48 protein-coding genes (1 of these 48 cut by a window edge) are annotated in these 50,994 nt (G+C 65.8%); 26 read left to right on the plus strand and 22 right to left on the minus strand.

Features of this window, described 5'->3' with window-relative positions; translation table 11 throughout:
- Both ABS45_RS10980 and ABS45_RS10985 read left to right on the plus strand, forming a co-directional pair.
- A protein-coding gene (locus ABS45_RS10980; RefSeq protein WP_291555613.1) for a glutamate synthase-related protein crosses the window boundary here: on the plus strand, positions 1 to 3,289 show its 3' portion. It extends 1,472 nt beyond the left edge of the window; the window shows 3,289 of its 4,761 coding nt (coding positions 1,473-4,761); the start codon falls outside the window, past its left edge; its stop codon occupies positions 3,287 to 3,289.
- Positions 3,290 to 3,344: 55 nt separating this feature from the next.
- The gene (locus ABS45_RS10985) at positions 3,345 to 4,826 is read left to right on the plus strand and encodes a glutamate synthase subunit beta (RefSeq protein WP_291555575.1); all 1,482 of its coding nucleotides are present in this window, start codon (positions 3,345 to 3,347) and stop codon (positions 4,824 to 4,826) included.
- Positions 4,827 to 4,934: 108 nt separating this feature from the next.
- On the opposite strand, the gene ABS45_RS10990 is transcribed toward ABS45_RS10985, so the two are convergent.
- The 6 genes from ABS45_RS10990 to ABS45_RS11015 form a co-directional block, all read right to left on the minus strand.
- Positions 4,935 to 5,630: an ABC transporter ATP-binding protein gene (locus ABS45_RS10990; protein ID WP_291555576.1), complete on the minus strand. Its 696-nt coding sequence runs from the start codon at positions 5,628 to 5,630 to the stop codon at positions 4,935 to 4,937.
- A complete protein-coding gene (locus ABS45_RS10995) occupies positions 5,630 to 6,400 on the minus strand; it encodes an ABC transporter ATP-binding protein (RefSeq protein ID WP_291555577.1) in 771 nt (256 codons plus the stop codon). The genes ABS45_RS10990 and ABS45_RS10995 overlap by 1 nt, the downstream gene beginning before the upstream one ends.
- Positions 6,397 to 7,677, minus strand: a complete 1,281-nt coding sequence (locus ABS45_RS11000) for a branched-chain amino acid ABC transporter permease (protein ID WP_291555578.1) — start codon at positions 7,675 to 7,677, stop codon at positions 6,397 to 6,399. Before ABS45_RS11000 ends, ABS45_RS10995 begins: the two co-directional genes overlap by 4 nt.
- Positions 7,678 to 7,690: 13 nt before the next feature.
- Positions 7,691 to 8,638: a branched-chain amino acid ABC transporter permease gene (locus tag ABS45_RS11005; protein ID WP_291555579.1), complete on the minus strand. Its 948-nt coding sequence runs from the start codon at positions 8,636 to 8,638 to the stop codon at positions 7,691 to 7,693.
- A 68-nt stretch (positions 8,639 to 8,706) separates the two neighbouring features.
- Complete coding sequence (locus ABS45_RS11010) at positions 8,707 to 9,921, minus strand: branched-chain amino acid ABC transporter substrate-binding protein (protein ID WP_291555580.1); 1,215 nt, start codon at positions 9,919 to 9,921, stop codon at positions 8,707 to 8,709.
- 131 nt (positions 9,922 to 10,052) lie between these two features.
- Complete coding sequence (locus tag ABS45_RS11015; RefSeq protein WP_291555614.1) at positions 10,053 to 11,693, minus strand: 3-(methylthio)propionyl-CoA ligase; 1,641 nt, start codon at positions 11,691 to 11,693, stop codon at positions 10,053 to 10,055.
- Positions 11,694 to 11,859: 166 nt separating this feature from the next.
- Here ABS45_RS11015 and ABS45_RS11020 point away from each other — a divergent pair, with 166 nt between their 5' ends.
- From ABS45_RS11020 to ada, 6 genes are all read left to right on the plus strand, one after another.
- Complete coding sequence (locus ABS45_RS11020) at positions 11,860 to 13,350, plus strand: protein adenylyltransferase SelO (RefSeq protein WP_291555615.1); 1,491 nt, start codon at positions 11,860 to 11,862, stop codon at positions 13,348 to 13,350.
- The gene (gene msrB / locus ABS45_RS11025; RefSeq protein ID WP_291555581.1) at positions 13,347 to 13,754 is read left to right on the plus strand and encodes a peptide-methionine (R)-S-oxide reductase MsrB; all 408 of its coding nucleotides are present in this window, start codon (positions 13,347 to 13,349) and stop codon (positions 13,752 to 13,754) included. Before ABS45_RS11020 ends, msrB begins: the two co-directional genes overlap by 4 nt.
- 11 nt (positions 13,755 to 13,765) lie before the next feature.
- A complete protein-coding gene (locus ABS45_RS11030; protein ID WP_291555582.1) occupies positions 13,766 to 14,323 on the plus strand; it encodes a septation protein A in 558 nt (185 codons plus the stop codon).
- Positions 14,320 to 14,610: a BolA family protein gene (locus ABS45_RS11035; protein ID WP_291555583.1), complete on the plus strand. Its 291-nt coding sequence runs from the start codon at positions 14,320 to 14,322 to the stop codon at positions 14,608 to 14,610. Before ABS45_RS11030 ends, ABS45_RS11035 begins: the two co-directional genes overlap by 4 nt.
- A gap of 62 nt (positions 14,611 to 14,672) precedes the next feature.
- Positions 14,673 to 15,458 (plus strand): peptidylprolyl isomerase, encoded by a 786-nt coding sequence (locus tag ABS45_RS11040; protein WP_291555584.1) that lies wholly within the window; start codon positions 14,673 to 14,675, stop codon positions 15,456 to 15,458.
- Positions 15,459 to 15,633: 175 nt separating this feature from the next.
- A complete protein-coding gene (gene ada / locus ABS45_RS11045; protein ID WP_291555585.1) occupies positions 15,634 to 16,695 on the plus strand; it encodes a bifunctional DNA-binding transcriptional regulator/O6-methylguanine-DNA methyltransferase Ada in 1,062 nt (353 codons plus the stop codon).
- Between the two features lie 46 nt (positions 16,696 to 16,741).
- Here ada and ABS45_RS11050 read toward each other — a convergent pair whose 3' ends face one another.
- Positions 16,742 to 17,515, minus strand: coding sequence for a heparan-alpha-glucosaminide N-acetyltransferase (locus ABS45_RS11050; protein WP_291555616.1), 774 nt, complete (start codon positions 17,513 to 17,515; stop codon positions 16,742 to 16,744).
- Between the two features lie 113 nt (positions 17,516 to 17,628).
- Here ABS45_RS11050 and ABS45_RS11055 point away from each other — a divergent pair, with 113 nt between their 5' ends.
- Positions 17,629 to 19,143 (plus strand): NAD(P)H-hydrate dehydratase, encoded by a 1,515-nt coding sequence (locus ABS45_RS11055; RefSeq protein ID WP_291555586.1) that lies wholly within the window; start codon positions 17,629 to 17,631, stop codon positions 19,141 to 19,143.
- Positions 19,144 to 19,177: 34 nt separating this feature from the next.
- On the opposite strand, the gene ABS45_RS11060 is transcribed toward ABS45_RS11055, so the two are convergent.
- From ABS45_RS11060 to ABS45_RS11075, 4 genes are all read right to left on the minus strand, one after another.
- Positions 19,178 to 19,834: a hypothetical protein gene (locus ABS45_RS11060; protein WP_291555587.1), complete on the minus strand. Its 657-nt coding sequence runs from the start codon at positions 19,832 to 19,834 to the stop codon at positions 19,178 to 19,180.
- A complete protein-coding gene (locus tag ABS45_RS11065; protein ID WP_291555588.1) occupies positions 19,831 to 20,835 on the minus strand; it encodes an MlaD family protein in 1,005 nt (334 codons plus the stop codon). Before ABS45_RS11065 ends, ABS45_RS11060 begins: the two co-directional genes overlap by 4 nt.
- On the minus strand, positions 20,835 to 21,623 hold the full coding sequence (locus tag ABS45_RS11070) for an ABC transporter permease (protein WP_291555589.1): 789 nt from the start codon (positions 21,621 to 21,623) through the stop codon (positions 20,835 to 20,837). The genes ABS45_RS11065 and ABS45_RS11070 overlap by 1 nt, the downstream gene beginning before the upstream one ends.
- A 276-nt stretch (positions 21,624 to 21,899) precedes the next feature.
- Positions 21,900 to 22,358, minus strand: coding sequence for a Cd(II)/Pb(II)-responsive transcriptional regulator (locus ABS45_RS11075; RefSeq protein WP_291555590.1), 459 nt, complete (start codon positions 22,356 to 22,358; stop codon positions 21,900 to 21,902).
- Positions 22,359 to 22,397: 39 nt separating this feature from the next.
- Between ABS45_RS11075 and ABS45_RS11080 the strand changes: the two genes are divergently transcribed.
- Positions 22,398 to 24,422 (plus strand): heavy metal translocating P-type ATPase, encoded by a 2,025-nt coding sequence (locus ABS45_RS11080; protein ID WP_291555591.1) that lies wholly within the window; start codon positions 22,398 to 22,400, stop codon positions 24,420 to 24,422.
- Positions 24,423 to 24,522: 100 nt separating this feature from the next.
- Positions 24,523 to 25,011 (plus strand): DUF411 domain-containing protein, encoded by a 489-nt coding sequence (locus ABS45_RS11085; protein WP_291555592.1) that lies wholly within the window; start codon positions 24,523 to 24,525, stop codon positions 25,009 to 25,011.
- A gap of 21 nt (positions 25,012 to 25,032) precedes the next feature.
- Here the strand turns inward: ABS45_RS11085 and ABS45_RS11090 are convergent, their stop codons facing one another.
- From ABS45_RS11090 to ABS45_RS11110, 5 genes are all read right to left on the minus strand, one after another.
- The gene (locus ABS45_RS11090; protein WP_291555593.1) at positions 25,033 to 27,729 is read right to left on the minus strand and encodes a bifunctional acetate--CoA ligase family protein/GNAT family N-acetyltransferase; all 2,697 of its coding nucleotides are present in this window, start codon (positions 27,727 to 27,729) and stop codon (positions 25,033 to 25,035) included.
- A 111-nt stretch (positions 27,730 to 27,840) separates the two neighbouring features.
- Positions 27,841 to 28,026 carry a hypothetical protein gene (locus ABS45_RS11095; RefSeq protein WP_291555594.1) on the minus strand — a complete coding sequence of 62 codons (186 nt, stop codon included), beginning with the start codon at positions 28,024 to 28,026 and terminating at the stop codon, positions 27,841 to 27,843.
- 244 nt (positions 28,027 to 28,270) lie between these two features.
- The gene (locus ABS45_RS11100; RefSeq protein WP_291555595.1) at positions 28,271 to 29,827 is read right to left on the minus strand and encodes an acyl-CoA synthetase; all 1,557 of its coding nucleotides are present in this window, start codon (positions 29,825 to 29,827) and stop codon (positions 28,271 to 28,273) included.
- A gap of 18 nt (positions 29,828 to 29,845) precedes the next feature.
- Positions 29,846 to 31,183 carry a 3-deoxy-D-manno-octulosonic acid transferase gene (locus ABS45_RS11105; RefSeq protein ID WP_291555596.1) on the minus strand — a complete coding sequence of 446 codons (1,338 nt, stop codon included), beginning with the start codon at positions 31,181 to 31,183 and terminating at the stop codon, positions 29,846 to 29,848.
- Between the two features lie 9 nt (positions 31,184 to 31,192).
- On the minus strand, positions 31,193 to 32,581 hold the full coding sequence (locus ABS45_RS11110; RefSeq protein WP_291555617.1) for a phosphomannomutase/phosphoglucomutase: 1,389 nt from the start codon (positions 32,579 to 32,581) through the stop codon (positions 31,193 to 31,195).
- Positions 32,582 to 32,808: 227 nt separating this feature from the next.
- On the opposite strand from ABS45_RS11110, the gene ABS45_RS11115 reads away from it, so the two are divergent.
- From ABS45_RS11115 to ABS45_RS11145, 7 genes are all read left to right on the plus strand, one after another.
- Complete coding sequence (locus tag ABS45_RS11115; RefSeq protein WP_291555597.1) at positions 32,809 to 33,405, plus strand: cytochrome c; 597 nt, start codon at positions 32,809 to 32,811, stop codon at positions 33,403 to 33,405.
- A gap of 13 nt (positions 33,406 to 33,418) precedes the next feature.
- The gene (locus ABS45_RS11120) at positions 33,419 to 34,837 is read left to right on the plus strand and encodes a cbb3-type cytochrome c oxidase subunit I (protein ID WP_024537223.1); all 1,419 of its coding nucleotides are present in this window, start codon (positions 33,419 to 33,421) and stop codon (positions 34,835 to 34,837) included.
- On the plus strand, positions 34,834 to 35,133 hold the full coding sequence (locus tag ABS45_RS11125; protein ID WP_291555598.1) for a hypothetical protein: 300 nt from the start codon (positions 34,834 to 34,836) through the stop codon (positions 35,131 to 35,133). Before ABS45_RS11120 ends, ABS45_RS11125 begins: the two co-directional genes overlap by 4 nt.
- 2 nt (positions 35,134 to 35,135) lie before the next feature.
- Positions 35,136 to 35,477 carry a hypothetical protein gene (locus ABS45_RS11130; RefSeq protein ID WP_024537225.1) on the plus strand — a complete coding sequence of 114 codons (342 nt, stop codon included), beginning with the start codon at positions 35,136 to 35,138 and terminating at the stop codon, positions 35,475 to 35,477.
- 33 nt (positions 35,478 to 35,510) lie between these two features.
- Positions 35,511 to 35,831 carry a cytochrome c gene (locus ABS45_RS11135; RefSeq protein WP_024537226.1) on the plus strand — a complete coding sequence of 107 codons (321 nt, stop codon included), beginning with the start codon at positions 35,511 to 35,513 and terminating at the stop codon, positions 35,829 to 35,831.
- A 202-nt stretch (positions 35,832 to 36,033) separates the two neighbouring features.
- A complete protein-coding gene (gene acs, locus ABS45_RS11140; RefSeq protein ID WP_291555599.1) occupies positions 36,034 to 38,028 on the plus strand; it encodes an acetate--CoA ligase in 1,995 nt (664 codons plus the stop codon).
- A 320-nt stretch (positions 38,029 to 38,348) separates the two neighbouring features.
- The gene (locus tag ABS45_RS11145; RefSeq protein ID WP_291555600.1) at positions 38,349 to 39,374 is read left to right on the plus strand and encodes a P1 family peptidase; all 1,026 of its coding nucleotides are present in this window, start codon (positions 38,349 to 38,351) and stop codon (positions 39,372 to 39,374) included.
- A gap of 60 nt (positions 39,375 to 39,434) precedes the next feature.
- On the opposite strand, the gene pssA is transcribed toward ABS45_RS11145, so the two are convergent.
- The 4 genes from pssA to ABS45_RS11165 all read right to left on the minus strand — a co-directional run bounded on the left by pssA (position 39,435) and on the right by ABS45_RS11165 (position 43,902).
- Positions 39,435 to 40,268: a CDP-diacylglycerol--serine O-phosphatidyltransferase gene (gene pssA / locus ABS45_RS11150; protein WP_024537229.1), complete on the minus strand. Its 834-nt coding sequence runs from the start codon at positions 40,266 to 40,268 to the stop codon at positions 39,435 to 39,437.
- Positions 40,269 to 40,412: 144 nt separating this feature from the next.
- Positions 40,413 to 41,429, minus strand: a complete 1,017-nt coding sequence (gene ilvC / locus ABS45_RS11155; protein ID WP_024537230.1) for a ketol-acid reductoisomerase — start codon at positions 41,427 to 41,429, stop codon at positions 40,413 to 40,415.
- 34 nt (positions 41,430 to 41,463) lie between these two features.
- Positions 41,464 to 41,955: an acetolactate synthase small subunit gene (gene ilvN, locus ABS45_RS11160; protein WP_024537231.1), complete on the minus strand. Its 492-nt coding sequence runs from the start codon at positions 41,953 to 41,955 to the stop codon at positions 41,464 to 41,466.
- 153 nt (positions 41,956 to 42,108) lie between these two features.
- Positions 42,109 to 43,902 (minus strand): acetolactate synthase 3 catalytic subunit, encoded by a 1,794-nt coding sequence (locus ABS45_RS11165; RefSeq protein WP_291555601.1) that lies wholly within the window; start codon positions 43,900 to 43,902, stop codon positions 42,109 to 42,111.
- Positions 43,903 to 44,182: 280 nt separating this feature from the next.
- On the opposite strand from ABS45_RS11165, the gene ABS45_RS11170 reads away from it, so the two are divergent.
- Genes ABS45_RS11170 through ABS45_RS11195 form a run of 6 tightly spaced genes read left to right on the plus strand, consistent with a single transcriptional unit; the run spans position 44,183 to position 47,749 of the window.
- A complete protein-coding gene (locus tag ABS45_RS11170) occupies positions 44,183 to 44,758 on the plus strand; it encodes an RNA polymerase sigma factor (RefSeq protein WP_291555618.1) in 576 nt (191 codons plus the stop codon).
- Positions 44,755 to 45,213 carry a DUF3619 family protein gene (locus ABS45_RS11175; protein ID WP_291555602.1) on the plus strand — a complete coding sequence of 153 codons (459 nt, stop codon included), beginning with the start codon at positions 44,755 to 44,757 and terminating at the stop codon, positions 45,211 to 45,213. Before ABS45_RS11170 ends, ABS45_RS11175 begins: the two co-directional genes overlap by 4 nt.
- Before the next feature lie 26 nt (positions 45,214 to 45,239).
- Complete coding sequence (locus ABS45_RS11180; protein ID WP_291555603.1) at positions 45,240 to 46,169, plus strand: DUF3106 domain-containing protein; 930 nt, start codon at positions 45,240 to 45,242, stop codon at positions 46,167 to 46,169.
- Between the two features lie 52 nt (positions 46,170 to 46,221).
- Entirely contained in the window at positions 46,222 to 46,746 is a 525-nt protein-coding gene (locus tag ABS45_RS11185) for an RDD family protein (RefSeq protein ID WP_291555604.1), read from the plus strand.
- 21 nt (positions 46,747 to 46,767) lie between these two features.
- Positions 46,768 to 47,163, plus strand: a complete 396-nt coding sequence (locus tag ABS45_RS11190) for a diacylglycerol kinase (RefSeq protein ID WP_291555605.1) — start codon at positions 46,768 to 46,770, stop codon at positions 47,161 to 47,163.
- On the plus strand, positions 47,156 to 47,749 hold the full coding sequence (locus ABS45_RS11195) for a TIGR00730 family Rossman fold protein (RefSeq protein ID WP_291555606.1): 594 nt from the start codon (positions 47,156 to 47,158) through the stop codon (positions 47,747 to 47,749). The genes ABS45_RS11190 and ABS45_RS11195 overlap by 8 nt, the downstream gene beginning before the upstream one ends.
- Before the next feature lie 110 nt (positions 47,750 to 47,859).
- On the opposite strand, the gene ABS45_RS11200 is transcribed toward ABS45_RS11195, so the two are convergent.
- Positions 47,860 to 48,198, minus strand: a complete 339-nt coding sequence (locus ABS45_RS11200; protein WP_024537238.1) for a P-II family nitrogen regulator — start codon at positions 48,196 to 48,198, stop codon at positions 47,860 to 47,862.
- A gap of 96 nt (positions 48,199 to 48,294) precedes the next feature.
- Between ABS45_RS11200 and ABS45_RS11205 the strand changes: the two genes are divergently transcribed.
- A complete protein-coding gene (locus tag ABS45_RS11205; RefSeq protein WP_291555607.1) occupies positions 48,295 to 49,491 on the plus strand; it encodes a GNAT family N-acetyltransferase in 1,197 nt (398 codons plus the stop codon).
- Positions 49,492 to 49,504: 13 nt separating this feature from the next.
- Here the strand turns inward: ABS45_RS11205 and ppa are convergent, their stop codons facing one another.
- The gene (gene ppa / locus ABS45_RS11210) at positions 49,505 to 50,047 is read right to left on the minus strand and encodes an inorganic diphosphatase (RefSeq protein WP_291555608.1); all 543 of its coding nucleotides are present in this window, start codon (positions 50,045 to 50,047) and stop codon (positions 49,505 to 49,507) included.
- Between the two features lie 242 nt (positions 50,048 to 50,289).
- Between ppa and ABS45_RS11215 the strand changes: the two genes are divergently transcribed.
- Positions 50,290 to 50,994, plus strand: a 705-nt coding sequence (locus ABS45_RS11215) for a sodium/proton-translocating pyrophosphatase (RefSeq protein ID WP_291555609.1), incomplete at its 3' end; no start/stop codon positions are given.

A 50,994-nucleotide genomic window follows, 5' to 3' on the forward strand; every position in this document is an offset into this window, starting at 1 on the left:
CGGCTATTCGCTGGAAGACATCAAGTTCCTGCTCAGCCCGATGGCGGCCAACGGCGAGGAGTCCATAGGCTCGATGGGCGACGACAGCCCGCTGGCGGTGCTCTCCGACCAGAACAAGCCGCTGTACAACTACTTCCGCCAGATGTTCGCGCAGGTCACGAACCCGCCGATCGACCCGATCCGCGAGGCCATCGTGATGAGCCTGGTGAGCTACATCGGCCCCAACCCCAATCTGCTCGACATCAACCAGGTGAATCCGCCGATGCGCCTGCAGGTGAGCCAGCCGGTGCTCGACCCCGAGGACATGGCCAAGCTGCGCGACATCAAGCGGCGCACGCACGGCAAGTTCAGCTCGCACGTGATCGACATCACCTACCCGCTGGCCTGGGGCGCCGAGGGCGTGCAGGCGCGCCTGGCCAGCCTGTGCGCGCAGGCGGTGGATGCGATTCACAACGGCCACAACGTGCTGATCCTGAGCGACCGCGCTGTGGCGCGCGAGCGCGTGGCGATTCCGGCGCTGCTGGCGCTCTCGAGCGTGCACCAGCACCTGGTGCGCACCGGCCTGCGCACGAGCACCGGCGTGGTGGTGGAAACCGGCAGCGCACGCGAGGTGCACCACTTCGCGGTGCTTGCGGGCTATGGCGCCGAGGCGGTGCACCCCTGGCTGGCGATGGAAACGCTGGCCGCGATGCACAAGGACCTGCCGGGCGAGCTGAGCGCGGCCGAAGCGATCGCGCACTTCATCAAGGCGATCGACAAGGGGCTGTCGAAGGTGATGTCCAAGATGGGTGTCTCCACCCACATGAGCTATTGCGGCGCGCAGCTCTTCGAGGCCATAGGCATCAACTCCGAGACCATAGAAAAATATTTCACCGGCACCGCCAGCCACGTCGAGGGCATAGGTATCTTCGAAATCGCCGAGGAAGCGCTGCGCTGTCACCGCACGGCCTTTGGCGACGCGATGGTGCTGCGCCAGCGCCTGGCCGACGGTGGCGACTTCGCCTGGCGCGTGCGCGGCGACGAGCACATGTGGACGCCCGACGCCATCGCCAAGCTGCAGCACAGCACGCGCGCCAACAATTTCAACACCTACAAGGAATACGCGCAGATCATCAACGATCAGTCGGCCCGCTTGATGACGCTGCGCGGCTTGTTCGAGTTCAAGGTCGACCCAAGCAAGGCGATCTCGCTGGACTTGGTCGAACCGGCGAGCGAGATCGTCAAGCGCTTCGCCACCGGCGCGATGTCGCTGGGCTCGATTTCCACCGAGGCCCACGCGACGCTGGCGATTGCGATGAACCGCCTCGGTGGCAAGAGCAACACCGGCGAAGGCGGCGAAGACCCGCACCGCTACCGCGAAGAACGCAAGCCCATCACGGTGACCAGGCGCAAGTCGCTCGCGTCGGTGATCGGGCAGGACGTGGTCGAGGTCGATCAACCGCTGGAAGATACCGACAGCCTGAGGAGCCGCATCAAGCAGGTGGCTTCGGGGCGCTTTGGCGTGACCACCGAGTACCTGGTGTCGAGTGACCAGATCCAGATCAAGATGGCGCAGGGTGCCAAGCCCGGCGAAGGCGGCCAGCTGCCCGGCGGCAAGGTCACCGACTACATCGCCAAGCTGCGCCACAGCGTGCCCGGCGTGGGCCTGATCAGCCCGCCACCGCACCACGACATCTACTCGATCGAAGACCTGGCGCAACTGATCCACGACCTGAAAAGCGTCGCGCCGCACGCCAGCATCAGCGTCAAGCTGGTCTCGGAAATCGGCGTCGGCACGGTCGCCACGGGCGTCGCCAAGTGCAAAGCCGATCACGTGGTGATCGCCGGGCACGACGGCGGCACCGGGGCCTCGCCCTGGTCATCGGTCAAGCGCGTGGGCAGCCCGTGGGAGATCGGCCTGGCCGAGACGCAGCAGACGCTGGTCTTGAACCGCCTGCGCGGACGCATTCGCGTGCAGGCCGACGGCCAGATGAAAACCGGGCGCGACGTGGTGATCGGCGCGCTGCTGGGCGCCGATGAATTCGGCTTTGCCACCGCGCCGCTGGTGGTCGAGGGCTGCATCCAGATGCGCAAGGGGCATCTGAACACCTGCCCCGTGGGCATTGCGACGCAAGACCCCGAGCTGCGCAAGCGTTTCACCGGCAAGCCCGAGCACATCATTCACTACTTCCTCTTCGTCGCCGAGGAAGCGCGCCAGATCATGGCGCAGCTCGGCATCCGCACGTTTGATGAACTGGTGGGCCGCAGCGACCTGCTGGACATGCGCCGCGGCATAGACCACTGGAAGTCCGAGGGGCTGGATTTCTCGCGCCTCTTCGCCCGGCCGGCGATGGGCGAGGACGTGGCGCGCCACCACTGTGAGGAACAGGACCATGACCTGGGCCGCGCGCTGGACCACCGCCTGCTCGACAAGGCACGCCCGGCGGTCGAATCCGGCGAGCGCGTGCGTATCTTGGAGACGGCGCGCAATGGCGACCGCTCGGTCGGCGCGATGCTCGCCGGGCTGGTGACGCAGGCGCACCCCGAGGGATTGGCCGACGACAGCATCCACGTGCAGTTCGAGGGCACGGGCGGCCAGAGCTTTGGCGCCTTCCTGTGCAAGGGCATCACGCTGTACCTGATCGGCGACGCCAACGACTACACCGGCAAAGGCCTCTCGGGCGGGCGCATCGTGGTGCGGCCCAGCCTGGATTTTCGCGGCGCCTGGCACGAGAACATCATCGTCGGCAACACCGTGCTCTATGGCGCGACCAGCGGCGAGGCCTACTTTGCCGGGGTGGCGGGCGAGCGCTTTGCCGTGCGCCTGTCGGGCGCCACGACGGTGGTCGAAGGCACGGGCGACCACGGCTGCGAGTACATGACGGGCGGCACCGTCGTCGTGCTGGGCGAGACCGGGCGCAACTTCGCGGCCGGCATGTCGGGCGGCGTCGCCTACGTCTACGACGAGGACGGGCGCTTTGCCAGCCGCTGCAACCATTCCATGGTGCGGCTCGAGCGCGTGCTGCCCGCTTCCGAGCAGGCCGCAAGCGAGAGCGTGACGGCGATGCACGGCGGGCGCACCGACGAAGAGCAACTCAAGGCGCTGCTGGGCGAGCACCTGCGCTGGACCGGGAGCCGGCGTGCGCGTGCGCTGCTGGACGACTGGGAAGCCACGCGCATGCGCTTCGTCAAGGTGTTTCCCACCGAGTACCAGCGCGCTTTGGCCCAGATTCATGAAAGAAAACTGGCTGAAGCGCAGGCTGGTAAAGCGTCAACAGCTATCAAACAAGGGGTTGCGTCGCATCCCTGATGCAGACGCGCACTCGCTCAAGACCCACCGCATATTCCTCAAGGCAAGACACACCATGGGCAAGATCACCGGCTTTCTGGAGTTCGACCGCATCCCCGAACCCCACGCGCCCGTCGCCGAGCGCATTACGCACTTTCACGAGTTCGTCACCACCCTGACCGAGCCGCTGGCGCGGCAGCAGGCGGCGCGCTGCATGGATTGCGGCATTCCGTTTTGCAGCCACGGCTGCCCGGTCAACAACATCATTCCGGACTTCAACGACCTGGTCTATCGGGGCGACTGGAAAAACGCTTTCCAGGTGCTCGATTCGACCAACAACTTCCCCGAGTTCACTGGTCGCATCTGCCCCGCGCCCTGCGAGGCCGCCTGCACGCTCAACATCAACAGCGAGCCGGTGGGCATCAAGAGCCTGGAGCGCGCCATCATCGACCGCGCCTGGGCCGAAGGCTGGGTGCAACCGCGCCCGGCGCTGCGCCCAAGCGGCAAACGCGTGGCCGTGGTCGGCTCCGGTCCCTCCGGGCTGGCCGCGGCGCAGCAGCTCGGGCGCGCGGGCCATGCCGTGACGGTGTTCGAGAAGAACGACCGCATCGGCGGCCTGCTGCGCTATGGCATCCCGGATTTCAAGCTCGACAAATCACACATCGACCGGCGCGTGGCGCAGATGCAGGGTGAGGGCGTGACGTTTCGCACCGGCGTGCTGGTGGCCGGCATGCCAGGTGACGGCGTGGGCGCCACCATCACCAACCTCTCGCGCGAAACAGTCACCGCAGACCAGCTGCTGACGGAGTTTGACGCCGTGCTGCTGACCGGCGGCGCCGAGCAATCGCGCGACCTGCCCGCCCCGGGTCGCGAGTTGCGCGGCATCCACTTTGCGATGGAGTTTCTGCCACAACAAAACCGCATCGACGCGGGCGACAAGGTCAAGGACCCGATCTCGGCCAAGGGCAAGCACGTCATCGTGATCGGCGGCGGCGACACCGGCAGCGACTGCGTCGGCACCAGCAACCGCCAGGGCGCCAAGAGCGTGACGCAGTTCGAACTCATGCCCATGCCGCCCGCGCACGAGAACAAGGAGCTCACCTGGCCCTATTGGCCGATCAAGCTGCGCACCAGCGACAGCCACGAAGAAGGCGCGCAGCGCGAGTTCGCCATCTCCACCAAAGCCTTCGTCGGCAGCGGCCGCAGCCAGACGGTGAAGGCCCTGAAAACGGTACAGATCGAGTTCAAGAACGGCAAGATCACCGAAGTGCCCGGCACCGAGAAGGACTGGCCGGCCGAACTGGTGCTGCTGGCCATGGGCTTTACCGGGCCCAGCACCACCATGCTGGATGCCTTTGGCGTGGAAAAGGACGCGCGCGGCAACGCTCATGCCAGCGTGGACGACGCCAAGGGCTACAAAACCAATGCCAAAGGGGTGTTCGCCGCCGGCGACATGCGCCGCGGTCAAAGCCTGGTGGTCTGGGCCATCCGCGAAGGCCGCCAGGCGGCGCGTGCGGTGGACAAATACCTGATAGGCAGCACCGTGCTGCCGCGCTGAACCAAACGGCTTTGCATTCAAGCGTAGAACAAGGCGGGAAGCCGCAGGCAGTGCTTGTCGCACGACAAGGCGAACCAACGCAGTTATACGTTTGAAGGCGAAGCCGTATCAGACTTCGAGCCACTCCTTGCGCACCTGCGCATCGGCGCGCAGCGCGTCGGGCGTACCTTCGAACACGATGCGGCCGTGCCCCATGACCAGCACCCGGTTGGAAATGTGCATCGCAATCGTGAGCTTTTGCTCGATGAGCAGCACGGCAATGCCGCGTTCCTGCAGACGCTGCAGATACTGCCCGACCTGTTCGACGATCTTGGGTGCGAGGCCCTCGGTGGGCTCGTCGATGAGGATGCAATCCGGGTCACCCATCAGCGTGCGGCACAGCGTCAGCATCTGCTGCTCGCCGCCGGAGAGCAGCCCGGCCTCGACGCTGCAGCGCTCTTTCAGGCGCGGGAACATCGCGTACATGTCGTCGAAGTTCCAGCGGCTGGCGCGCCCGCTGCCCTTCTGGCCCAGCATCAGGTTCTGGTGCACCGTCAGGCGCGGAAAGATGTCACGGCTCTCGGGCACGTAGCCCAGGCCCAGGTGGGCAATCTCGAAGGGCTTTTTGCCCAGCAAGTCCTGCTCTTTGAAGCGCAGCTGCCCGGCAGCGTGCACCATGCCCATGATGGCCTTGGCGCAGGTGGAACGGCCCGAGCCGTTGCGCCCGAGCAGGGCAACGATCTCGCCCGGCTGCACCGCAAGGTTCACGCCATGCAGCACATGGCTTTTGCCGTACCAGGCCTGCAGATCCCTCACTTGCAGCATCAGTGCACGCCTCCTTGCGCCTCGGCCACGGGCGAGCCGAGATAAGCCTCCTGCACCCGCGGGTTGGCGCGGATGGCCTCGGGGGTGTCGAACGCGATCACCTCGCCATAGACGACGACGGCGATCCGGTCCGCCAGGCCGAACACCACGCCCATGTCGTGTTCCACGGTCAGCAGCGTCTTGCCCTCGGTCACCTCGCGGATCAGGCGGATGAAATGCGCCGTCTCGGTGGTGCTCATGCCGGCGGTGGGTTCGTCCAGCAGGATGACCTGCGCGCCGCCGGCGATGGTGATGCCGATCTCCAGGGCGCGCTGTTCGGCATAGGTGAGGTTGACGGCCTGCACGTCGCGCTTGGCAGCCAGGCCGACCTGCACCAGCAACTGGTTGGCGCGCGCATTCGCATCCTCCAAGCCCGAGAGAAAGCGCAGAAAAGTGTAGCGATAGCCCAGGCTCCAGAGCACCGCGCAGCGCAGGTTCTCGAACACGCTCAGGCGCGGAAAGATGTTGGTGATCTGAAAGCTGCGCGAAAGGCCCAGGCGGTTGATCTCGTGCGGCCTCTTGCCATCAATGCGCTGGCCATTGAGGTGCACCTCGCCACTGGTGGGCAACAGCCGCCCGCTGATCAGATTGAAGAGCGTGGACTTGCCGGCGCCGTTGGGCCCGATGATGGCCACGCGCTCGCCTGGCCGCACCGCGAGGTTGGCGCCGCGGATGATTTCCGTGCGACCAAAGCTCTTGCAGAGATTTTTCAGCTCCAGTGCGCAGGTCATGTCGCCGCTCCCGCACCTTGCAGCTCGGCCTGGATTTCTTCCTGCGCTCTGCCCCAGGCCAACGCAAAGCGCTTGCCCGCCTGGTGCACCGCCAGCGCGCCCAGCAGCGCCACGACCGTGCTGCCGATCCAGGGGCCGGCAGTCGCAGCGTCAAGCGACAGGCCGAAAAAAGTGATGACGCTGCCCGCGCCGGCGTTGAGCTGCAGGTGATAGACCATCTCGATCAGCGGCGCAACCCCCAGCAGCAGCAGCGCACAGGCCAGCAACAGCGCGCCGTACAGCCCGGCAAACCGGCCCAGCTTGCCCATGCGCGCCATGTGCACGTTCATCATCACGAGGCTGGCGATGCCGCCGGGCGCATACATGATCATCAGCACGAACACCAGGCCCAGATACAGCAGCCAGGCGCTGGTCAGCTCCGAGAGCAGCACCGTCGCGATCACCATCAGCACCGCGCCGATGATGGGACCGAAGAAAAACGTGACGCCGCCCAAAAAGGTGAACAGCAGGTAAGCGCCCGAGCGCAGGCCGCTGAGCGAATCGGCGGCATTGAAAATTTCGAAATTGATGGTGCCCAGCGCGCCGCCGATACCGGCAAAAAAACCCGCGATGATGAAGCTGTACCAGCGCACCAGTTGCGTGTTGTAGCCGACGAATTGCGCGCGCTCGGGGTTGTCGCGCACGGCATTGAGCATGCGTCCCAGCGGTGTGGCGGTGAACGCGTACATCAGCGCGGTGCAGACGAAGCAGTAGGCCGCTATCAGGTAATAGAGCTGGATCTGCGGGCCGAAGTTGATGCCCGCCAAAGGCTTGCCATAGGTGCGGTTGATGGAGATGCCGCCATCGCCGCCGAACAGGTCGGGCAGCATGATGGCAAAGGCCACCACCAGCTCGCCAATGCCGAGCGAAATCATTGCGAACGTCAAGCCCGCCTTGCGCGTGGAAACATAGCCCAGCGGCACGGCGATGAGCGCCCCCATGAAGCCGCCCACCAGGGGCATCAGCACCAGCGGGACGGCTATGCCGTGCGCATCCACATGGCTGATCGCCGCCACCGCCGCATAGCCGCCCAGCCCGGTATACACCGCATGCCCGAAGCTCAGCATGCCGCCCTGCCCCAGCAGCAGGTTGTAGGAGAGGCAGATGATGATGAGAAAACCCATCTGCGAGAGCATGTTCACCGCCAGGCTGCTGCGAAACACCAGCGGCGCGGCGATCAGCACCGCTGCGTAGCCACCCCAGGTGAGCCAGCGGCCGCGCGAAGAAGAAACAAGCATTGGGCCGTCCACCTCACTCCTCCCGCTTGCCCATGAGCCCGCGCGGGCGCAGGATCAGGATCAGCACCATGAAAAGGTAGGGCAGCATGGGCGCGATCTGCGAGACCGTGAGGCGCAGCGCCTGCTCCAGAGGGTTGCCGCTCGCCACCTGCACGCCGATCACCCGCAGCAGGTCGGCCAGCGAGGTATCGATGGCCACCGCGAAGGTCTGCACCACGCCGATGAGGATGGACGCCAGGAAGGCGCCCGCCAGCGAACCCATGCCGCCAACCACCACCACCACGAAGATGATGGAGCCCACTGCATAAGCCATCGCCGGTTCCGTGACGTAGGTGTTGCCCGCGACCACGCCAGCGAGTGCCGCCAGCGCCGCGCCGCCGCCAAACACCAGCATGAACACGCGCGGCACGTTGTGCCCCAGCGCCTGCACCGTGTCCGGGTGCGTGAGCGCCGCCTGGATCACCAACCCGATGCGCGTGCGCGTCAGCACCAGCCAGATACCGCCCAGCATCAGCACCGCCACCAGCATGATGAAGGCGCGCGACTTGGGAAACTGTGTGCCGTAGAGCGTGAACAGCGGCCCCTGCAGCTGTTCGGGCAGGCCATAGGGCACGACGTTGCGGCCCCAGACGAGCTGCACCAGCTCCAGCACCAGGTAGGACAGGCCGAAGGTGACCAGCAGTTCGGGCACATGGCCAAAGCGGTGCACGCGGCGCAGGCAGACCTGCTCAAACACCGCCCCCAGCAGGCCCACCAGCAGCGGCGCAATGAAAAGCGCGGGCCAGTAGCCGATTTGCCCCGAAAGCATGAATGCGAAGTACGCGCCCAGCATGTAGAAACTGGCGTGCGCGAAGTTGAGCACCCCCATCATGCTGAAGATCAGCGTCAGGCCCGAGCTGAGCATAAACAGCATCAGCCCGTAGCTCAGGCCGTTGAGCAGCGAGATCGAGAAAAATTCCATCGTTGGGCGCGGCAGCAGACGACGCCGGGCACGAAGTCCCGACGTCTTTCAGACACGATTGAGTCGAATCAGGAAGGCCGCTTCATCTGGCAGCTGGTGGGCGTGCTGGCGATGTAGGGCTCCAGGTATTTGACCGGCGCAAAGGTATAGCCGGTGTTCTCGAGGTTGTAGCTGTTCTTGGCGTCGATCTTCTGCCATTTGGAGATCCACATGCCCAGCTGGCTTTGATGGTCGGTTGCACGAATCTGCGTCTCGCCATTGAAACCTTCAAAACGCAGACCCTCCAGCGCCTTCGCCACCTTCACCGGGTCGGTGGACTTGGTTTTGGCCATGGCGTCCGACAGCGCCACCAGGCCGTTGTAGACCGAGAAGGTGTAGAAATCGTCGTTGTACTGTGCCTTGAAACCCTTGGTCAGCTCGCCCATGCGGCCGGTGTAGTTCGAATGGTTGTAGGCGATCTGGTAGACCTCGGCGATCTTGCCCTGCGACAGTGCGGTGGGCGTACCCGTCACACCGGCGTAGTAGGCGTAGATCGGGATGGCCAGTCCGGCATCGTTCATCGCCTTCACCAGCAGCGTGAAATCCTGCCCCCAGCTGCCGGTCACCAGCGTGTCGGCGCCCGCTGCCTTGATCTTGGCGACGTAGGGCGCGAAATCCTTGACCTGACCGAGCGCCACATAGTCCTCGCCAACGATTTTCACGTCCGGGCGGTTGCGCTCTATGCCTTCCTTGAAATACTTGGCCACCTGGTGGCCGTGCGAATAGTTCTGGTTGACCAGATACACCTTGTGGATGTCCTTCTGGTCCTTCATGAAGCTGGTCAGGTCGGCGTCAAAGCGGAAGTGCCAGTAGTTGCACTTCTCGTTGGTCAGGGCCGGATCGACCGCGGCGTAGTTGATGTAGACCACCTCCTTGCCGGGGTTGCGCTCGTTGCTCTTGCCCACCGCGTCGGACAGCGGCACCCCCACGTTCGAACCGTTGCCCTGCGCGACGTAGCGGATGCCCTGGTCCACGGCCGACTTCAGCAGGTTCAGCGCCTCCTGCGGCGAGCTCTTGCTGTCCATGGGCACGACCTCGAACTTGATGCCGGCGGGGTTCTCGGCGGCATTCAGATGCTCGGCCACGTACTGCCAGCTCTTGAGCTGGTTGGTGCCCACCGGGCCCATGGGGCCGGACAGGCCCTCGATCATGGCGATCTTGACGGTTTGCCCGCTTTGAGCAAAAGCCGCGCCAGCGCACGCCAGCGCTGCGCAAGCAGCCATCATCTTGATAGTGAAATGCATAGTGTCTCCTGCAGGGGTTGGCATGGCGCCATAGCCTACAGGAGACCTCCGCTCCGGCATTTCAGGGTTTGCCCGGGTTTTGAACCGATTCAGTCACATGGATGACTGCAGGGCCGGGCAGGCCGCGCGCATCAAAGCCCCGGCAGCTTGTAATCCTTGAGCTGTTCGCGCAGCTTGCTCTTCTGCATCTTGCCGGTGGCGCCCAGCGGGATCGCCTCGACGAACACCACGTCGTCCGGAATCTGCCACTTGGCGATCTTGCCTTCGTAGAAGGCGATGAGCTCGTCGCGCGTCACCTGCGCATCGGGCTTCTTGACCACGGCGATGATGGGGCGCTCGTCCCACTTGGGGTGCGGCATGCCCACGCAGGCCGCCATCGCCACCGCGGGGTGCGCCATCGCGACGTTCTCGATGTCGATCGAGCTGATCCACTCGCCGCCGGACTTGATCACGTCCTTGCTGCGGTCGGTGATCTGCATGAAGCCATCGGCATCGATGGTGGCCACGTCGCCCGTGGGGAACCAGCCGCGGCCCTGCGCGTCCTTGACCAGCGGGCTGCCCTCCATCTTGAAGTAGTGGTCCATGATCCACGGCCCGCGCACCAGCAGGTCGCCATAGGTCTTGCCGTCCCAGGGCTGGTCCTCGCCGTTGTCGCCCACGATCTTCATGTCCACGCCAAAGATCGCGCGGCCCTGCTTGGTACGGATGTGCAGCTGCTCGGCCGCGGGCAGATGCAGCTGCTTGTTCTTGAGCGTGCAGACCGTGCCCAGCGGGCTGGTCTCCGTCATGCCCCAGGCGTGCAGCACGTCCACGCCGTATTGCTCGCGGAAGGTGTCGATCATCGCCGGCGGGCAGGCCGAGCCGCCGATGACGGTGCGCGTGAGCGTGCTGAACCTGAGCTTGTTGGCGCCCAGGTGCCCCAGCAGCATCTGCCAGATGGTGGGCACGCCGGCCGCCATCGTCACCTGCTCGGACTCCATCAGCTCGTAGATCGATTTGCCATCCATCGCCGGGCCGGGGAAGACCACCTTGCAGCCGGTGAGCGCCGCGCCATACGGCAGGCCCCAGGCGTTGACGTGGAACATCGGCACCACCGGCATCATCGAATCGCGCGCCGACAGGTTCAAGGCATCGGGCAGCGCGCCGCCGTAGGCGTGCAGCACGGTCGAGCGGTGGCTGTAGAGCGCGCCCTTGGGGTCGCCCGTGGTGCCGCTGGTGTAGCACAGGCCGGCGGCGGTGTTCTCGTCCAGCTGCGGCCAGGCGTATTGGTCGGACTGCCCGGCAATCCAGGCCTCGTAGCTCAGCAGGCCCGGAATGCCGCTGTCCGCGGGCAGCTTGTCGGCGTCGCACAGCAGCACCCAGGTCTTCACCGTCGGGCACTTGGCATGCACCGCCTGCACCAGCGGCAGGAAGGTGGCGTCGAAACACACCACCTTGTCCTCGGCATGGTTCACGATCCACACCAGCTGCGTGGGGTGCAGGCGCGGGTTGAGCGTGTGCATCACGCGCCCGGAACCCGCCACGCCGAAGTACAGCTCCATGTGGCGGTAGCCATTCCACGCGATGGACGCAATGCGGTCGCCCTGCTGCGTGCCGCTGGCCTCCAGCGCATTGGCCAACTGCTTCGAGCGCCTGGCCAGATCGGCATAGGTATAGCGGTGAATGTCGCCCTCGACGCGGCGCGAGACGATCTCGCCGTCGCTATGGTGTCGCGCCGCGAAATCCATCAGCATCGACGTCAAAAGGGGTTGGTTCTGCATCTGTCCCAGCAGCATGGTGTCTCCTTGCAGGTTTGTTGGGTGAAATAAACGACGCAATGGTAGCGCCGCCTCCGCGGGCCTGGGGCGCGCGAGCGCCGCTGTGGCGCTGCCGTGGTGTCACCCACCGGACATGATTCCGCAGCCTGCGCCACAGGGCATGCTGAAGGACAATGCCGCCATGTCCAGCACCATGGCAACTCCTGCCCGCCCGAGTGACACCAACGCCGTCCTGCAATGGCAAGAAGGCTTTGCGGCGCTGGGCGAAGCCTTCTTCACGCGCCTTGCGCCCACGCCGCTGCAAGACCCGCATTGGGTCGCGGCCGACCCTGACGTGGCCGCGCTGCTGGGCCTGTCGCCCGAATGGATGGGCAGCGAAGCGGCGCTGGCCGTCTTCAGCGGCAATGCGCTGCTGCCGGGCAGCACGCCGCTGGCCAGCGTGTACAGCGGGCATCAATTCGGCACCTGGGCAGGGCAGCTCGGCGATGGGCGCGCACTGCTGCTGGGTGAAACAGCGCTGGGCCAGGAGATCCAGCTCAAGGGCAGCGGGCGCACGCCCTATTCGCGCGGCGCCGATGGCCGCGCAGTGCTGCGCTCGTCCATCCGCGAATACCTGGCCGGCATTGCGCTGCACGGGCTCGGGGTGCCGACCACGCGCGCGCTGGCGCTGATCGGCTCGCCCACGCCCGTACGGCGTGAAGAAATCGAAACCGCCGCCGTCGTCACGCGCGTAGCGCCCAGCTTCATCCGCTTCGGCCACTTCGAGCACTTCGCCGCGCGCGGTCAGATCGAAGACCTGCGCCGGCTGGCCGACTACGTCATTGCGCGCTACTACCCCGAATGCCGCGACGCCGAAGGCTTTGGCGGCAACGCCCATGCCGCGCTGCTGCATGCCGTGAGCGAACGCACGGCGCGTCTCATCGCCCAATGGCAGGCCGTGGGCTTCATGCACGGCGTGATGAACACCGACAACATGAGCATCCTCGGGCTGACGCTCGACTACGGCCCATTCCAGTTCATGGACGCTTTTGGGCCGCAGCACATCTGCAACCACACGGACCGCTACGGCCGTTATGCGTTTGACCAGCAGCCCGCCGTCGCGCACTGGAACCTGCGCTGCCTGGCACAGGCGCTGGTGCCGCTGATTGGCGACATCGAAAGCGCGCAGGCGGCGCTGGACGGCTATGCCGATACCTTCACGGCGCAGTACCTAGTCTGCATGCGCGCCAAGCTCGGCTTGCGCCAGCCGCGCGAAGGCGACGAGGCGCTGCTCGCCGACCTGCTGCGGCTGATGGCGCAAGACGCGGTGGACTACCCGCTGTTCTGGCGCCGCCTGTCGCTGATGGTGGCCACCGGCCACCACGCGCCGGTGCTCGCTCTGTTCAAGGAACGCGATGCGTTCCAGCACTGGATGCTCTCTTATCAGAAGCTGCTTGCGCAGGACAGCCGTGCGCTGCAGGCCGATTTGATGCTGCAATCCAACCCGAAATTCGTGCTGCGCAACCACCTCGCCGAACAGGCGATACGTGCGGCGAAACTTGGCGACTTCCAGCCACTCCAAACCTTGCAAACGCTGCTGGCGCGTCCATTTGACGAGCATCCGCAGCACGATGCCTGGGCCGGACCGCCGCCCGCCTGGGCTTCCTCTCTTGTACTGAGCTGTTCCTCATGACCTATCCCATCCAGAAATCCGAAGACGAATGGCGCACCGAACTGGCCGCCAAGCAGGCCGAGCCGGGCGCCTTTCAGATCACGCGCCATGCCGCGACCGAGCGGCCGTTCTCGGGCAAGTACGAGCGTCACTGGGCCGACGGCAGCTACCACTGCATCTGCTGCGGCGCCAAGCTGTTCGAAGCCGGCACCAAATTCGACGCCGGCTGCGGCTGGCCCAGTTTTTCCGAAGCCATCCCGGGCAGCATCCGCGAGACGGTGGACCGCAGCCACGGCATGCTGCGCACCGAGACCACCTGCGCCCAATGCGGCGCCCACCTGGGCCATGTGTTCAACGACGGGCCAGCCCCCACCGGCCTGCGCTATTGCATGAATTCCGCCTCGCTGGACTTCGAGCCGCGATAATCCAGCCCGCCATGCGCCTGCTGCTCGACTTCATCCCCATACTTCTGTTCTTCGCTGCCTACAAGTGGCACGGCATCTACGTCGGCACGGCCGTGCTGATGGCCACTACAGTGGTGCAGATGGCCATCGTCTGGTGGCTGGACAAGAAACTCAGCACCATGCACAAGGCCACGCTGGTGCTGATCCTGCTCTTTGGCACCCTGACCCTGGTGCTGCAGGACGAACGCTTCATCAAATGGAAACCTACCGTGCTCTACGCCGCCATGGCGCTGGCGCTGGCGATTGCGCTGTGGGTCTACCACAAGAATTTTCTCAAGATCATGCTGGGCAGCCAGATCGCCCTGCCGCCGCAGATCTGGCAGCAGCTCTCGATCGCCTGGATAGGCTACTGCCTGTTCATGGCGGTGATCAACGGCTACGTCGCAGCGTACTTCTCCACCGACGCCTGGATGGACTTCAAGCTCTGGGGCTATGTCTTTCCCGTCGCCTTCATCATTGGTCAAGGCCTGTACATCGCACGCCATATGGTTGAAGCGCCCGAGGCGGCGCCACCGGGAGCCTCGAAATGAGCCAACCCCCTGCACCCCCCACCGGCAACGCGGTGACCGCCGAAGCCATGGACGCCGCGCTGCGGCAATCGCTGGCGCCCAGCCAACTGGAGGTGCTGGACGAAAGCTGGCAGCACAAAGGCCATGCAGGCGCCAATGGCACCGGCTTTGGCACTCATTTTCGCGTGCGCATCGCGGCGCCGCAGCTTGTCGGTCTGCGCCGCGTGGCACAGCACCGGCTTGTGTATGATGCGCTGCGCCCCTTCATCGACCAAGGCGCCCACGCGATCGCCATTGAAGTTCTCTGATCCGTCCCTATCTCCCAGCGGCCGCGCCGCTTTCCCTCCTTTTCCCTCCTCGCATCATTTCCATGCACAACAAGCTCCTGTCCGGCCTGCTGGCCGTTGCTCTCGTTGGCGCCACGGCACTGCCCGCGGCTGCCCAGAACCTCGCCGTCGTCAATGGCAAGGCGGTTCCCACGGCCCGTGCCGATCAGCTGCAAAAGCAAATCGAGCACTCCGGGCGCCCGATCACGCCTGAACTGAAGAACCAGATCAAGGAAGAAGTCATTGCGCGTGAGGTCTTCATGCAGGAAGCCCAGAAGCGTGGCCTGCAGAACAGCCAGGACTTCAAGGACCAGATGGAGCTGGCGCGCCAAGCGCTGCTGATCCGCGAGCTGTTCGCCGATTACCAGAAGAAGAACCCGGTGTCGGATGCCGATGTCAAGGCCGAGTACGACAAGTTCGCCGCCGCCAGCGCCGGCAAGGAGTACGAGGCCAGCCACATCCTGGTCGAGAAGGAAGACCAGGCCAAGGACATCATCGCGCAGCTGAATAAGGGCGCGAAGTTTGAAGACATCGCCAAGAAGGAATCCAAGGACCCTGGCTCCGGCGCCAAGGGCGGTGACCTGGGCTGGGCCAACCCGAGCAGCTACGTGCCCGAGTTCACCGAAGCCATGATCAAGCTCGAAAAGGGCAAGATCACGCAGGAGCCGGTCAAGAGCCAGTTCGGCTGGCACATCATCCGCCTGAACGACATCCGCGACGCACAACTGCCCAAGCTCGACGACGTGAAGGCCCAGATCCGCCAGCAGCTCGAACAGCAAAAGCTGGCGCAATTCCAGCAGGAACTGCGCTCCAAGGCCAAGGTGGAGTAAGCCTCTTGCGCTCTCACCCGAAAACGCGGCTTCAGGCCGCGTTTTTCATTGCACCATGGTGCTCGGGTACCTGTGGCGCCTTCCCGCCCAACAGAGATTGACAGCAAGAATCGGAGTGCTTGCGACCGAAGTCCTGCGTATTCTGACCACGTTGGATGAGCACAGGACATCTGCCATGACTACGACCATTGCTTACGAGACCGACGAGGAACGCTGGGCGGCCGTGCAGGCACGCGATGCCGCGGCCGATGGCCGATTCGTCTACGCCGTGCGCACCACGGGCGTGTACTGCCAGCCGAGTTCGACGGCGCGGCTGCCCAAACGCGAGAACGTGGAGTTCTTCGATACGACTGAAGCTGCCGAAGCGGCAGGCTACCGTGGCAGTCGGCGTGCCCACGGCGACCAAACCAGTGCCGCTGCCGAGCGCGCCGCCTTGGTGGCTCGGGCCTGCCGCATGATCGAAACGTCGGAAGTACCGCCTCAGCTCGATGCACTGGCAGCCGCGGCGGGCATGAGCCCGTTCCATTTTCATCGCCTGTTCAAGGCCGAGACCGGCTTGACGCCCAAGGCTTACAGCTCGGCCCACCGTGCCCGCAAGCTGCGCGAGGCGTTGGGCAGCCAGGCCTGCATCACCGATGCCATTTATGGCGCTGGCTTCAACTCCAACAGCCGGTTCTACGAAGCTGCGGACGACCTGCTGGGCATGCGTGCGCGCGAATACCGGGCAGGCGGCGCTGGCGCGGTCATCCGCTTTGCGGTGGGCCTGTGTTCGCTGGGTTCCATTCTGGTAGCGCAGAGCCAGCGCGGCATCTGCGCGATCCTGTTGGGCGATGACCCCGACCGGCTGGTGCGCGACCTGCAAGACCAGTTTCCCAAGGCCGGGCTCATTGGCTGCGACGGCGCATTCGAGCAGTTGATCGCCCAGGTGGTGGGCTTCATCGAAGTGCCCTCGATGGGGCTGCATCTGCCGCTGGACGTGCGGGGCACGGCCTTCCAGGAGCGTGTCTGGCGCGTATTGCGCGAGATCCCGCCGGGAATCACGGCGAGCTACGCGGACATCGCCGCCCGCATCGGCTCGCCCAAGGCAGTGCGCGCCGTGGCGCAAGCCTGTGCCATGAACCACATTGCCGTGGCCATTCCTTGCCATCGGGTCGTGCGACGCGATGGGGATATTTCCGGCTACCGCTGGGGCGTGGATCGCAAGCGTGAACTGCTGCGCCGCGAAGCGCAGGCTTGAGCTGGCGCTGCAATGGCTGCGATCCACACCACCCAACGAAGGTTTTTCACGGGCGCCACCACCAACCCAGCGCAATGAGCGCTCCCATCATCACCGGCTGGTGCAGCATGTACCACAGCAGGCTGTGCCGCCCGAGCAGCGTCAGCGCCCTGCCTGCACCGCCCAGCTCCAGCGCCAGCCAGCCGGTGCGGTGCACCAGCAGCCACTGGCCGCTCGCCATGCCCCACCAGACCACGCCCATCCAGGGAAACAGTGGCACATAGTCCTCGGTGAAGGGCTTGTGCGTGATCCAGCCGATCCAGTTCAGCGCCTTGCCGTTGAAGCTCTGCGCCCACGCCGCCAGCGGCCCTGCCAGCACACCCTGCGCCACCCAGGGCGAGGCCAGCGCCAGGGCGCCCGCCAGCCACAGCCAGCGTCCCCAACCGGTTGTCAGGCGTGCGATCAGCCACATCAGCGCAATCCCGTGCAGCACGCCGAAATAGATGAAGCTGTGCGGGAACATCGCAAACGAACCCGCTGAAACCAGCAGCGCGCACACCGCGATCTGCGCCCAGCGCCGCCCGAACCGGCGCCAGCCGACGCCCTGGCTGGCGGCAATCGCCTGCCCCAGGCCGACGCACAGCAGGAACAGGCTGACGATGGCCGTGCGCTGCAGGGTCCAGACCGGGGAAGCCTTGAAATCCTGCGTCCAATAGCCAAAGTGGCTCAGATCAAAGCCGAAGTGGTAGAGCGTCATCCACACCAGCGCCACGCCACGCAGCAGGTCCGGCGCGCCATAACGCAGCCCCTGCCCCGGTTGAATCGGCTCTGCGCCCTGCATCGTGTCTGCTCCTGTGGCGCGCCCGCCCTGGTGCAGGCGCTGTCCGGGCATGAATGTACCGAAGACCTCTGCACTGCGGCAGCCGCGCGGCCGGCCCCGCGACAATGCAGGCCATGCAACGCATCTCCAGCCAGCAGCCGCACGCGCTGCACGACACCATCGCCACCCGCCGCCTGGAAGCGGCCGCCAGCGCCGCCCTGGCGCCCCACGCGCTGATGCAACGAGCCGGCGCCGCGGTGGCGCGCCTGGCGCTGGCCCTGGCGCCCCACGCACGCTGCCTCTGGATCGCCTGTGGCAGCGGCAACAACGGCGGCGACGGGTTGGAAGCGGCGGCGCTGCTGCAGGCGGCCGGCCATCCGGTCTGCGTTGGCCTGTTGGCCGACCCGCAGCAGCTGCCGGCCGACGCGGCCGCCGCCTGGCAGCGCGCCCGCAACGCCGGCGTGCGCTTCATCGACACGGCGCCGCTGCTGGGGCCGCAGGACCTGTGCATCGACGCATTGCTGGGTCTGGGGTTGAGGGCGCAGCCGCGCGCGCAGACACCCGACCAGCGGTGCGTGCAGTGGCTGGCGCAGATGCACGCCAGCGCCGCAACGCTGTTGAGCGTCGATCTGCCCTCGGGCCTGCTCGCTGATACCGGCGGCTGGGCGCCGGGGTTTGAAGACAGCCCCCGGGGCGCGGGCGCGCGCCACACGCTGTCGCTGCTGACCTTGCATCCGGGACTGTTTACCGCCCACGGCCGGGATGCGGCCGGAACGGTCTGGTTCGACCCTCTGGGCGTTGATGCCAGCGGCGAGCCAGCGGCAGCCCTGCTGAACGGCATGCCCGCGGCCGCAGCGCGGCTGCACGCCGGCCACAAGGGCAGCTATGGCGACGTGGCCGTGATCGGTGGCGAAGGGCTGGCGGCGCGCGGCATGGGCATGACCGGCGCCGCCCTGCTCGCGGCACTGGCCGCGCTGCACGGCGGCGCGGGGCGCGTGCTGCTGGCGTTGCTGGACGACGGCGCCACCACCGCGCTGGCGTCCAGCCCCGAGCTGATGCTGCGCCGCCTGGAGGCGATCGACCTTGCGCAGGCCAGCGTGGTTTGCGGCTGTGGCGGCGGCGCGGCCGTGGCCGCGGCACTGCCGCGGGTGCTGACGCAGGCCCATCGCCTGGTGCTGGATGCCGATGCGCTCAATGCCATTGCGGCCGACGCTGCCCTGCAGAACTTGCTGACGGCGCGCGCACAGCGCAGTGCCTGCACCACGGTGATCACGCCCCATCCGCTGGAGGCCGCGCGCCTGCTTGCCAGCACCGCCGCCGCCGTGCAGGCCGACCGCCTGGGGGCCGCCAACGCCCTGGCCCGGCGCTTCGGCTGCACCGTGGTGCTCAAGGGCTCGGGCAGCATCGTGGCGGCGCCCGGGCAGACACCGCGTATCAACTCCACCGGCAATGCCCGGCTGGCTACCGCCGGCACCGGGGATGTGCTCGCCGGTCTCATCGGCGCGCGCCTGGCCGCAGCGCCGGCAGGTACGGACCAGGCACTGCACGCCGCCGCCAGCGCCTGCTGGCGACACGGCGCGCTGGCCGATGCCTGGCCCGCAGGCCAGGCCTTGACCGCCAGCGCCCTGGCCCGCACCCTGCAGCCTTGAGCACGGGGAACGTCCCCACGCCAGCCCGCCGCAGTCATTGCGCGACGGCAGCACCCGAGGATTGCACCAGCCGGATGCGCCGCGCCAGCGCATCGGCCAGCGCCGCATCGCCGGTGGCACGTGCCCGCTGCTCGCGCAGCAGCAGCCAGGCCAGCAGCGGACGGCGCCAGCCCTGGGCCGAGGCGGTTTGCGTCGCCAGCACCAGGGTTTCGGGCGTGGCCCGCCCCGCCCGCAACGCCGCGCCCGCGGCCACCAGGCGCGAGAGAGGGTCCGCCACCTGCGCCACGGCGGCCACGTCGAGCGCCGGCGCACGCTGGGCCTGCGGCAGCAGCGGCACGCGCGCAGCATCCAGATGCCCGGCAAGGTAATCGGCATAGGCTGCCGCCTCAGCCCCCGCATCCTGGCGCAGCGCATCAAAGCCGGTGCAGGGCTGCTCCTGCAGGCTGGCCACCTGGGCGGCGCAGCGCAACAACTCCACGCGCGCGGCGAGCGCCGGCTGACCGGTGCGCGCGACGTCGGCGCGCACGCGCGCCCATTCGACATCGGCCACCCTGGCGTCACCAGAAAGATAGGCCTGCAGCGCCCGGTCCGTGCCGCCACGGGCGTCGAGCTGCCAGGACGGCACCGGCGGGGCATTGCCGCACGCCGCCAGCAGCAGCGCCAGCCATGGGAGGATGCAAAAACGCTTCACGGCAGTTTCAGCTCCGTATCGCGCGCAAACGGCCATTTGCGGTTGATCTCGTTGATCAGCCCCTCGACCTTGCGCAGATTGGCCTCGACCTCGGCACGCAGGCCCGCAAGATCGGTCGTCGCCTCGCTCGCGTTCTTGCCGATCGCCTGCGCCTGGGCCAGCACCCCGTCCACCTTGGCCAGGGTCTGGCGCGCGTCCTGGAGCAGCAGGCTGGTCTGCGCGACGCTCTGGCGCACCTCGGGCAACAGGCCGCCCTCATTGTCGCTGCCAAATATCTGCCGATCGGCTTTTGCGCCCAGGCCGTCCAGCCGTGCCACCAGCGCCGCGCTCTGGCGCATGAGCTGCGTCGCCTGCGCCAGCAACTCGGGCAGCTGGCGCGCGTCCGCGCCCTCGCCCATCAGCACGCCCATGGCGCCGCCGGGCGCATTCAGGCGCTCGGCCAGTCGCCGCACTTCGGCCAGGGTCTGCGCCAGCTCCGAACCTTGCGCGGTGATCTGATTGAGGTTGTCCAGCAGCGTTCGCGCGCTGCTCATGATGGCTGGAATCTCCGCCCCGACATCGCCGCGAATCACCGGCCGCTCAGCCCCATCGGGCAGCGGCGGATCGGCCAGCACGCCGCTGTAGGCGCGGATGGCGGCACCGCCCATCAGCCCGCCGACCAGCGTGAACACGCTGGACTCGCGCAGCCAGTGGGCCTCGCGGCGCGCCACGTCCACCGCGATATGCACCTTGCCGTCCTCGGCCAGCGCGATGGAGCGCACCCGCCCTATGGGAAAGCCCGAAAACGTCATGTCCATGCCCACCGTCACGCCTTCGGAGTCGTCGGCCAGCAGCACCAGGCGCTGGGTCTCCTCGAACGCGCCGCGTGCATACAGCAGATAGAGCACCGAACCGGCGATCAACAGGCCGGTGAACAGCAACAGCAGCGTCGCCTTCAGGCGCAGATGCGCCACCGGGGGCTGCGCCGGCTCATCCGGCAAAAGGTGTGAAGCGTCGTTCATCAGTAATAGTTGCCCACGAGCGAGATCACCTCGATCAGCAGCAGCACCGCAAACATGCGCGCCAAGCCACCCAGCCCGGCACTGCCGCGTCGCGCCGATTCTGCCGCGTACAAGCCGCTGGCCATGGGAATCAGCGCCACCGCCAGGCTGAACAGCAGGGTCTTGGCGACAAATACCAGCGTAATCTGCGGCGTGAAAATCTGCCCGAACTGGCGCGTATAGCTCGCCAGTCCGGCCAGATTGGCACCATACACGCCGATGTAAGCCATCACCAGCGCCACCGCGCAGGAGAGCGCCGCCAGGGTAACGCTGGCATGCAGCCCGGCGACAACCCGCGGCAACGCCTCCGCGCGCACCAGCGCCACGCCCTGCACGCCGCCCGAGCCACGCAGGCGCGCCAGCTGCGAGCCGCTGGGTATCGTGGTGCGCATGGCGACAAACAGCGCCGCCGTGAGGGGAACGAGCTCCAGCACCAGCACGCGCACCACCATCTCCAGTGCATAGCGCGTCAGCCCGTAGCTCAGTGCGGTGACGACGACGATGCGCGTGAGCACCAGGCTGATGAGCGCCGCCAACACGGTGAAGCCCAGCAGAATCGGCAGCGTATCGGTGACGAGCTGGCGCGCCAGCCGCTCACGCGCCGAGCGCCCCCAGCTGGAGGGCGAGAGCAGCAGCACCAGCACCAGCGCGCCCAGATCCAGGATGCGCCACCAGGCCAGCAGCCGCGCGCGCGCACCGCGCCACAGGCGCTCAAACCAGGGGGTCCCCCTCACTGCAGGTGCGTGCATGCGGCCATCATACGCAAAGCCGGAATGACCATCAAAAAGCCATCCAGCGCTTTACCACATTGCGTTGGCAACTATGGTTCTGATAGTTTTCCGGATGCAGCGATCCGCCTTGCCTCAGAGCTTGAGAGGAAATTGCCCGTACCCGAAAGGCGCGTCAAAACGCTGCCCATCTAGGCGCAAAGCGCAGTCATGGCGCGGGCCATGGCGAGCATTTGCAACGAAGAGGGGCGGTGTTTTGGCGTGCAGGGCGGGCATGGGGGATTGCCTCTCAAGCTCTCAGACATGGCGTCGCCCCGCGGTGGCAGGCGCGGGCACGGGCTGCGCATCGGCCTGCGCGTGCAGTGCTTCGATCACATGGCATTGCGCGCCGGTGCCGTCGCAGCGGTTGCGCAGGTCCAGCAGCGCCTGCTCCAGCGTGCGCAGCTCCGTCAGGCGGGTACGCACATGGCGCAGGTGCTCGTCCAGCGTGGCACAGGCCGCATGGTCGGCGCCCGCGCCGTGCACATCCAGCGCCAGCAAGCTGCGCACCTCGTCCAGCGACATGTCCATCGCCCGGCACAGGCGCACGAAGCGCAGCCGGTGGACCTCCGCGTCACTATAGAAGCGATAGCCGTTGGCGCCGCGTACGCCCGCCGCCAGCAGCCCTTCCTTCTCGTAATAGCGGATGTTGGCAGCCGACACACCCGACAGGCGCGCCGCTTCGCCGATGCGGTGGTGGGGGTTTTGCGCGCTCATGCTTGACCTTGGAGTGACTTCAAGGTTTCCAATCATCGCATGAACCACGCAAGCCACGCCCATCCGCACGGCCACACGGGTGACCACGATCACCAGCACGACCACGCCTCAGTAGACGCCCCACCGGCCAGCGCCTGCGCTTCCTGCGAGAGCCATGGTGATCACGATCACGGCGGGCATGACCACGGCCTGCTGCCCAACTGGCCGCGCATCGCCCTGGCGCTGGCCTTCGCCGCCGGCGCGGAGCTGGCGCACGCCTTTGCCCAGCCCTGGCCGGGCATGGCGCTGGCCGTGGTGGCCATCGCCCTCTCCGGCCTGGGCGTGTACCGCGCGGGCATCAAGGACCTGCTGGCCCTGCGCCTGGGCATCAGCGCGCTTATGACGGTGGCTGTCACCGGCGCAGTGCTGATCGGCCAGTGGCCCGAGGCGGCGATGGTGATGGCGCTGTACGTGGCCGCCGAGCGCATAGAGCACGGCGCGATGGACAAGGCGCGCAACGCCATCCGCGGCCTGCTGGACCTTGCGCCCGAGATGGCTGACGTGCTGCAGGCCGATGGCAGCGTGCAGCGCCAGAGCGCCGCGCAGGTGCCGCTGGGCGCGCTGCTGCGCATCACCCCTGGTGCGCGCGTGCCGCTGGACGGCACGGTGACGCAGGGCGCCAGCAGCGTGAACCAGGCGCCCATCACCGGCGAGAGCCAACCGGCCGACAAGGCCGTGGGCGACCCGCTCTACGCCGGCAGCGTGAACCAGCAGGGCGGACTGCAGATGCGCGTCACCGCCGCCGCCAGCAGCACCCTGCTGGCGCGCATCGTGCACGTGGTGGAGCAGGCGCAGGCCAGCCGCGCGCCGACGCAGCGCTTCGTCGACCGCTTTGCCGCCGTCTACACGCCCATCGTCTTCGCCCTCGCCCTGCTGCTGGCCGTTGCCGCGCCACTCTTCATGGGCTGGACCTGGCAGCATGCCGTGTACGAAGCACTGGCGCTGCTGGTCATCGCCTGCCCATGCGCGCTGGTGATTTCGACGCCGGTCACGGTGGTCAGCGCACTGACCGCCGCCGCCCGGCGCGGCATCCTGATCAAGGGCGGCAGCGCGCTGGAGGGTGCGCGCAGCCTGCGCGCCATCGCGCTCGACAAAACCGGCACGCTCACCACCGGCGAGCCGACCCTGGTGCACTGGCAGGCGCTGGCAGGCAGCACGCCCGAGCGCGCTGCGCTGCTGGCGGCGAGCCTGGCCGGCCGCTCGGACCACCCCGTCTCGCGCGCCATCGTCCAAGGCCTGGAGGGCTCAACACAGGGCCAGCCGCTGGAGGCGCAGGATTTCAACGCGCTGCCCGGGCGTGGCGTGCAGGCCATCCTGGAGGGCGAATCCTGGGCGCTGGGCAACACCCGCCTGGCACGCGAGCGCGGCCTGCTCGACGAGCCGCTCACCACGCTGCTGTCCGAGCATGAGCAGCAGGGCCGCACGCTCACGCTGCTGCTGAACGCCACGGGCGTGCACGGCCTGTTCGCGGTCGCCGACCCGCTGCGCGAACACGCGGCCGAGGCGATCGAGCGCCTCAAGGCACTCGGCATTCATCCCGTGGTGCTCAGCGGCGACAACGCCGCCACCGTGCAGGCCATCGCCGCGCAGGCCGGCATCGGCGACGCCCGCGGCAACCTGCTGCCCGAGGACAAGCTCACCGCGCTGGCCGAACTGCAAGCGCGGCGCGGCGCCACCGCGATGACCGGCGACGGCATCAACGATGCCCCGGCCCTGGCCGCTGCCGACCTGGGCTTTGCCATGGGCGGCCAGCACGCCACCGGCATGGCGATGGAAACCGCCGGCGTGGTGCTGATGAACGATGACCTGCGCCGCGTGGCCGATACGGTGGCGCTGTCGCGCCGCGCACACCGCGTGTTGTGGCAGAACATCAGCGCCGCGCTGCTGGTCAAGGCAGCGTTCTGCCTGCTGGCGGTGATGGGCATCGCCACCATGTGGATGGCCGTGGCTGCCGACATGGGCGTGAGCCTGCTGGTGATTGCCAATGGCCTCAGGCTGCGGCGCGCGGGAACCTCGGACGGATGAATCGCCACCAACAACGACCATGCGCCAGAGATGCTGGCTAATTTGATAGCTTCTTGCGCTTGCATGGCAAGCGCAAACCCCGATTTTGAGGATGGAAAACATGCCTGCTGCCAAACCCCTCACCCGCCGCCACTGGCTGGCTGCTCTGGCCGCAGGCAGCCTCGCTCTGCCCGCCTGGGCCGCCAGCCCTGGGCGCACCCAGGTGGAACTCTGGAAAGACCCCAGCTGCGGCTGCTGCAAGGACTGGATGGCGCACATGCAGCAGCATGGCTTTGACTTCACGGTGCACGAGGTAGGCAACAACGGTGCCCGCGCACGGCTGGGGCTGCCGCGCGCGCTGGGCTCGTGCCACACGGCATTGGTGGGCGGCTATGTGATCGAGGGCCATGTACCCGCAAGCGACGTGCAGCGCCTGCTGAAGGAAAAGCCGCGCGCACTGGGGCTTGCGGTGCCGGGCATGCCGGTGGGCAGCCCGGGCATGGACGGTCCGGAGTACCAGGGCCGCAAGGATGCCTACGAGGTGTTGCTGGTCACGCCCGCGATGAAGCGCGGCGAGGTGGCGACGCAAGTGTTTGCCAGCTACCGCTGAACGCCGCGCACCGCACCACGCTTACAGCGGGTGCACCACCAGCTTGAATTCCGGCTCGTCCTCGCAGGGGCGGATTTCGAAGCCGATGCGCCGCATCAGCTTGAGCATGCGCACGTTGCCCGCAAGCACCAGGCCCTGCATTTCCGACAGCCCGCGGTCGCGCGCCACATCCATGATGGCGAGCATCAGCCGCCCGCCCACGCCGCGGTTGGCGAAGTCGTCGGCCACGGTCAGCGCGAATTCGCAGCTGGTGTGGTCCGGGTTGGCCACGTAGCGCGAGACGCCGATGACGCGCTCGCTCTGGCTGGCGTTGCCGTGCTCGTCCACCACGGTCTCGCGGTGCACCGCCGCCAGCGCCATTTCGCGGTCGTAATCGATCAGCGTGAAGCGCGCGAGCATGGTGTCGGGCAGCTCCGACAGCGGCGAGACAAAGCGGAAATACCGGCTTTCCGAAGAGAGCTCGCGCACCAACTGCTGCAGCATCTGCCCGTCGTCGGGCCGGATCGGGCGCACCAGGAACTCCCCGCCGCCCTGCAGCGGCCAGACCTGCTCGTAGCGCTCCGGGTAGGGCATGATCGCCAGGTGCCCGTAGTAGCTGCCGCCCTTGCCATCGCTGCTGCTCGCCGCCTCGTGCACCACGATGCGCGCATCCACCGCCACCGCGCCGTTTTCGTCGGTGATGATGGGGTTGATGTCCATCTCGCGCAGCTGTGGCAGCGCGCAGACCATTTCCGACACGCGCAGCAGGATGTGCTCCAGCACCTCCTTGTGCACCGCGGCCGCACCGTGCCATTCACCCAGGGTCTCGGCCACGCGCGATCGGCTGATGAGGCGGCGCGCCAGAAACTGGTTGAGCGGCGGCAGCTCCATTGCCCGATCGCGGATCAGCTCGATCATCGTGCCGCCCGCGCCAAAGGAGATCACCGGGCCAAAGGGTTCGTCCGTCACCAGGCCGATGCAGACCTCGCGCCCGCGGCGCACCTTGGCCATCTTCTGCACCGTCACGCCGTTGATGCGTGCCTTGGGCTGCAACCGCGCCACGCGCTGCACCATCTCTTCATAGGCATCGCGCGCCGCGGCGCCACTGTGCACGTTGAGCACCACGCCACCCACATCGGACTTGTGCGTGATGTCCGGCGAATCGATCTTGAGCGCCACCGGAAAGCCGATCTGCGTGGCAATCATCATCGCCTCGCGGCTGCTCCTGGCCAGCAGCGTGTTGGTGACAGGAATCTGGAACGCGGCGAGCAGCGTTTTTGATTCCATCTCGGTCAGGATGTGGCGGCGCTCGGCCAGCACGCTTTCGATCACCAGACGCGCACCCTCGATATCGGGCTTGCCCATGCCGGTCAGCGGTGGCGGCGTCTGCTGCAGCAGTTGCTGATTCTGGTGGAACGAGGAAATATTGCCGAACGCTCCCACCGCCGATTCAGGTGTGCGAAAGGTCGGAATCTGGGCAGTGCGCAGCAGCTCGCGCGCGGGCAGCACCGAAGCATCGCCCAGCCAGCTGGTAAGCACCGGCTTGTTCGCTTTTTGCCGCGCATCGACCACCGCCTGCGCCACTGCCGCAGCGTCGCCAGCCAGCTTGGGCGAATACAGCACCAGCACACCATCGACCCCGCGATCCTGAAAGGCGGCATCCAGCGCCAGTGCGTAATGCGCCGGCGTGGCCTCCTCCGAAAGATCCACCAGATCGGACAGCGTGGCCAGCGACGGCAGCTGCGGCGCCAGCGCCTGCACGCTGGCTTCGGACAGCTGCGCCAGGTCGATGCCGATCTCGTTGGCCCAATCTGCCGCCAGCACGCCGGGGCCACCGCCATTGGTGACCACGCACAGACGGTTGCCCACCGGCCGATAGCGCGACGCCAGGCATTTGACGGCAGAAAACAGCGCCACGAAAGAGCGCACGCGCACCGCGCCGGCTCGGCGCAGCACGGTATCGAACACCTCATCACTGCCGACGATGGCGCCACTGTGCGTCTGCGCGGCGGCATTGCCCGCGGGCTTGCGCCCTGCCTTGAGCACCACCACCGGCTTGGCGAACGCCGCCGTACGCAGCGCACTCATGAAGCCGCGCGCGTTCTGTATGCCTTCCATGTACACCGCAATGCTGTGCGTGTGCGAATCGTGGGCGAGGAAATCCAGCGCCTCGGCCAGCCCGATGTCGGTATGCGGCCCGACCGAAATCACGCTGGAAAAACCCACGCCGTTGTTGACCGCCCAGTCCAGCATCGCCGCCGTCAGCGCGCCCGACTGGCAGACCATTCCGAGCGAGCCCTGGCGTGCCAGCGGCCCCATGGCACTCGCATTGAACTTGAGCAGTGGCCGCTGCAGGCCTATCGAATTGGGTCCGAGCAGGTACAAGCCCTCGCGCCGCGCGATCTTGCGCCATTGCTGCGCCTGCTGCGCATCCACGCCGCTGGACAGCACCAGCGCACCGCGGCAGCGCGTGCGCCCGGCCAGTGCCAGGGCGGCCGGCACGTCGGCATCGGGGAGCGCGATCACCGCCAGATCGGCACGTGTTTTCACCAAGTCGGCCAGCGTGCCGCTGGTGTGCACATCCACATAGTGCAGCGTGCCGTCATAAGCCTGCGCCCGCAAGGCCTCGTGCAAGGCGCGCGCCTGGGCCGTGAGCTGCTGTGGCGCATTGCGGTCACCCGCAAAGACGAGCACCGACTTCGGCGAGAACAGCGGCGTGAGGTAGTGTTGTTCCATCATGGTGGCAAGCGCGCCGTGCGCATCCCGGCCGATCGGCTGGGCAGTACATGCAGTGCGAACACGAAAGCCATCGATTGTGCGGAAATTGACAAACCCGAGCAGGGCAGGCTTTTACTGCGCGCTGCCGGGCTCCGTGCCCGCCTCCGGTGCCGCGGCCTGCTCCTGCGCATCCTCGGGGGCGGCATCTGCCTGCGGCTCCGAGCCACGCGTGAGCTTGCGCTGCAGCTTCTCTTCCTTCTTCTTTTTCTTTTCCAGTTCACGCTGGCGCTTTTCAAACGAATAGTTGGGTTTTGCCACGGGTTTCCTTCTCCATATTCCAAAACGGCCGCGCCCGCCTGCCGCATTGCAGCGCGGTCTGGCAAGGCTTGACGTGGCCCCATTGTCCCCGGGAAACCGCCGGCGCTCGCGCGCCGTTGACCGCAAGCGCCATGCGCGGCCGGTCGGCAGCGCACAACGGGCGGCATCGCTGCCACTTGAATCCAAGATGAAATATGCCGCCAGCGCTTTTCCAGAAAGCGATGACAGCTATGGTTTGTGAAGCTCAGACGAGCTGCTCACGCAGCCTGCGCTTGAGCACCTTGCCGCTGGGATTCTTGGGCAGTTGGTCAAAGAACACCACGCGCTTGGGCGCCTTGAAGGCCGCCATATGCGCAGTGCAATGCGCGATCACGTCCGTCTCGCTCAGCACCTGGCCCTGCTTGACGATGACCACGGCGGTCACCGCCTCGACCCATTTCGGATCGGGCAGGCCGACCACGGCCACCTCGCTGACTTGCGGCAGGCGATAAATCATTTCCTCGACCTCGCGGCTGGCGACGTTCTCGCCACCGCTCTTGATCATGTCCTTCTTGCGATCGACGACGGTGATGTAGCCCTCCTCGTCGATCACGCCCAGGTCGCCGCTGTGAAACCAGCCGCCCTCGAACGCTGCCTGCGTGCGCTCGTCATCGTGAAAGTAGCCCAGCATCAAATGCGGCGAGCGGTGCACGATCTCGCCCACCTGGCCTGGCGCCACATCGCGCATGGCATCGTCGACGACGCGCGTCTGCACGTTGATGACCGCACGGCCGGCCGAGCCGGGTTTGCGCAGCTGGTCGTCAGGCCCGAGCAGCGTCGCCAGCGGCGCAATCTCGGTCTGGCCATAAAGATTCCACAAGCGCACCGACGGCAAACGCTCGGCAATTTCCTGAAGCACCGCCACCGGCATGATGGAGGCGCCGTAATAGCCCTTGGCCAGCTGGTGCAGCCTGGCCGGATCAAACAGCGGCGAGCGCAGCAGCGCGATCCACACCGTCGGCGGCGCGAAGAAGCTCGTGATGCCATGCTGCTGCAGCAAGGGCAGCAGGTTGTCCGGCGTGGGCTTGGCGGTGATGAGGTTGGTGCTGCCCACATACACCGCCGGGCCGAAGAACACATCCAGCTGCGCGCAGTGGTACAGCGGCAGCGCGTGCAGCATCACGTCCGCCTCGGCAATCTCGGCATCGATGACGCAGCTCACGTACTGCCACAGCACCGCATCGTGCGTTAGCATGGCGCCCTTGGGGCTGGATTCGGTGCCGCTGGTGTAGACGATCTGCGCCACATCGGTGCCCGCCAGCTGCGGCTCGGCCAGCGCATCCGTGCAGGCGGCCAGTTGATGGAAATCGTGCATGCCGGGCACGGGCTCACTCGCCTCCTCGGACGGCAGCCAGATGAACTGCTCCACCCGCGTATCCAGGCCCGCCGCCTCCCGCGCCAGCGCCGCCAGGCCGCTGTCGGTGGCCAGCATGCGCGCACCCGCATGGCGCAGGATGAAGGCCACCTCTTCGGCCTTGAGCATGAAGTTGATCGGCACCAGCACCGCACCGCGGCGCGCCAGTGCAAAACGCAGCGCGGCAAAGCCGTGCGAATTGCGCGCCAGCACTGCCACCGTGTCGCCTTCCGCCACGCCGATGCGCGCCAGACCGGCTGCCAGGCGCGAGACCAGCGCATCGAACTCGGCATAGGTCCAGCGCGTGTCGCCGCAGATGACACCCACCTTGTTCGGCAGGCGCAGCGCGGTGCGGCGCAGGATGTCGGCAATCGATTGGCGGCGGATGGCGGGGGAAATGGCGCTCATGGCAAAGGTCTCCTGGGGTTATCGGTTCGGCGAAAAATATACGCCCGCCACGCTTGCAATGGCTGCCGCCGTCTTTTGAGCAGCCCCCTGATGCTGCGCGAGGAACGCACCGCAGCGCTGCACCATCTGCGCACGCTGGTCACCGGCGTGCACCAGGGCAAGCGCCTGATCGAGCGCGGCACCCATGTCCGCCGCACGCAATGCGGCGCCCGCCTGCACCGCACCCTCGGCTGCCTCGGCAAAGTTGAAGGTGTGCGGCCCGAGCAGCACCGGGCAGCCGCAGGCGATGGCCTCGATCAGGTTTTGCCCGCCCAGCGGTGCAAAGCTGCCGCCCAGCAGCGCGGCATCGGCCAAGCCGTAGTACAGCGCCATCTCGCCGAGCGAGTCGCCGAGCCAGACGTCGGCCGCCTCTGGTGCATCACGCCACTGGCTGCGGCGCGAGACGCTCAGACCGGCCGCCGCGCACAGGAGTGCAACCTCGTCAAAGCGCTGCGGATGGCGCGGCACGATCAGCCATTGAACCGGCACTGTCAACACATTCGAATTGATAGCTGTTAACGCTTTATCCACAAGTGCTGCGGGCTGTTTTTGCTTGATATTTTCCAGCCACAGCGCTTCTTCCCCTTCGCGCGAGCTGGCCAGCATGACGACGGGGCGAGGCTGCAGCGCACGCCATGCCCGGCCTTGCGCGAGCAGCGCGGCATCGGGCTGGGCATCGAACTTCAGATTGCCAAACACGCCCGCGACCGGCGCGCCCAGGCTACGCAGGCGCGCAGCGTCCTGCCCGGTCTGCGCCCACACCGCCGAGAGCGCCGCATAAGCGGGCCGCGACAGCCATGCCAAGCGTCGGGCGCCACGCAGCGATTTTTCGTTGAGTCGCGCATTGGCGAGCACCAGCGGCACACCGTGCACGCGGCACGCCGCCACGAGATTGGGCCAGATTTCGGTTTCCATCAGCACGCCTGCCGTCGGGCGAAAGTGCTGCAGAAAACGTCGCACCGCGCCCGGCGTATCCCAAGGCAGCCAGGCTTGCATATCGCCCGGCTGCAGCAGCCTGGCGCCTTCGGCGCGCCCGGTCGCCGTGCCGTGGGTGAGCAGCAGGCGCATGCCGGGAAGCTGCGCACGCAGCGCCTGCACCAGGATGGCAGCGGCACGCGTTTCGCCGAGCGATACCGCATGCAGCCAGACCAGCACTGAACCGCTCCGACTGGCCGGTGTGTCGTAATGCCCGAAACGCTCTTCAACCGCCAGCGCATACCCCGGCTCGGCCCGCGCGCGCCGACGCAGCTTGCGCCGCAGCAACCCCGTCGCCAGCCACGCCAGCAGGCTGTAGCCGGCCAGCGCAAGCCGCTGCATGGCGCTCATTCAGTGCGCGGCAGCGCCCAGCGTCGCGTCGGGCTTCACGCGCTGGAGCAGCGCCAGCATTTCGCCGCGGATACGCGCCAGCGCCTCGTCGGTCTGCCCTTCGAAGCGCAGCACCAGCACCGGCGTGGTGTTGCTCGCGCGAATCAGGCCAAAGCCGTCCGGCCAATCCACGCGCAGGCCGTCGATGGTGCTGATCCGCGCCGGTGCGGCAAACGCTTGCGGCGCCAGCGCCTGCAGCTCGGCCGCAAGGCGATGTGGTTCACCCTCGACACAGGCGACATTCAGCTCCGGCGTGCTGTGGCTGGTGGGCAGCGCTTCGAGTACGGCACCCGGATCGGCATGGCGGCTCAGGATTTCGAGCAGACGCGCGCCAGCGTAGGTACCGTCGTCAAAGCCGTACCAGCGCTCCTTGAAAAAGATGTGCCCGCTCATCTCGCCGCCCAGCGGCGAATGCACCTCTTTCATCTTCGCCTTGACCAGCGAATGCCCGGTCTTGAACATCAGCGCCACGCCGCCCGCCGCCTCAATCGCGGGCGCCAGGCGCTGCGAGCATTTCACGTCGTAGACGATGGTGCCGCCCGGCACGCGCGCAAGCACGTCTTGCGCGAACAGCATCAGCTGCCGGTCCGGGAAAATATTCTGCCCCGAGCGCGTGACTATGCCCAGTCGGTCGCCATCGCCATCAAACGCCAGCCCCAGATCGGCATCGCCCGCCTGCAGCGCCGCCATCAGGTCGCGCAGGTTTTCGGGCTTGCTCGGGTCCGGGTGGTGGTTGGGAAAATTGCCATCCACTTCAGAGAACAATTCCGTCACCTCGCAGCCCAGCGCACGGAAGATGGCGGGCGCGGACGCCCCCGCCACGCCATTGCCGCAATCGACCACGATCTTCATCGGCCGCGCGAGCTTGACGTCGCCGGTGATGCGCTGCACATAGGCAGGCAATACATCAGCCTGACGCACCGAACCACGGGCCACCTCGGGCCACTGCTCCGCTTCGATCGCCAGCCGCAGCGCCTGAATCTCATCGCCGTAAATCGCACGCCCCGCCAGCACCATCTTGAAACCGTTGTGGTCGCGCGGGTTGTGGCTGCCGGTCACCTGGATGCCGCTCTCGCACAGCGTGCTGGCGGCAAAATACAGCATGGGCGTGGTGCACAGCCCGATGTCGATCACGTCCACGCCGGCCTGCAGCAGCCCCTCGGTCAGCGCCGCCACCAGCGCGGGGCCGGAGAGCCGCCCGTCACGCCCCAACGCCACCGTGCGCTGGCCGGCCGCCCGCGCAGCGCAGCCAAACGCACGGCCCACCGCCTGCGCCACCGCTTCGGTGAGCGTGGCAGGCACTACGCCGCGAATGTCATAGGCCTTGAAAATCGACGCTGCTAGCTGCACGGATACCCCACTGACAGAACTCAAGGGAAGCCATTGTAGGGAGCGGGCTGTTCCCTTCTTGATAGCTGTCGGCGCACGCACCACGCAGCGCGGCACCGCAATGCACGCGAATGTTTGCGCTACATCAAGAGAAGCGGCTGAAAGACACTGATGGCAGCCGGTTCTTGATGGACAGACGCGTTGCGCGCTCTCAGAATGAATAGCGTCAACCCAAGCGTGAGATTTCCATGAACTTTCAGGATCCTCTGTTCTGGCGCGCCGGTGCGGTCTCCACCACGCTCGTGATGCTGATCGTGCTGGCGTTTCTCTCCATCGACAGCATGCGCTACGTCACCGCCGGCGGCATCAACGTGCCGCACTACGACGTGATCAACCAGGCGATTGACTACAAGTACGACTGGTCGCGCAGTGCGGATGTTCCAGTCATCGGCGGGGATGAGCCACTGTTCGGCAAGAAGGTCAGCCGCGAAGAGGCCGAGCAGATCATGCACAAGGGCAAGCTGGTCATCCAGACGCGCAACTGCATGAACTGCCACACCATCTTCGGCAACGGCGCTTACTACGGCCCGGACCTGACCAAGGCGTGGCTGGACCCGGCGTGGGACCAGATCTGGATACCCGCCACCGGCAAGGCCACCAAGGAAGAAGCCATGGCCGAATTCCTCATGCATCCCGACAAATACCCGACCTGGCGCCGGCAGATGCCCAACCTCAAGATCACCGAAGAAGAGGCGCGCGCCACCGTCGCCTACCTGAAGTGGATCGCCGCCATCGACACCAACGGCTTCCCGTCCGGCTTCGGCCGCATGGCCCCGCAACGCTGAAAGGACCCGCGCCATGTACGAAGCACAGAAACTGGGCATCAAGTACCTCACGGCCGCCGTCACGCTGTTCGGCGTGATGATTCTCTTCGGCCTGCTGTCCTCGCTCTACTACCTGTTTCCGGGCATGCTCTACAACGTCTTTGACTTCAGCATGTCCAAGACGCTGCACATCGACACGCTGGTGATCTGGCTGCTGATGGGTCTGATCGGTGCCATTTACTACTACCTGCCCAAGGAGCTGGAGCAGGAGGTGGTCGGCATCAAGCTGGGCAACCTGGCGTTCTGGGTCTTCTGCGTGTCGGTGGCGCTGGTGGCGCTCACCTTCCTCTTCGTGCAGTACGGCGAGGCCAACGAGTTTTCACTCTGGTTCATCAACCAGGGGCGCAAATACGTCGAAGCGCCACGCTGGGCGGCCGTGGGCATCACCGCCATCATGCTGGTGTTCTCCTACAACATCATCGCCACCTGCGTGAAGGCCAAGCACAAGATGACCGGCATCCTCTGGGTGCTGTGCCTGGATCTCGTGCCGCTGGTGGTGGTCTACCTGGACGCCTTCCCGGCCGATACCAATCTTTCACGCGACCTGTACTGGTGGTGGTGGCTGGTGCACATGTGGGTGGAGAGCACCTGGGAGGTGCTGATCGGCTGCATCATGGCCTGGGTGCTGATGGATGTAATGGGCACGTCGCGGCGCATCGTCGAGACCTGGCTGTACATCGAAGTCATGCTGGTGCTGGGCGCCGGCATCCTGGGGCTGGGCCACCACTACTTCTGGATCGGCACGCCGGAATACTGGCTCTCGATCGGTGGCTTCTTCTCGGCGCTGGAACCACTGCCGCTGCTGGGCATGGTGGTGCACGCGGTCTATGACGCGGGCATGCACCGGCTCAAGACCGGCAACCGCCCGGCCTACTTCTGGATCACGACCGAAGCCTTTCTGAATTTCATCGGTGCCGGCGTCTGGGGCTTCATGATGACGCTGCCGCAGATCAACATGTTCTCGCACGGCACGCAGTGGACGGCGTCGCACGGCCACTTCGCGTTCTACGGCGCGTATGTCTGCGGCATCATCGCCGTGCTCTACGTCGCCAAGCAGCGGGTATCCGGCGTGCAGACCATGGGCGGCAACCGCTGGAAATGGGCCTACGGATTTCTCAATATCGGCATGCTGGGCATGGTGATGGGGCTCTTGCTCGCAGGCATGGCGCAAGCCTTCTTCGAGCGCGCGGCCGGTGGCTCCACCCTCATGGCCTACACGGTGGCGTCGGAGAACCCCTGGTTCACCAGCGGCATCTGGGCCCGCACCGGTTTCGGTTTCATGTTTGCGCTGGGTTATGTGCTCTTGATCATTGACCTGCTCAAGGCGCCGGTGCCGCAGAAGGAAAGCGCTGCACTGCCGCCCGTCGGCCACGCACAGCCGGAGCCCGCATGACCCCCGAAGCCCTGATCCAGACTGCGGTGATGATGGGCCTGCTGGTGCTCGCCGGCGGCGCTTGGTCGCTGTTGTATTGCCTGGGCAAGACCCGCACGCGCGCCGATTTCATGCACATGGCGCTGGGCTGCTACATCGTCGCCCTGGGCCTGGCGGTGGCGATCGGCGTCTATTCGCCACTGTCCCCGGGATGGAAGGCGCTGGTGCTGGTGAGCGCCCTTGCCTACGCCGGCATTCCGCCCATCACCCTGCGCTACCTTGAACAGATCCACGACCACGAAGGCGAGGAGGCCTGAGCATGTTTGCCAACCTGATCAACAGCATTGCCGGCCTCGTGCTGGTGTATTCGGTGGTGCTGCACCCCACCTGGGTGGAGCAGCGCTACTTTCCGCTGATGGGCTTTGCCGCGCTGTTCCTGGTGATGGCGGTCTGGGCACGCCGCAGCGACCCGCATCCGTGGTTCAGCTGGGTCAACATCATCATGGCGGTGGCACTGGCCATTCTGTCACTGTTCCAACTCGCCACGCTCCCCTATCTGACATTCTGGGTCGCCTTCTGGGTCGGCTGCACCGTGCCCATCATGGCGTCCTGGGCCCTGCTCTACAACCGCGACTTGCGCAAGACCGCGGCCGCCCACTGATCCAGCGCCCCCACCGCACAACGGAGAACTGACATGAACCAGCGCAACGTTTTCATCGGTCTGGCGGCAGCGGCGACGGCCGCCTTCGCCCTGACGGCACAAGCGGCCGACCCGGCCGCAGGCAAGGCCCAGTACGACGCCACCTGCGTGGCCTGCCACGGGCCCGGCGGCATTTCGGTCGCACCGATCTACCCCAACCTCGGCGGGCAGAAAGAGCAGTACCTGGTGGAACAGCTCAAGGCCTACCGCGACGGCACGCGGAGCAACCCCATCATGGCGCCCATGGCCAAGCCACTCACCGACACGCATATCGCCAACCTGGCCGCCTACCTGGCGGCGCCCGGCAAGCGCTGAGCGTCCAAGTCGCAACACCACCCATCGCAAACCGTGCCGTTCCACCAGGAATGGCACGGTTTGTGCTTTTGTGTGCGCAGTGTGTCGGCGCATACCCATGCCGGCGCGATTGGGCTAAGCTGGCGTCGCAGTCAGCCGCTTGTAAGTGCAGCGGCCGACAGTCGGACGGTTTGGTTGTTTGTTTTTGACAGGAGACGAATCCATGGCTACTTCTTCTTCGGCGATCGACTCGGTACTGGTCGAGAGTCGCGTTTTTCCGCCTTCCGAGGCCTTGGTCAAGCAGGCCAATATTTCGGGCATGGAGGCCTACAAGGCGATGTGCGCCGAGGCCGACAAGGACTTTGAAGGCTTCTGGGGCAATCTGGCACGCAAGAACATCGTCTGGACCAAGCCTTTCACCCAAGTGCTTGATCAAAGCAACGCGCCGTTCTACAAGTGGTTCGCCGATGGCGAGCTCAACGTCAGCGCCAACTGCCTGGACAAGCACATGGGCACGCCGGTCGAGAACAAGACCGCCATCATCTTCGAGGCCGACGGCGGCGAGGTCACCAAAGTCACCTACAAGGAATTGCTGGCCCGCGTGAGCCAGTTCGCCAACGCGCTCAAGGCGCACGGCATCAAGAAGGGCGACCGCGTCATCCTCTACATGCCGATGACGATCGAAGGCGTGGTGGCGATGCAAGCCTGCGCGCGCCTGGGGATCATTCACAGCGTGGTGTTCGGCGGCTTCTCGGCCAAGGCACTGCAAGACCGCATCGTGGACGTCGGCGCCGTGGCCGTCATCACGGCCAACTACCAGATGCGCGGCGGCAAGGAGATGGCGCTCAAGTCCATCGTCGACGACGCCATTGCCCTGGGCGGCTGCGAGTCGGTGAAGAACGTGTTCGTCTACGAGCGCACCAAAACCGCCTGCGCGATGACCGCCGGGCGCGACCACACCTTCAGCGATATCCTCAAGGGCCAGAGCAGCGAGTGCGCGCCGGTGCCGGTGAATGCCGAGCACCCACTCTACATCCTCTACACCTCGGGCTCCACCGGCAAGCCCAAGGGCGTGCAGCACAGCAGCGGCGGCTACCTGCTGCAAGCCAAGCTGACGATGGACTGGACCTTCGACATCAAGCCGCACGACGTGTTCTGGTGCACCGCCGACATCGGCTGGGTCACCGGCCACAGCTACGTCACCTACGGACCGCTGGCCGCCGGAGCGACCGAAATCGTCTTCGAGGGCATCCCCACCTACCCCAACGCCGGACGCTTCTGGGACATGATCGCGCGCCACAAGTGCTCGGTGTTCTACACCGCACCCACCGCCATCCGCTCGCTCATCAAGGCCTCGGAAGCGGACGACAAGGTGCACCCCAAGTCGTACGACCTCTCCAGCCTGCGCATCATCGGCAGCGTCGGTGAGCCGATCAACCCCGAGGCCTGGGTCTGGTACTACAACCACGTCGGCGGCGGCCGCTGCCCCATCGTCGATACCTACTGGCAGACCGAGACCGGCACGCACATGATCAACCCGCTGCCGGGCGCCACGCCGCTGGTGCCGGGTTCGTGCACGCTGCCGCTGCCCGGCATCTACCCGCTGATCGTCGATGAAACCGGCGAGGAAATGCCCAACGGCAAGGGCGGCATGCTGGCCTACAAGAAGCCCTGGCCCAGCATGATCCGCACCATCTGGGGTGACCCCGAGCGCTTCAAGAAAACCTACTTCCCGCCGGAGATGAAGGGCTACTACTTTGCCGGTGATGGCGCCGTGCGTTCCGAAGACCGCGGCTACTTCCGCGTGACCGGCCGCATCGACGACGTGCTCAACGTCTCGGGTCACCGCCTGGGCACGATGGAAGTCGAATCGGCGCTGGTGGCCAAGACCGATCTGGTGGCCGAAGCCGCCGTGGTGGCGCGCCCCGACGATCTGACGGGCGAGGCCATCTGCGCCTTCGTCGTGCTCAAGCGCCCCATCCCCACGGGCGATGAGGCCAAGGCGATCGCCAAGGAACTGCGCGACTGGGTGGCCAAGGAAATCGGCCCGATCGCCAAGCCCAAGGACATCCGCTTCGGCGAAAACCTGCCCAAGACGCGCTCGGGCAAGATCATGCGCCGCCTGCTGCGATCGCTCGCCAAGGGTGAAGCGATCACGCAGGACACCAGCACGCTGGAGAACCCGCAAATCCTGGAGCAGCTCGCGCACAACAACTGAGCGCGCTGTCATACTTTTCGGCCATCAGGCCTGCCGATTCGAGAGGGTCGGCAGGCCTTTTTTTTTCAACCTGAAAACGGCAGTTGGATGCGCTCATCAGTGCCGTGATCGGTGTGCCAGGCAAGGCGCGAGGACGCAGCGCACTCCTGTGCGCAAGGACGAACAACGCCGCATGGCGCGCCGAGCATGGTGCTGGTGAGTGCATAGCGCTGTCACCCAACAGGTGAATCACGCCGAAGCCGATAAACTCAATGTCAACAACACCTTGTTGACACCAACAAGCGGTCAACTGCCGTTTTCAGGTTCAAGGAGCACAAGGCATGGACGCAGGAGCCATCACCGACGTGGCCGGCATCGAGGTCGGCCATTACACCGAAACCCGTCGCCCCACCGGCTGCAGCGTGGTCATCGCGCGAGATGGCGCCGTGGCGGGCGTGGACGTACGCGGCGCGGCGCCGGGCACGCGCGAGACCGATCTGCTCGACCCCACGCACCTGGTGCCGCACATCCACGCCGTCATGCTGGCCGGCGGCAGTGCCTGGGGGCTGGATGCTGCCAGCGGCGTGATGCGCTGGCTGGAAGAACACGGCATTGGCATGGACGTGGGCACCAGCCTGGTGCCGCTGGTGCCCGCCGCCGTGCTGTTCGACCTGCATGTGGGCGACGCCACGATCCGCCCCGACGCCCAGGCGGGTTACGCGGCCTGCGCCGCCGCCTCGCGCCAGCGCCCGCTTGAGGGTAATGTGGGCGCAGGCACGGGCGCCACCGTGGGCAAGCTCTTTGGCCCCGAGCTGGCGATGAAAAGCGGCATCGGCACGGCCTCGGTGCGCCTGGGCGAAGTGACCGTGGGCGCACTCGTCGCCTGCAATGCGGTGGGCGACGTGGTGGACCCCGCCAACGGCCAGACCGTGGCCGGCGCGCGCACCGCCGACGGCCGCGCGCTGCGCCACTGCACTGCCGCCTTGCTGCGCGGCGAACCCCTGCATTCCTTGCTGGCCGGCACCCACACCACCATCGGCGTGGTGGCCACCGACGCGCCCCTGACCAAGGCCCAGGCCAAGCGCCTGGCGACCACCGCGCACGACGGCCTGGCGCGCAGCATCAACCCGGTACACACGATGATGGATGGCGACACGCTGTTTGCCCTGTCCACCGGCAAGGCCGCCCGCTCGCCCGGCATGGTGGTGCTGGCCGTGATGGCCGCCGAAGCCGTTGCCCGCGCCACGCTGCGCGCCGCGCGCATGGCGCACGGCATCACGCTTGCTGGCGGGCTCTGGCTTCCATCAGCGGGAGATTTGACGCATACGGCTTTGCATTCAAGCGCAGAACAAGGCGGGAAGCCGTAGACAGTGCTGTTGCACGGCAAGGCGAACCAACGCAGTTATGCGTTTGAAGGTGAAGTCGTATCAGTCGTGAAGCCCGCGCTCGTCGGGCTCATCCTTGGAAACGCTGATGACGCTCACCGGTTGACCCTTGGATTTGCGCCAGGCATACAGCGCATAGCCTGAGAGCCCATAGCAGGCAAAAACCATGAACAGCACACTGGGCGGATCGATGTTGATGACGGCAATGCCCAGCGCGATCAGCACCAGCACAACGAAGGGCACGCTCTGGCGCGCCTGCACGTCCTTGAAGCTGTAAAACGGCACGTTGGTGACCATGGTCAGGCCCGCGTACAGCGTGATCGCAAACGCAATCCACGAGGCCTGCGGCCAGCTCAGGTGCCCGCCGATGCCGCGCTGCACGCCGTTGTCCGTCATCAGCCAGATGAAGCCCATCACCAGCGCCGCCGCCGCAGGCGACGGCAGGCCCTGGAAGTAGCGTTTGTCCACCACACCGGTATTGACGTTGAAGCGCGCCAGGCGCAGCGCCGCACAGGCGCAATAAACGAAGGCCGCGATCCAGCCCCAGCGCCCCAGCCCCTTGAGCGCCCACACGTACACGATGAGCGCCGGCGCGGCACCGAACGAGACCATGTCGGCGAGTGAATCCATCTGCTCGCCAAAGGCACTTTGCGTGTTGGTCATGCGCGCGACACGGCCATCGAGACTGTCGAAAATCATGGCCGAAAACACGCCCATGGCAGACTGGTCAAAGCGCCCGTTGATGGCCATGACGATGGCGTAGAAGCCGCTGAACAGCGCCGCCAGCGTAAACAGATTGGGCAGGATGTAGATGCCCTTGCGGCGCTTGCGCACCACGGCCTCGGCGTCCTGGCTCGACTCATCAATAGAAGGCATATACCAACCAATCCCTTTTACATAAAGCGTCAAAAGCTATGTTTTTTGATAGCCAGAGCGCTGCGGCAGTCGCCACAGTTTAGCGATCGCCCGGACGCAAAAAGGCCACCGCGATGGTGGCCTTTGCGTGCCCGGGCGCCGGCTTCAGTTGCGGCTGCGATCGACCAGCTTGTTCTTGGCGATCCAGGGCATCATCGAGCGCAGCTTGTCGCCCACGATCTCGATCTGGTGCGCCGCCATGTTGCGCCGGCGTGCGGTCATGCTCGGGTAGCCGGTGCGGCCTTCCAGGATGAACTGCTTGGCGTAGTCGCCGTTCTGGATGTTTTTCAGCGCCTCACGCATCGCGGCGCGCGACTGCTCGTTCACCACGCGCGGGCCGGTCACGTACTCGCCGTACTCGGCATTGTTGCTGATCGAGTAGTTCATGTTGGCGATACCGCCTTCATAAATCAGGTCAACGATCAGCTTCAGCTCGTGCAGGCACTCGAAATAGGCCATCTCGGGCGCGTAACCGGCTTCCACCAGCGTCTCGAAGCCCATTTTCACCAATTCCACCGCGCCGCCGCACAGCACGGCCTGCTCGCCGAACAGATCGGTTTCGGTTTCTTCCTTGAAGTTGGTCTCGATGATGCCGGCCTTGCCGCCACCATTGGCCATGGCATAGGACAGCGCCAGGTCGCGTGCACGTCCGCTCTTGTCCTGGTGCACCGCCACCAGATGCGGCACGCCGCCGCCCTGGGTGTAGGTGTTGCGCACGGTGTGGCCGGGGGCCTTGGGAGCCACCATCCAGACATCCAGATCGGCGCGCGGCACGACCTGGTTGTAGTGCACGTTGAAACCGTGGGCAAACGCCAGCGACCCGCCCTGCTTGATGTTGGGCTCGACGTGGTTGCTGTACACATCCGCAATTTGCTCGTCGGGCAGCAACATCATGACCACATCGGCCGCCTTGACGGCAGCATCCACTTCCAGCACCGTGAGACCGGCCTTGCCGACCTTGTCCCAGCTCGCTCCACCCTTGCGCAGGCCGACGACGACCTTGACGCCGCTGTCGTTGAGGTTCTGCGCATGCGCATGGCCCTGGCTGCCGTAGCCGATGATGGCAACGGTCTTGCCCTTGATGAGGGACAGATCACAGTCCTTGTCGTAGAAAACTTTCATGGTTGCTCCGGTTGAAATGGGTAAAAAAGAGGTATCAGACGCGCAACACGCGTTCGCCGCGGCCTATGCCGCTCAGGCCCGTGCGCACGGTCTCAAGGATGGCCGACCGATCGATCGCCTGCAGAAAGGCTTCGGTCTTCTGCTGGTCGCCGGTGATCTCTATCGTATAGCTCTTGTCGGTCACGTCGATGATGCGGCCGCGAAAGATGTCTGCCATGCGCTTGAGCTCTTCGCGCTCCTTGCCTACGGCACGCACCTTGACCATCATCAGCTCGCGCTCGGCGTAGGCGCCCTCGCTCAAATCGACGACCTTGACGACTTCGATCAGGCGATTGAGATGCTTGGTGATCTGCTCGATCACCTCTTCCGAGCCATGCGTCTGGATCGTCATGCGCGAGAGCGACGGGTCTTCCGTCGGCGCCACGGTCAGCGATTCGATGTTGTAGCCACGGGCAGAGAACAGCCCGACGACGCGCGAAAGCGCGCCGGCTTCGTTTTCCAGCAATACTGCGATGATGTGTTTCATGATGAGATTCCTCTTCTTGCTGCCCTCCCCCGGCGCCGGTAAGCGCCAGGCTCGGCAGGCAATAGATTCGTCGAAAAAATGCGGTTGGGCGTTCAGCGTTCAGGGTTGGGCGTGATCGCTCAACGCCAAACACTCAACACCAAACCCTTGTACTCAAAGGTCTTCCGACCCCAGCAGCATCTCCGTGATGCCCTTGCCGGCTTGCACCATGGGGAAGACGTTCTCGGTCGGGTCGGTGCGGATATCGAGGAACACGGTGCGATCCTTGAGCTTGCGCGCCTCGCGCAGTGCGCCTTCCACGTCCTGCGGGCGCTCGACCAGCAGGCCGACATGGCCATAAGCCTCGGCCAGCTTGACGAAGTTGGGCAGCGCGTCCATGTAGGTCTGGCTGTAGCGCCCGGCGTACTGGATCTCCTGCCACTGGCGCACCATGCCCAGGTAGCGGTTGTTCAGCGCCACGATCTTGATCGGCGTGTGGTACTGCTGGCAGGTGGAGAGCTCCTGGATGTTCATCTGCACCGAGCCTTCGCCGGTGATGCAGAACACCTCGCTCTGCGGCTTGGCGAGCTTGATACCCATGGCGTACGGAATGCCCACGCCCATGGTGCCCAGGCCGCCCGAATTGATCCAGCGGCGCGGCTCGTCAAAGCGGTAGTACTGCGCCGCCCACATCTGGTGCTGCCCGACGTCCGAGGTGATGTAGGTATCCGTGCCCTTGGTCATGTTCCACAGGGTGTCCACGACAAACTGCGGCTTGATGACCTCGGTGTTGCCACGGTCGTAGGCAAGGCAGTCGCGCCCGCGCCATTCTTCGATCTGGCTCCACCAGGCAGCCAGTGCCTTGGCATCGGGCTTGGTTGCGGCATCACGCACCATGGAGATCAGCTCCGCCAGCACTTCCTTCACATCGCCGACGATGGGCACATCCACGCGCACGCGCTTGGAAATGCTCGACGGGTCGATGTCGATATGGATGATCTTGCGTTCACGCTGCGCAAAATGCTTGGGGTTGCCGATCACGCGATCGTCAAAGCGCGCGCCCACGGCCAGCAGCACGTCACAGTTCTGCATCGCGTTGTTCGCTTCATAGGTGCCATGCATGCCCAGCATGCCGACGAACTTGCGGTCGCTCGCCGGGTAGGCACCCAGACCCATCAGCGTATGCGTGACCGGGTAGCCCAGCAGATCCACCAGCGTGCGCAGCTCCTGGCAGGCATTGCCCAGCAACACGCCGCCGCCGGTATAGATATACGGGCGCTTGGCGCTCAGCAGCAACTGCAGCGCCTTGCGGATCTGCCCCGCATGGCCCTTCTTCACCGGGTTGTACGAGCGCATCTCCACCGTCTCGGGATAGCCGGTGAAGGTGGTCTTGTTGAGCGAGACATCCTTGGGAATATCCACCACCACCGGACCGGGCCGGCCGGTGCGCGCGATGTGAAAGGCCTTCTTCATCGTCAGCGCCAGATCGCGCACGTCCTTGACGAGGAAGTTGTGCTTGACGATGGGGCGCGTGATGCCGACGGTGTCGCACTCCTGGAAGGCATCGAGGCCGATCGCCGCCGTCGGCACCTGGCCCGCGATGATGACCATGGGGATGGAATCCATGTAGGCGGTGGCGATACCCGTCACCGCGTTGGTCAGCCCCGGCCCGGAAGTGACCAGCGCCACCCCGACATCGCCCGTGGCGCGGGCATAGCCATCGGCCGCGTGCACCGCCGCCTGTTCGTGGCGCACCAGCACGTGCTGTATCGACTCTTCCTTGTACAGCGCGTCGTAGATGTAGAGCACCGCGCCACCGGGGTAGCCCCAGATGTGCTTCACGCCTTCGGCGGTCAGCGCGCGCATGAGGATTTCGGCGCCCATCAATTCAGCGGGTGCAGCGCCCGAATGCGCGGCACCATCGGCGGCCGCAGCTGCTTTTGCCATTTCGGCTTTGGAGATTTCCATGATCAACCTTTGCGAATTTCTCTGACGAAAAACCTTGGGTGCCCCTCGGTCGAGCCCTTGTGGGGCCGCGTCGGGACTTGAGGTCTCGGCCATGGACGCGGGCTGTCGTGCGCCGAGCCGGGACCCGTTTGCTTCGTTAAAACCAAGACCGCATTATTGCACTGCAGCATCGATTTGCGTGTGCGCGGTCCCAAAAACGCAACACGATGGGATAATCCGGCGCGTCGCAGCACAGTGCGCGGCGACGCATCCCGGTTCCCGACAGCGGGAATTTTCGTCTTTGGCCACCGAACAAGAGCTCTCCGACTTCCTCAAAAGCGTGGAAAGGCGTGCATTCAAGCGCACCGTCTACCATGTGCGCGACGAGGAAGCGGCGCTGGACATCGTGCAGGACAGCATGCTCAAGCTGTCGGTGCACTATGGCGACAAGCCGCCGGCAGAGTTGCCCATGCTGTTTCAGCGCATCCTCTCCAATTGCACCCTGGACTGGTTTCGGCGCCAGAAGACGCGCAAGGCGCTGTTCACCAACATGAGCGAATTCGAGAGGCCGGGGGACGACGGCCAGGATTTCGATCTGCTGGAAAGCCTGATCGCTCCCGCCGCGTCGGATAATGAAGCGACGCAAAGCCCGGAAGACGCCGTCAAGATGACGCAGACCGTGCAGGCGATAGAAGCTGCGATCGAACAACTGCCGCCGCGTCAACGCGAGGCATTTTTGCTGCGTTACTGGGAAGATATGGATGTTGCGGAGACCGCCGCGGCGATGGGTTGCTCCGAAGGCAGTGTGAAAACGCATTGCTTTCGCGCTGTCCAGACCCTGAGCAAGCTGCTGCAGGCCCAAGGAATTGCACCATGAACGACACTGCCGTCACTCTCACTCCCCGTGCGGATGCCTTCGCGCGCCGCATTGCCGCGCGCCTCACGCAAGCGGGCGATCATCTGCACCACGATATCGCCGAGCGCCTGCGCGCCGCGCGCGTGCGGGCCGTTGGCCAGCGCAAGCGCCCGGCAATACCACAAAAACTGTATTTGCACCCAGTCGTCGCCGTCACAACCCAGGGCGCGACCGCCACACTGGGTGCCGGCGAGGGTGAGAGCGGAGGCCGCCATTGGGGTCGGGCGCTGGTCTCCGGCGCCTGGATCGCCGCACTGCTGATCGGCTTGGCCTGGGTGCACCATACGCAGATGGAAAGCGTCGCGAGTGAAATCAGCGAGATCGATACCGCCCTGCTCACCGACGACCTCCCACCCGCCGCGTACACCGACCCCGGGTTTGCACAATTCATCAAATCCAGCCGTACGGATCACTGATTTTCGCCCCGCCGCACGCCGACTGCATGGCAGCACCGCCTTCGCCTCCTGACTCTTCCCCCACCAACAACGCGCACACCGCCATCCTGGCGCTGGCACTGGCGCTGTGGGTGGCGTTCGTGTTCGCTGGCGGATGGGCGGTTTCGCGGGTCAAGGCGCTTCCGGGCGTCACGCTGCCGGTGTCACGGCCGGCGCCGGCCAGGTTCCAGCCCCGCGCGCCCGCCCCGCCACCGCTTCCCGTCGTCGAGGAAACCGGTCCATCCTGGAACAGCTTGACCAGTGCGCAGCAAACCGCGCTCGGGCCCTTGCAACCGCACTGGAGTACGCTGAGCGAAGCCCAGAAGCAGCAGTGGATGGCGCTGGCGCAGCGCTTTCCCAAGTTCTCCCACGCCAACCAGGAAAAGCTGCAGACGCGCATGGCCGCCTGGGCCGCGCTGTCGCCCGAGCAGCGCAACCGCGCCCGGCTGAATTTTGCCGCTACGCGCAAGGTCGCGCCCCCTGCCCGGCAGGAGCAGTGGGACGCCTACCAGGCCCTGAGCGAAGAGGCGAGGCACGAGCTGGCCGTTCAGGCGCCACCCGCGCCGCAGGGCGCTGCCATCGCGGTACGGCCCGTGCCGGAACACAGATTTGCCAAGGTACCCGCAGCCACCGGCCCTGCGGCCGCTGCGCCCAACCCACCCAAGATTTTGCCGCCCGTGGTGGACATGGTCCCGGTACCGGTGCCAGCGCGCGCCAGTACAGCCCCTGCGCCTGAGCCCGCGCCGCCCGTATCCGCACCCCTCGTCGAGACGACGCCGGTTGAAACCCCGTCCGCCAAAGGTGAGCCCCTGCCTTCGCTGGACGAGAATGCCGCTCCCGCAGATCCGGCGCCCGCACCCGAATCCGCGGCACCGGACCTAGCCGCCACGCCCGGCACCGAAGCCGAACCTGCCGCTCCCGCGCAGCCGGCGCAGTAACATCGCGCGTTTGCGGACCCGCGCCGCAACGCTCCATCACCCGACAGCCACCTTGGACTCCACCCCCCCGGACCCCACCTCAAGCGCGCTGCAAGCCCCCGCCCTGTCGCGGCGCATGGCCTGCTGGCTCTACGAAGGCATGCTGATGTTCGGCCTGGTCTTCATTGCGGACTACCTGTTCGACACCCTGAGCCAGTCGCGCCACGCGCTGGCGCACCGGGGGCTGCGCATGGGCTATCTGTTCGTGGTGTTCGGCATTTACTTTGGCTGGTTCTGGTCACGCGGGCAGACGCTGGCACAAAAAACCTGGCACATCCGCGTTGTCGATACCCAGGGGCAGCGCGTGTCCCAGGGCCGTGCCGTGCTGCGCTACATGCTCTCCTGGCTCTGGTTCCTGCCGCCGCTGGCCGCCTACAGCCTGGGGCTGGGCCTGGTCACCACGCTGGCGCTGCTGGTGCTGTGGATCGCGCTCTGGGCGCTGGCCAGCCGATTGCACCCGCAGCAGCAGTTCTGGCACGACCAGCTGGCCGGAACGCGGCTGATCCACTGGCGCGCACCGCCACGCCAGCCGCACTGAACCAGCGCTTCTCCCACCCGCATGCCGCCACCCGACTCCCATCCGCACCGCAGCCGCACCGGCCTTTCCCGCCTGTGGCATGCCACCGGCTATTCCATTGCCGGGCTGCGCGCCGCCTGGAGCGAGAAGGCCTTCCGCCAGGAGGTGCTGATCGCCATCGTCCTGCTGCCGCTGGCATTCTGGCTGGGGCAAGGCTGGCTGGAAACGGTTGTCCTCCTCAGCGTCACAGTGCTGGTGCTGATCACCGAGCTGCTCAATTCCGCCGTCGAAGCCGCGATTGATCGCTTCGGGGGTGAGCTGCACCCCCTCTCCAAGCGCGCCAAAGACCTGGGCAGTGCAGCCGTTTTGCTCTCGCTTTTGATAGCTGCTGGCGCATGGCTGATAGCCGCTTACCATCGATTTTCCTCTCATGTCTGATCCTGCCTTCTCACTCTGTGTGTATCTGGGTTCACGCCCCGGCAACAACCCCTTGTTCATCGAGGCGGCCAAGCAGACGGGGCGGTGGATAGGCGAGCACCAGGGCCAGCTCATCTATGGCGGCGGCAACAGCGGCCTGATGGGCATGCTGGCGCAAGCGACCAAAGCGGCAGGGGGTCGCGTGGTCGGCATCATCCCGCAAGCGCTGGTGCACAAGGAACTGGCCAACCACGATTGCGATGAGCTGCATGTGGTAGATACCATGCACGAGCGCAAGGCCATGATGGCCGAGCGCAGCGACGCCTTTCTCGCCCTTCCCGGCGGCATAGGCACGCTGGAAGAGCTGTTCGAAGTCTGGACCTGGCGCCAGCTCGGTTACCACGACAAACCGATAGGCGTGCTCGATGCGGATGGCTACTACCGCCAGATGCTGGGTTTTCTGCAGCACTCGGTGGAAAGCGGCTTCATGGGCCAGTGGCAAATGGAGCTGGTGCGCGTGGGCAGCGACGTTCCCGCATTGCTGGCCGCGCTGGTGCAGGAAGCCGGCCTGCCGCGCGACACCAAGCCGCTGCGCAGCGTGATCTGATCCGTCTCATTTCAACTCCAGATCGATCGAGCACGCGAAGGCGAAGCGCCGACAGTGCTGTCGCACGGCAAGCGAAGCTGACAAAGTGATCGGTTGATCTGGAAACGGGATCAGATCGCCGCCTCGTCCAGATCTCCGGTACGGATGCGGATCACGCGCTGTACCGGCGTGACGAAAATCTTGCCGTCGCCGATCTTGCCGGTGCGCGCCGCGGCGATGATGGCGTCGACGCAGCGCTCCACGTCGTCATCGCGCACCACCACCTCTATCTTGATCTTGGGCAGAAAATCCACCACGTATTCCGCGCCGCGGTAAAGCTCGGTATGGCCCTTCTGCCGGCCAAAGCCCTTGACCTCGGTGACAGTGAGGCCGGTGGCGCCGCAGGCGGCCAGCGACTCGCGCACCTCGTCGAGCTTGAAGGGTTTGATGACAGCTGTGATCATCTGCATGGCATGGGTTCCTGAAGTGGCTGACCGGTTGGCTCCGGCCTTGGTTACGCCGTCTATTATCGCAACGCGGCACAACCGCCCTACCCGCAGACCACCTTGCCCGACTACACGTTAGAGGTGCACCCATCGGTGCACGCCATTGACCCCGCTGCCTGGGATGCGCTGCTGGCGCGCCAGGCGCACCCTTCGCCCTTCATGCGCCATGCCTATCTGGCAGCGCTGCAGGACAGCGGCAGCGCCACATCGCGCACCGGCTGGGCTGCGCGCTACTTTGCGCTGTGGCAGGGCGATGTACTCGCCGCTGCCTGCGTGCTTTACCTGAAAGCGCACTCACGCGGCGAGTACGTGTTTGACTGGGCCTGGGCCGATGCCTATGCCCGCCACGGGCTGACCTACTACCCCAAGGCCGTGGTCGCCGTGCCGTTCACGCCCGTCCCGGGCACGCGACTGCTGGCACGCGATGGCGAGGCGCGCCAGATGCTGCTGCAGCAACTGATCACCTGGTGCCGGGAGCAGCACCTGTCCTCGCTACACCTGCTGTTTGCCGCCGAGGAGGACATCGCCAGCGCCCGCCAGGCCGGGCTGATGTTGCGCCATACCGTGCAGTTCCATTGGCACAACCGGCATCCGCAGCAACACAAACCCTTCTCGGATTTTGATGATTTCCTGATGTCGCTGTCGCAGGGCAAGCGCAAGAAGATCCGCCAGGAGCGCCGCCGCGTCGCCGATGCGGGCGTACGCTTTCGCGTCTGCCGCGGCACGGAGATCAGCGCTGCGGACTGGGATTTCTTTTATGCCTGCTACGACCGCACCTATTGGGAGCACGGCAACCCGCCCTACCTCACGCGCGACTTCTTTGCGCGTACCGCGCACCAGATGCCCGAGCTGTGGCTGCTCTTCATCGCCGAGCGCGACGGCCACCCCGTTGCTTCCAGTTTGATAGCTATTGGCGCTGAACCATCCAGCGATAAAAACGAATTCGGCATGCAAACCGTTGCCTACGGCCGCTACTGGGGCGCGCTGGAGCGCGTGGATTGCCTGCACTTCGATGCCTGCTACTACCAGCCGATCGCGTGGTGCATTGCCAATGGCGTCGCGCGCTTCGAGGGCGGCGCGCAAGGTGAGCACAAACTGGCGCGGGCGCTGTTGCCGACGCAGGCCACCAGTGCCCACTGGCTGGCCCACCCCGGCTTTGCCCATGCGGTGGACGAATACCTGCAGCGCGAGCGCGAAGGCATGGAGCACTACATGGACCAGCTGCAGGCGCACAGCCCGTTCAGGCACGAGGCCTGACGCACCCGGGCCGTCAGGCTTTGGCCTTGGCCTGGGCGTAGTTCGCCACCCCGTCCATCAGCTCTTTTTGCGCCGCTGCCACGCCTTCCCAGCCCAGCACCTTGACCCATTTGCCGGCTTCCAGATCCTTGTAGTGTTCGAAAAAGTGGCTGATGGCTTTCAGGCGCATGGGGTTCACGTCTTCCACCGTCTTCCAGCCCTCGTACATCTTGAGCACCTTGGACGAGGGCACGGCGAGAATCTTGCCGTCGATGCCGGCTTCGTCTTCCATCTTCAGAATGCCGAGGGGGCGGCAAACCACGCCCACGCCCGGCAGCAGCGGGTAGGGCGTGATAACGAGCACGTCCACCGGATCGCCGTCGCCCGACAGCGTCTGCGGCACATAGCCGTAGTTACATGGGTAGTACATCGCCACCGTGAGGAAGCGATCGACGAAGACGGTGCTGGTCTCCTTGTCCACCTCATACTTGATCGGGTCGGACTCGGCGGGAATCTCGATGATGACGTTGAAAAGATCGGGAAGCTTGTTCCCGGGGCTCACTTGATTGAGGGCCATGGTGTGGTTTGCCTGTGTTGAAAAATGGGATTGTCAGGGTTTTCCCGAGCACAAAACATGCCACGGATTCTAAGAAACCCGGCTTGCACCAGGCTTGCATGCGGTAAGGCGGTGCAAATCGCAGTAAATTAGCGCTGTTGGCCAATCACCTCCGATTGTCGGACGTCGAGGAAGCAACGCGGTGGAAGCACTTCCCAAGCGTTGCGCTTCCGGCAATGACAATCACAAAAGGAGAGTTGAGAATGCCTCAATCGGCAGAGCTGACAACGCCACTGATACTGGCCCTGGTTTGCGGGGTGATCGCGGTGGTTTACGGCCTGTGGGCCCGTGGCTGGATTCTGGCCAAGGACGCAGGCAACGCGCGCATGCAGGAGATCGCAGGCGCCATCCAGCAGGGGGCGGCAGCCTATCTGGGCAAGCAGTACAAGACCATCGCCATCGTCGGCGTGGTGCTGGCCATCCTGATTGCCCTGTTCCTTGACGGCATCACGGCGGCCGGTTTTGTCGTCGGCGCGGTGCTCTCGGGTGCCTGCGGCTTCATCGGCATGAACGTCTCGGTGCGCGCCAACGTGCGCACCGCGCAGGCGGCCACGCAAGGCATAGGCCCGGCGCTGGATGTCGCTTTCCGCGGCGGCGCGATCACCGGCATGCTGGTGGTGGGCCTGGGCCTGCTGGGCGTCACCGGCTTTTACTGGTTCCTCGGCGGCCCGGCCGCCGACAGCCACGCGCTCAATCCGCTGATCGGCCTGGCCTTCGGCTCCTCGCTGATCTCGATCTTCGCGCGGCTCGGCGGCGGCATCTTCACCAAGGGCGCCGACGTGGGCGCCGACCTGGTGGGCAAGGTGGAAGCCGGCATCCCCGAGGACGACCCGCGCAACCCGGCGGTGATCGCCGACAACGTGGGCGACAACGTGGGCGACTGCGCCGGCATGGCGGCCGACCTGTTC

It is taken from the genome of Comamonas sp. SCN 65-56, assembly GCF_001724135.1.
GTDB lineage: Bacteria > Pseudomonadota > Gammaproteobacteria > Burkholderiales > Burkholderiaceae_C > Comamonas_C.

What these genes read in the sequence shown, in the direction of transcription:
- ABS45_RS11165 (WP_291555601.1), bottom strand. Translation starts at nt 43,902, where the DNA reads ATGGAAATCTCCAAAGCCGAAATGGCAAAAGCAGCTGCGGCCGCCGAT.
- ABS45_RS11125 (WP_291555598.1), top strand. Translation starts at nt 34,834, where the DNA reads ATGACCCCCGAAGCCCTGATCCAGACTGCGGTGATGATGGGCCTGCTG.
- ABS45_RS11180 (WP_291555603.1), top strand. Translation starts at nt 45,240, where the DNA reads ATGGCAGCACCGCCTTCGCCTCCTGACTCTTCCCCCACCAACAACGCG.
- ABS45_RS11175 (WP_291555602.1), top strand. Translation starts at nt 44,755, where the DNA reads ATGAACGACACTGCCGTCACTCTCACTCCCCGTGCGGATGCCTTCGCG.
- ABS45_RS11120 (WP_024537223.1), top strand. Translation starts at nt 33,419, where the DNA reads ATGTACGAAGCACAGAAACTGGGCATCAAGTACCTCACGGCCGCCGTC.
- ABS45_RS11055 (WP_291555586.1), top strand. Translation starts at nt 17,629, where the DNA reads ATGCAACGCATCTCCAGCCAGCAGCCGCACGCGCTGCACGACACCATC.
- ABS45_RS11010 (WP_291555580.1), bottom strand. Translation starts at nt 9,921, where the DNA reads ATGCATTTCACTATCAAGATGATGGCTGCTTGCGCAGCGCTGGCGTGC.
- ABS45_RS11145 (WP_291555600.1), top strand. Translation starts at nt 38,349, where the DNA reads ATGGACGCAGGAGCCATCACCGACGTGGCCGGCATCGAGGTCGGCCAT.
- ABS45_RS11020 (WP_291555615.1), top strand. Translation starts at nt 11,860, where the DNA reads ATGTCCAGCACCATGGCAACTCCTGCCCGCCCGAGTGACACCAACGCC.
- ABS45_RS11085 (WP_291555592.1), top strand. Translation starts at nt 24,523, where the DNA reads ATGCCTGCTGCCAAACCCCTCACCCGCCGCCACTGGCTGGCTGCTCTG.
- ABS45_RS11065 (WP_291555588.1), bottom strand. Translation starts at nt 20,835, where the DNA reads ATGAACGACGCTTCACACCTTTTGCCGGATGAGCCGGCGCAGCCCCCG.
- ABS45_RS11080 (WP_291555591.1), top strand. Translation starts at nt 22,398, where the DNA reads ATGAACCACGCAAGCCACGCCCATCCGCACGGCCACACGGGTGACCAC.
- ABS45_RS10990 (WP_291555576.1), bottom strand. Translation starts at nt 5,630, where the DNA reads ATGCTGCAAGTGAGGGATCTGCAGGCCTGGTACGGCAAAAGCCATGTG.
- ada (WP_291555585.1), top strand. Translation starts at nt 15,634, where the DNA reads ATGACTACGACCATTGCTTACGAGACCGACGAGGAACGCTGGGCGGCC.
- ABS45_RS11040 (WP_291555584.1), top strand. Translation starts at nt 14,673, where the DNA reads ATGCACAACAAGCTCCTGTCCGGCCTGCTGGCCGTTGCTCTCGTTGGC.
- ABS45_RS11070 (WP_291555589.1), bottom strand. Translation starts at nt 21,623, where the DNA reads ATGCACGCACCTGCAGTGAGGGGGACCCCCTGGTTTGAGCGCCTGTGG.
- ABS45_RS10995 (WP_291555577.1), bottom strand. Translation starts at nt 6,400, where the DNA reads ATGACCTGCGCACTGGAGCTGAAAAATCTCTGCAAGAGCTTTGGTCGC.
- ABS45_RS11100 (WP_291555595.1), bottom strand. Translation starts at nt 29,827, where the DNA reads ATGAGCGCCATTTCCCCCGCCATCCGCCGCCAATCGATTGCCGACATC.
- ABS45_RS11035 (WP_291555583.1), top strand. Translation starts at nt 14,320, where the DNA reads ATGAGCCAACCCCCTGCACCCCCCACCGGCAACGCGGTGACCGCCGAA.
- acs (WP_291555599.1), top strand. Translation starts at nt 36,034, where the DNA reads ATGGCTACTTCTTCTTCGGCGATCGACTCGGTACTGGTCGAGAGTCGC.
- ABS45_RS11005 (WP_291555579.1), bottom strand. Translation starts at nt 8,638, where the DNA reads ATGGAATTTTTCTCGATCTCGCTGCTCAACGGCCTGAGCTACGGGCTG.
- ABS45_RS11135 (WP_024537226.1), top strand. Translation starts at nt 35,511, where the DNA reads ATGAACCAGCGCAACGTTTTCATCGGTCTGGCGGCAGCGGCGACGGCC.
- ABS45_RS11130 (WP_024537225.1), top strand. Translation starts at nt 35,136, where the DNA reads ATGTTTGCCAACCTGATCAACAGCATTGCCGGCCTCGTGCTGGTGTAT.
- ABS45_RS11000 (WP_291555578.1), bottom strand. Translation starts at nt 7,677, where the DNA reads ATGCTTGTTTCTTCTTCGCGCGGCCGCTGGCTCACCTGGGGTGGCTAC.
- ilvN (WP_024537231.1), bottom strand. Translation starts at nt 41,955, where the DNA reads ATGAAACACATCATCGCAGTATTGCTGGAAAACGAAGCCGGCGCGCTT.
- ABS45_RS11090 (WP_291555593.1), bottom strand. Translation starts at nt 27,729, where the DNA reads ATGATGGAACAACACTACCTCACGCCGCTGTTCTCGCCGAAGTCGGTG.
- ABS45_RS11190 (WP_291555605.1), top strand. Translation starts at nt 46,768, where the DNA reads ATGCCGCCACCCGACTCCCATCCGCACCGCAGCCGCACCGGCCTTTCC.
- ABS45_RS11030 (WP_291555582.1), top strand. Translation starts at nt 13,766, where the DNA reads ATGCGCCTGCTGCTCGACTTCATCCCCATACTTCTGTTCTTCGCTGCC.
- ppa (WP_291555608.1), bottom strand. Translation starts at nt 50,047, where the DNA reads ATGGCCCTCAATCAAGTGAGCCCCGGGAACAAGCTTCCCGATCTTTTC.
- ABS45_RS11115 (WP_291555597.1), top strand. Translation starts at nt 32,809, where the DNA reads ATGAACTTTCAGGATCCTCTGTTCTGGCGCGCCGGTGCGGTCTCCACC.
- pssA (WP_024537229.1), bottom strand. Translation starts at nt 40,268, where the DNA reads ATGCCTTCTATTGATGAGTCGAGCCAGGACGCCGAGGCCGTGGTGCGC.
- ABS45_RS11195 (WP_291555606.1), top strand. Translation starts at nt 47,156, where the DNA reads ATGTCTGATCCTGCCTTCTCACTCTGTGTGTATCTGGGTTCACGCCCC.
- ABS45_RS11050 (WP_291555616.1), bottom strand. Translation starts at nt 17,515, where the DNA reads ATGCAGGGCGCAGAGCCGATTCAACCGGGGCAGGGGCTGCGTTATGGC.
- ABS45_RS11075 (WP_291555590.1), bottom strand. Translation starts at nt 22,358, where the DNA reads ATGAGCGCGCAAAACCCCCACCACCGCATCGGCGAAGCGGCGCGCCTG.
- ABS45_RS10985 (WP_291555575.1), top strand. Translation starts at nt 3,345, where the DNA reads ATGGGCAAGATCACCGGCTTTCTGGAGTTCGACCGCATCCCCGAACCC.
- ilvC (WP_024537230.1), bottom strand. Translation starts at nt 41,429, where the DNA reads ATGAAAGTTTTCTACGACAAGGACTGTGATCTGTCCCTCATCAAGGGC.
- msrB (WP_291555581.1), top strand. Translation starts at nt 13,347, where the DNA reads ATGACCTATCCCATCCAGAAATCCGAAGACGAATGGCGCACCGAACTG.
- ABS45_RS11105 (WP_291555596.1), bottom strand. Translation starts at nt 31,183, where the DNA reads ATGCAGCGGCTTGCGCTGGCCGGCTACAGCCTGCTGGCGTGGCTGGCG.
- ABS45_RS11200 (WP_024537238.1), bottom strand. Translation starts at nt 48,198, where the DNA reads ATGCAGATGATCACAGCTGTCATCAAACCCTTCAAGCTCGACGAGGTG.